Consider the following 57671-nt stretch of genomic DNA (forward strand, 5'->3'; position numbering starts at 1 on the left):
TTCTCAATTTTTATATCAAGATTTAGCAATTTGTGGATATTGTTTATTTCATTTACTTTCAAATGATTCTAAAGCTTGCATTGCTTGTTCTTCACTACATGCTGTATAAATTGGCTTTAAATCGATAACTAGAGACTTTCGATGTTTGTATGAAACATATTTTAAGCTATTTCTAATTTGATGAACTATGCATAATTGATGTTCAGTTTTAGGATAAACTGATTGTATTGCCTCTGACATGCCTGTTAAATTATCACTACAAGCAATAAGAATATCATTTAAGCCTCGATTTTTCATTTCTGTAAAATTATTTAATCAGAATTTAGCACCTTCATTTTCACTAATTCATAAACCTAAAACATCTTTTTTACCTTCTAAATCAACTCCTAAAGCTATATAAACTGATTTGTTAATAATACGTTTATCCTGACGTACTTTAACTACGATACAATCAAAATAAATGATTGGATAAACACTATCTAATGGACGATTTTGCCATGCTTTGACATCATCAATGACATCATCAGTAATTTGACTAATTACGCTTTCGCTAATATCTGCGCCATCATATAACTCTTGCAACTGCATTCTAATATCTGATAAAGTCATACCTTTTGCATATAGTGAAAGAACTTGTTGATCAAAACCATCAAATCTTCTCTGTCTTTTTGTGATTATTACTGGTTCAAAATTACTATTACGATCTCTTGGTACATCAATTTCAATTTTACCTTGTTGAGTTATTAATTTTTTTGATGTTGTACCATTACGAACATTGTCATTATTACTGCGTTGATTTCTTTCGTGTCCTAAATAATTTTGCATCTCAGAATTCAACATTTTTTCTACCAATCGTTTAGTTAATTCTTTATATAAGCCTCCCTCTTTAAAAACTGTTGTTAAATCCTCAGTATTTTCTAATAATAAATCTACTGCTTTTGATATTGGATCATTGTTATTAAGATTATCTTTTTTAGCCATCTGTAACTCACTCTTTCTAGATATATAAATTATATTTACTAGAATTAATTAAACATAGTTATTTTTGTAAGTCACACAGATTACTAAACATTCCCAATTTTATTACAAATAAGTTGGTAAATAGTTTATTTTTTTTCTTATTTTTTATTGTTTTTTTTTAAAACAGTTTAAGATATATGCAACTTTTTAAATTTAAGAAGTTATTAAAAAGAGGTGTTATTTATGAAAAAATATTTGTCTATTTTAACAACATTGGCATTATCAACATCGGCAATATTATCAAGTTCTTCATTATTAAATTCATATGTAAAAAAATCTAATTTAATTGAAATTTATAATTTAAATAATGTAGTACAGTCAATTAATATTATTGAAGTTCCTATTTTTGCTAATAAGGGGAAAACAATAACTAAAACTTTTGAAAAAAATGTGATTATTGCTTTTAGTGATCCTTTAAAATTAAAATATATAGAATTAACTGATATAAAAAGTCATGTCGATTTTCATATAAATGGAAAAGATTATTATCATAGTGACCAAAATCCAAATGCAGTTGTTGTAGATAATAATACAAAGTTTGTTTTAAATTATATTGGAAATGAAGGAAATATGAATGAAATTCAACAAACAATAAGTTATGATTATTTTTAAAAGAATAATGAAGTGAATAATTTGTTTATGAATTTTAATTAATTAAATAATATTTATATTATAAAATTAATTAAAGCATTAATAATAATTTATAATGATGATAAAGCAAAATATATTTATATACAGTATGAGATTCTATTGTAATTTGGTTTAAATTTGTTATTATTATATTTGTCCTAAAATTTTAGGACAAAACATCAGTTTAATTAATTTAAAATTGTAAATTTGGCTTTATGCCCTTATATGAGTAATTTTCATGTAAGGGTTTTGTATTTTAATTTATTGATATGAGTCTTTAATTTAGTTTAAAAACTCAATTTAATATCTATTCCAATTTCATAAATTAATATTCCCACTTACCCTTAAACCAAAATTTATACAGACTAATAATTAAAAACATTTTAAAATTTATATCATTATAATTTAAAAGTATTAAGTTTAAGGTCAAATTTACTCTTTTATGGTAATTAAGTTTGTTTATAGTAAAAGTATTATTAAAACTTTAGAAAATGAGGTTTATTAAATGCAGAATATTATAAATTGTGGCATTTATTTTGCCAATGTGCCATTAACAAAAACAACTAACGAAACTAGATGTGAAAATATAAATTGTAATTATCAATATTGTAATAGTTGCAAAGTTGAAACAGTTATCATTTGAACACAAACTCCTGATCAAAAATTTTTAATAATTCCTATTATTAGGGTGGTTATCCGGTGGTTAGCCCTAAATACTGGACCACTTTTGGATAGACAGTTTTAAATTTTTATTTGTGAAATTGGTGGTTTTAGAAATTTAGAATGTATTCTTTCGTAATTATAAAACATAATATATTGGTTTACATCATTTATAGCTTCATTGAGAGAAAAATATTGATTTGAACCTTTAGGTAGTCATTCTTGAGATAAATGAGAAAATCAGTTTTCAGATATTACATTGCCACCAATATCATAAGGTTGTTTTTTGCTTAAAATTATTTGCTTATCAGCAGCTCAATTTGTGATGTCTTGACAATAAAATTCGTTGGCGTTATCTGAGTGTAAAATAACGTTTTTTACTTGGTTTCAAGAGAATTGTTGATTTATTTTTTCAAGTGCAGGAAGGATTAAATCTTGATAGGATTTGTTTGAACATGTATTATAGCTTACAATATTATTTGAATAAAAATCAATAATTACAAAAAGATATAATCAACCTTCTTTAGTATTTATTTGTTTAGTGTCCATTGATCAAATTTGATTTGAAGAGGTTGTACTTTTATAATCTTTGTTTACTTTATCCATTGTAGGTATTCACTTATTTGGATTTTTTTTGTTTTTAGGATAGTTATTTTTAGTTTGTTTTAATCCTTGAAGATTGTGATCTTTCATAATTTTTCGCATTTGTTTTGTTGATAATTCTAGATTTAAAATAATATGTTTGTATTGTTTTAATCATTCTTTAAATGCTGAAAAAATTCGTAAATAGCCATAAATTTGTCCTTTTCTTGTAAAATGAAATTCAAGTAAAAGTTGGCATAATTCTTGATATTTATGTGTACAATTACTAATTTGATTTTTTTCTTTTTTAATAGGGTTTTGTTTGTTTTTTACAAAATAATATGTTGATCGGTTTAGTTGAAGATGTTGGCAAAGATATCTAATTGAATATTGGTTTTTGCTATCATCAATAATTTGAATTTTTTGTTTGATATTTAACTTGTTAATTACTAATGCTATTTGTTTAATTTTATCCATTATTAAAAATCCTTTCATGTCAAAATTAGTGTTAATTGTATAACACAATTGTTTTTCGAATACATTCAAGTTTTTTTTAAATTAATGGTCTAGTAAAAAGGGCTAAGTAGCAAGTAGCATTTTCGTTGTATGACTGAACTGATGAAAGTTCAATTCCTAGCATTCGTAAAATCAACATCATTTGTAAATTGATTATTTTTTTATTGCTGTTTTCAAAAAGTTCTCTTAAATCAAAACAAACTATATTTGTTTTGCTTCATTGAAATTTAGTATGGCAATTTCAATATTTAGCATATGTACCTTGTGTTAAAGCTGTTAACTTTGATTTTAAATTATCTAACTTTAAAATATTTGCTGATGATTTTTCATCTTTAATTTTTTGACAAATTAAATTATATAAATCAGTAAATTTTGGATAATCTGTTGCTTTTAATTTTTCAAAATTAGTACTTGGTAAAATATTTTTTTGAAAATATACTTCTTTAATCAATTCTATTAATAAGTTTGTAGTTATGTCATCATCATTTAAATTTGGATATAACATAACAAAAAATGCTTCTAATAATGATAGTTGACTATTAAATGTATCTGCATTATCATGACTATTGTCTAATTTATAAATTTCTAGTGGATTTATAATATTTCCTTTGGCACCTGAACCATTAACAACTTGTCCATTTAAGTAATTAGTCAAATTACTAAATTCACGTTCAGGATCTAAAATAAATATTTTTCGATTATTTTGATATGCCTGATTTAAAAGAATTTTTTAGCAGTAAATGATTTTCCACTTCCACTTTCTCCTAAAATAACCATATTATGATTTATGCGTTGAGAATTTTTTTTAAATAAATTTCAAATTACTGGTTTTCCGGAATTAGTTTCAGCAAGTAAAAATCCTTGTTCATCTTTAAGTGGCATATCAGGAATCAGAAAACTTGTTGCAAAAATATCACATGTCATTTCAATATCAGTTATTTTGGCAATATGATTTGTTCATGTATAACTTGCTAAAAGACTATCTTGTTGTAGAAATAATAAAGTTTCATATTTTCAACTAATAGTACTTGCTAAATCAATTAATTGCCTTTTAGTATTATTTAGTGTTTTTTTATTTCCATAAGCAATAATGAATATTGACATATCTTTTAAAAAATCAACATCATCAATAATTGCTTGTTGTTGATCTAAAAAAGCATTGTAATACTGTTCTGATTCACTTTTTTGACTTGGAGTTAAAGCATATTGTTCATTCATTTTAATTTTACTTAAAGCATTATCTAATTGTTTTTTTGCTTTTTGTTTATTAATAGGATTTAAATTAATACAAATATTTACATTACTTAAATCAAACAATTTATTTAATCAAAAATAATTTATTTGTTTTGGCAAATCATTAATAGCTCATACAAATACTTTTTCATTTCTTCCTTGAAAATTTGAATAATTTGTTTTTATATTTTCGTTATTAAATGTAAAATTATTTCAAAAAATATTAATTTCATCTTGTAATAGTTTTTTTATATTTAAACTACTAAATGAGTTATTAGAAATTAATGATTTTAATTGTGATAATGTATTTTCTTTATTTTCACTACAAAAAACAATATAAACTGATGGTGTAGTTAATAATTTTGTTTTTTGAATTGATTGTAATTGTTCAATTTGTAAATCAATTAAATAATTATTTTCATTACTACTTCTTTTTGTTTTTTGTGATTTTAAATTATTAATTTGTTCTATAAAATCATAATTTTGATTTGTTTTTATGATTTTACATGGCATTGTAATTGTTTTTAATAAATCAGCAAAATCAGCAAGCACTGTTGCTTGTTGAGATTCATTTAATAAAGTTAAATTTATTGTTTCTAATTTAATACCGGACATAAAAAGATTGTCTTTTAAATATTTAAATTTAACAATGTTTTTATCATTTTCTAATTCAAAATTAGGATTTAAATTTATAGTTGAACTTTTACCCATAATTGCTAAATATTTAAAAGCACGAATAATCATTTCATACGCTCTTGTTTCATTTTTGAATTTTTGAATACAAACAAAACCAAGTCCAATTATTATTAAACTTAAAGAAAATTTTAAATAAACATTAATCGACAATAAAAATGCTATTGAAATAGAAATACTTATAAAAATCAATAATATTAATAAATCAGTTAGATTTATGCCCCGAAAAATTTGATAGTGAATTTTTTTAGTACTTTTTGGTAAATTTACTTTTTCCATTTTAATTCTCCTTATTTTTTGTTTTTCTTATATTGATATTTATTTTTACTTATTGATTTTTTAGTTTTTTTTCAGTCATTTAATTCATTTTTCGTTCAGTCAGTGCTTGATTTAGTGGTGTTAGTTTGATTTTTAATACCAATCATAAGTTTTTTACTTAAACTTTTGGTATCAAATCAATCACTTTTTGTTTTTTCGGTATTATTTTTAGATTGATTGTCATATCAATTTGGTTGACCATTTTCAAAATATTGATTAACAATTTCTTGGTCAACTTCACTACGGGGTTTATTTGTATATCGTGCGGTCGTTCCATGAATAACAGATTTTTTGGCACTAGTAGTTTCACCAACAATTGGTTTTTCCATTGCACCAACTGTTTTAAATGGTTGCATGTCTTTTAAGTTGTTTTTAAACTGTTGTTTTAAATTATGTGATTCATGTTTTGATGTACCTTTTGCATATTGTTGTGAACTTTTTGACTTAACAATACTTGCTAGTTTTTTAGTAGGATTTAAAATTGCATGTTTACTTGCTCTTTTTAAACTACCCTTTGCTCCAAATGTTTTATATGTGGCAACGGTTCCGCCAATAAATCCAGCAGTTGCTAAAACACTACCAACAGTTGCTTTGGTGCTAAACTTGGCGAATTTTGCAAGTCCACCACTTTGCAATCTATTTAAAACCCCACTACTTTCTCCATCTTGATTTTTACCTAGCATTTTTCTTTTTCCAATAAGTAGGCTTTTACCAAGACCAAACATACCAATGGTTCCTGCTTTTAAACCACTACTTTCAGCTTTCATTGTTGTTAACATGCGCATTCCCTCCATAATACCAACTGTTTGACCAACCATTGAAGCAAACAACATTTGCGAGTTATATGTAGCAACAGCTCCACCAGTGATAAATAACAATTTAAATGTTGACTGACCTATTCAACTATCACTTACTTCATTACCAGCGTTTAACATTAAAGGCTTTAAATTTATAAACAAAGTTAAACTCAAAACAATTCCAAGTGAAGAAATAAATCTTCCAATTACTAAGTCTTTTCATAAATTTATTTTTTGTCATTTAACACCACTTGTAGCAGTTGAAAAAACAAGTGGTGAAGTTATATATAATAAAAACAAATCAAAAATTCTTTGAATTAAACTTAAACCTAAATAGAAAAAAATAATCATACAAAAGAAACTACCAAGTGTACCCAAAAACAAATTGTAGTTTTCCATATCGGGATATCCTACATCATAATGTCAATCTTGATGATTTAATCCATCAGTAAAACCTAATGCACCAACCATATTACCTAATTTTTCTCCATGAACAAACTCAGGCATAATAATATGAGTTATTGAAATAACTGTAAAATTAATGACTCAAAAAAATAAAGGAATTAAAAGTAATAACAAAATAACAATTATGGTACGATTTGCAATACCAGCAATTTCACTACGTATATTTTGATGAACCATAGCATGCAATATAACTCCCCCAGCAAACAACACAATCAGCATAATTGCTATTGCTAAAAAAATCAAAAATTGTGGAGGCATATTTAAAAAATGACTATTAGTTCCAAAAATTTTATCAACAATTTTTTGACGAGATAAATAAGTAATTGCATCACCAAGACCATGAACAATGTATAAAGGACCTTTCACAAAAATGTTATAAAGTATTTGAAAAAAAGCTGTTTTAATTCCTAAAAAATCATTAAACATAAATTGCATTAACTTTCACCACCTAAATTTTCTTTTAGATTTTCTTTAATATCTAATAATAAATTTGCCTCTTCAATAAAATGATAGCTACAAATATGTTTATAAAAAGTATTGCCATAAAGCATTGTTTTCATACTTCAACTTGATTTTCTTCAACATTCATTACACTTCATAATTACAATAAACCTATCATTCTTGCAAAAATAATATGAGCAATACCTGATGACATTAAAATCAAAGCACAACCTAAAACACTTCAAACCATGTGTCTTAAATATTCCCCTTTATTTTCGGGATCACTATGAATTTTAAAAGCATACTTGATAGTACTAAATGCTAAACCACAACCACCAATGGCATATAAAATTGGTAATAGTACTTCCATTAAATTGTTTAATAACTGTTGAGTTTGTGGATCAACACTTGATAATAAATTAAATATAGAAAACATCATATCTATCATTCCTTCCATTATTTGTTTTATTTTCATTTGTGATAATATATATTTGATGAGTTATGTATGTTATACATAACCCCCTTTGGTGCAATTATTTAAAAACAGAAAATAAAACAGGGTTTGTGGTTGTGTATTTCTATGCAAAATTAATCTCAATTTCATACAACAACAATTCTATTAACATTCTTAAATAACTCTTTTATCCTAATATAGAAGCATTTACATAAAGTACTCACCATTTGGCTTCTACGACAGTTTATTTATTTTTATAAACTTAAAAAACAAAAAAGAACCCAACAGGTTCTTTTATTTTTATATAAAACGTAATTTCAATTGCAAATAATTATAATAAAATATATAATTATAGTGCAGGTTGTGCATTTACATTTTGGTGAACCTGTCAGCAGTTAGGATATTGACGTATCGCTAACTGCATTTTTTATACTTTTGAAATTTATAGTTATGTTATAATCTATTTTCATATTTTAACAAGTTAATAACAAACATCTATAAATTTAATTAAACTATAGTAAAGTTCAAACGCAGTATCTTTTTTATCAGATGTTGAATAATTATTTCAATTATTTAATATTTGTTGATTAATATTTCGTAATAAAGGAGCTGCTTTAGAAATTGTATTTCTATAAATATTTAATAATTCAATAAATTGCAAATATTTATCTACTTTTTCTTTACATAATAAAATACTTAATTTTTTTCTTAAAATTTTATTGTATAAATCATATTTTAATTCTTTATTTCACCCTAAAAATTTAATAATTTGTTCATGCATTAATTTTTGTAAATTAAAAAAATAATTACTTCAATCTTGTTCATCTAAAAAATAACGTATTTTTTCTAATTTTTTCTTAATTCAATATCATAACTTACTTCTGATACATCATTAATTATTTTTTTAGGATTTTTATCAAATCAAAAAAATAAATCATCTAATAATGTTTTAATTAATTTTTTCTGTTTACAAAAAGGAAAATCATCTCTAATTTTTTTATGATTTTCAAAAATATCTTTACTTGATAAAAGAATATATATTCTTTTTTTCCATTTAAAAATTCATTTTTATTATAAAAAATATCATCATAATTTGAAGTGATAATGTATTTTTTATTTTCTTTAAATTGATTTTGAATAATTAAAAAAGAACTTAGATCATATTTATTAAAATTTGGATATTTATTTTTTTAGGATTTAAATGCTACTTGCTACTTGCTACTTAGCCCTTTTTACTAGACCATTAATTTAAAAAAAACTTGAATGTATTCGAAAAACAATTGTGTTATACAATTAACACTAATTTTGACATGAAAGGATTTTTAATAATGGATAAAATTAAACAAATAGCATTAGTAATTAACAAGTTAAATATCAAACAAAAAATTCAAATTATTGATGATAGCAAAAACCAATATTCAATTAGATATCTTTGCCAACATCTTCAACTAAACCGATCAACATATTATTTTGTAAAAAACAAACAAAACCCTATTAAAAAAGAAAAAAATCAAATTAGTAATTGTACACATAAATATCAAGAATTATGCCAACTTTTACTTGAATTTCATTTTACAAGAAAAGGACAAATTTATGGCTATTTACGAATTTTTTCAGCATTTAAAGAATGATTAAAACAATACAAACATATTATTTTAAATCTAGAATTATCAACAAAACAAATGCGAAAAATTATGAAAGATCACAATCTTCAAGGATTAAAACAAACTAAAAATAACTATCCTAAAAACAAAAAAAATTCAAATAAGTGAATACCTACAATGGATAAAGTAAACAAAGATTATAAAAGTACAACCTCTTCAAATCAAATTTGATCAATGGACACTAAACAAATAAATACTAAAGAAGGTTGATTATATCTTTTTGTAATTATTGATTTTTATTCAAATAATATTGTAAGCTATAATACATGTTCAAACAAATCCTATCAAGATTTAATTCTTCCTGCACTTGAAAAAATAAATCAACAATTCTCTTGAAACCAAGTAAAAAACGTTATTTTACACTCAGATAACGCCAACGAATTTTATTGTCAAGACATCACAAATTGAGCTGCTGATAAGCAAATAATTTTAAGCAAAAAACAACCTTATGATATTGGTGGCAATGTAATATCTGAAAACTGATTTTCTCATTTATCTCAAGAATGACTACCTAAAGGTTCAAATCAATATTTTTCTCTCAATGAAGCTATAAATGATGTAAACCAATATATTATGTTTTATAATTACGAAAGAATACATTCTAAATTTCTAAAACCACCAATTTCACAAATAAAAATTTAAAACTGTCTATCCAAAAGTGGTCCAGTATTTAGGGCTAACCACCATGGACTATTAATCATAGTTAAATTTTTATTTGATTTAAAACCATGACTTACAACACTATTTGTAAACAGTGGTTTTAAATTACCTGCACTTGTACCTACTAATGCACTAAGAGTGATTGTACTTAGTAATTTTTTCATATTATTTGTTCTCCTTTAATTTATAATTATTTAACACAATTAATTATCTCAAACAATAACTTCTTCATTAAAATCCAAATCATTATTTTCATATATATTTTCAATTCTTGAATTATTTAAATTGTAATTAATATTTTTAAAAGCACTATCTAAATCAATTTTCTTATCAGTTGCTAATGCTGCATTTTCAATATTAGCATTATTTAAATTATTTTCTTGTTTGCGATAATCTAAAAAAGTAACATTTTCAACAACTACTTCAGTAATATATTGTTCTTTTCTATCTTGATTTATTATTTTTCTTACTGACAGTCTTCCTGATAACGATATTAAAGAACCTTTACCTAAATATTCACACATTTTTTCAGCAACTTTATTTCATGCAACACAAGAAATAAAATCAGCTTGATTTGAAATATTATTAACTGCAATGGTAAAAAAAGTAAAAGGTTTTTCACTTTGAGTTTTATATAATTTTAAATCACGAGCAAGTCTACCTATTAATATAACTTTGTTCATATTATTCGTTCTCGTTATTTTTTGTCTATATTTAAATTTTTAGTACTTAATGAAAGTTTTTTATTATCATTATCAATGCTAATAATTTCAAATTTGATGACTTCACCAATTAAAAAATAATCTTCTACATTATTTACAAAACTGTTGCTTACATTAGAAACATGTATTAATCCCTTATAATTATTTGGACATTTACAAAAAACACCAAAATTTGCAACAGTTACTTCAATAATCTCTCCAACTTTAAACCCTATTTGTTCCATTTTTTATTCTCCTTTATTGATAAAATTATCTAAATATTTATATGTTAATTATATCATATTTTCTATATTAAATATAGAAAAAAAATATAAATTCAACGTTTTTTGAATATTATTTTTTAATTGACATTTCAGGTTTTATTATACTTTTTTTCTATCATTTCTAAATGCTTATCACACATTTTAAAATCACCAGTAATGGTTTCTTTAACATCTTTAATTTTCAAAGTTTTAGAACACTTTTTACAACGTAATAATCACGCTATATCTTTACCATCTACTTTTTGCACAAAAACCACCACCTAAATTGATATGTCTTTATTTGGTTCATATTTGCTGTTTTTAGCGAGGTTTAAGAATACGAATGGTTTTATATTCATATTCTTAAATTCAACGCTTTATATTTGTTAAAACACTATATTATTATACATTGTTCCACATTGTTTACAAATTCTGCTTTTCTTTAAAAGTTTTCAAAACAAAATCTTTTTCCATTTTCAAAATTTCTTTTAGTGAAAAATCTTTATTAAATTTTTCACCTAAATTTTTAATATAAAACTGTCATTCTTGATTGTTAGTTTTTAATCAAATGGTTTCACTAATTATTTCTTGCAAATCTCACACTTGAAATACCAACATCGAAGTTTTAGAAATAAAATAAGCATTACAATTACCACTTAAATTATTCTCCTTTAATCATTTTTGATAAGTTGATAAAAGTTCTTGTTCTTTACTTGTTAATTGCATAATTTTATCCCCCTAATCTTTTCATGAATTTTGATCATAATTATTATTACTACTTTTTTGTTCATTTAAAATTTGTAAAATCATATCTAATTTTTGATTTATGTTGTTATCAAAACTAATAAGATTTTTTAAGTTTAATTTTCCATAAGTAGCTAAGCTTAAAGCATCATTTGATTTGTTTAATTTTTTATGGCTTACAAATCTTGCACTAATTTCTTTTTGACCAATGGTATTATCACCAGTACCTTTGTATGTTTTTCTTAAATCTAAATTCAACTTAGTTAAATCAATGCCATAAAAATATCATAATTTTGTACTTAATTTATTGGCATAGTGTTTACTTAAATAATGAATTTTGACTTTTGAATTTTTAATATTAATGCCAGTTTCTTCCAACATTTCTTGAATTACTGTTAATATCAAAATAAGGTAGGAATATGTATGTTCTCAAAAATATTTGATTTATTTGTAAATTTTATTTTAAAAATAATATTAAATAAAATTATCTTTGGAATAATTACAACTTTAGTTTCTTTTTTAATCCTTTATTTTTTGCTAGTTTTAGCAAGCAAATATCGTTCTTTATCCGCATTAGCTAACGCTTGATATTTTTCTTTTTCAGTTATGTCTAATTCAATTCATTGTTTATTTAAAGATTTAACAATTTCAGTTGATTTTAAATCAGGATGAGTCGCTTTAAAATCGCTTCGCTTATCTTTAAGATAAAAGAAATAAGCATTCATTGGTTGTTTTGGAGCATTAACATCTTTTATCTTTTGAGTTCTTTTAATTTTCTGATTTTTAAGTGTTTTTGGCATATAAATAACCCCCTAAATTTTCTTACTATAATTTTACATGATTTAAAAATTAGTTTTTTATATACTTATTTTTAAATAAAATCTATCCACGATTACGATTTTTTAACTTTAAGGCTTGCACACAAATTTGCTTTTTAAGTTCCTGAATTTCTTTCTCTTGATATTTATTTTTTTCTAAATCTATATTTATTTCAAAAATTTCTTTGCATTTCATTTCTACGATTTTTTGAAATAATTTACTTGTTTTATTAATAGAAATTATCTTATTAAATTTATCTTTTCAAATATCGGTAATTTCATTAAATTTAATGGTTCTATAATAAATTGATCTTATATATTGAATTTGATTATCAATTTTAGTTTGGAAATAATCATGATTACTTGGTTCAGTAGTCATTAATTGCACTTTCACATGACTTGGATAAGACTTAATAACTATTGCTGGACGATACTTTTGTTTACCTGTTTCTTTATCAGTATCATCAATAATTTTTACACGAATTCCCATTCCCTTTTGTAATTTTCATCAATATTTTTGTTGCATAATTTTCCACTTTTCTAACTTGACTTGTTGATAAATTAATTATATAACTAATTTGTTAAGTATCATTTTTCACCGCAAGTGTAAAGTTTGATACTTTTTTTATTTTCTATGATAAGATATATAAAGATTTATATTTATTTATAAATCATTCAAATTTTATTTTTATAGAAATTTCAGCCAAGGAATGTTTATAAATGGATATTTCATATAATTTTTATGTTAAAAAGATTTTTTATGCTTGTTATGTTAAAAATGTTGTTTTGCCTATTGATATTTTGAAAAATGAAAGAAATAAATTAGGTGTAAAGAATATTGGTAATATTACTAAGTTAAGAAATAATAATGTTCGTACTAAATGCAAATTAGTTCAAAAAGCATTACATAATTTTTATAATGCAAGAATTTTAAGTTTTTTAACTTTAACTTATCATAAAAATGAAACTGATATTAAAAAAGCAAAACATGATTTACAATTATTCTTTAAAAGTTTAAAGCGTTGATGAAATGACCCTAAACGTTCTAAACATTTGGGTGAATTAAGATATTTTTATGTTTATGAATATCAAAAACGTGGTGCAGTTCATTTTCATATATTATTTAATCGTAAAATACCTTATAGTATGATAACTAAATGATGACCACACGTTGGTAATAATAAAGGTATTGATTTAAAAGTTGTACATAAAGCAACAAATGAATTTGTAGTTAAGTATTTAAGTAAATATGTAACAAAAGTACAAGAAAATATTAAATCTTTAAATCAAAAAGATGTTGGTATTCAAGCATATTCTTTTAGTAGAAATTGTAAAAATCCGCTTGTAGTTCGTGGTACTAAAACTTTAAGTTTACAAGAATTAGTACAAGCATGTGAAAAAGCAAAAGAATTTTATTTATTTAAAACTAAACCGAATGAACAAGGTGTTACTCATTTAATTGGTGGAAGTTATCATTATGTTGCTGTTATTGATTATTTTAAAGATTTTCAATATTATGTTAGTTTAGAAAGTTTGCGATTTAGGTATTGATTAAAAAATAAATTTAATAAAAATGAAGTTTTAGATTTTCTTTATAAAGTTTTTGATAAAACTAAAATTGAAAAAATATTTTTAAAAAATCGTGTTTTACATTAATTTAAATTTTTTCAAGTAATATATATACTATATTTGTATTTTTTTGTTGTTTTGCTATACTTAATTTATAGTAAGTATTTTTTATTTTTCTTGGCTGGAATTAAAGAATGCTTACTTTTTTTTATTTGTATATTTATTGATATTTTTATAAAATTTAGTAATATATTAGTATAAGTTTAATTAAGTAACACAATTCACTGTAAGATAGTTTATTAATTATTTTGTTTTTTATGTTATGATTATTTTGTTATTAAAGTATATAAAAATAAAATCTTATGATTGTCTGCGAGTGTTTTATATATGCAAGAAAATTTGGGAGCGTGTCGAAGATGTCGATAACAACTCATTTCCCTTAAATAGCTCCTTTCTTTTTTAAACCCTTGAATTAAAAATAAATGACAAAAGACGAGAATAAAATTCTTGTCTTTTTTTTGTAATTGTAAAATTTTAAAATTTTTAATAACCCTCTTTAATACTATTATCAACACGTGTTAGGGAACTAAAAAAGTGAACTACAACACAGTTGTTAAAAATAGTAGCTAGCATGTGGACTTGCATGGATAAATAAAAAGTGGAGTGATACCTAATAAAATATACTAACCAGAAATGGTAATTCTTGGCGTGGGAGCGAATTGGAAACTAGTATATATAGACCTGCTTAGGGAACCTACTATATTAATTCTATTCTTTATTTAACCAACCTTGCCACTACCAAGTGAGCAAGTGTTGGTTTTATTTTTTATTTTTTTTGAAATTTATTTTTGAGCCCAGAATTTCTGGAATTAATAAAACGAATAGTAGTAGTATTAATAATCTAAACATCAAAATATATGTTCTTTATGCTAGAAGCAACAGAACATATTAAGAAAGGATTATTATGCAAATAGAATTTAAAAAAGAACAAATTGTTAAAGATAAACCACAATCTATTCTTATTGATTATGTTGAATATAAATTATCACTTCCAAAATGAATGATTAAAAATAATTCTTTTATTGTTGATAACAGTTACACATATTGAGTTTTTAATTTAGAAAATATTAAAAGAGAATTAAGTGGTAATGAATTAATAAAATTATTAGAACCATATATTAAAGACCAAAAAATAACTGTTAATAAACCAACTGCTCCAAAAGAATATTATCTTAATGATATAAAACTTGAACCATTAAAATTTTATGAACAGCATAATAGTTGATTTATCGGTGAAATAACAGATAACAAAACTAAAATTACTAATCCTTGTTTTAAATATAACATTACGTGAGAAGAAAACAGAAAAGGTTTTAAAATAAATAATCCATATAAACATGATGATTTACCAATTAATTATTTAGTTACTTCTTATAAGGAAATTTCAACTCATAATGAAAAAGTATTTTTGTTGAACATGTAAACAAAATAAATTAGATTATTTATTCTTTAATACTAATGATATAAAAACAAGAAAATATTTTTTAAGAGATAAAAATGGTAAAGCAATTTGTTATGACTGTATTTTAAATGTTAGGTTAAGTAGGAGGTATAAATATGGATAAAGAATACTTAAGTAAAAGAGGAACAGTTTGCATAACGGACAGTGATAATATTGAATTTAAAATAGGAGTAATTCAACTGATTGATGATTTAAAAAAAGATAATTTAGTTTGTGGTCATAAAGAATTTATTGAAGAATGTAAATATTGTTGATGTAATTGTGATTTAGAAATTATTAAAACAGTTATTAGAGGTTAACTTAATTAATGCAATATGAAATAAAGATTGGTATTGACCCAGCTGGTATTGGCAATAATGGCATTATTATCTATTCAAATGAAACTAATAATATTATTTTTCATGAAACATTCCAAGCAAAAACTATTTTAGAATGTAAAAATATTTATAAAGAAAAATTATTATATTTTAAAAAATTTTTAAATAATAAAAAAGTATTAGTAAGTGTAGAAAATTTTTATTTAAACCCAAAACAATTATTAACCAATCCCTTAGCAACACCTAAAATTATTGGTGCATTAATGGTATTAGTACAAGATATTATGAATTGAGATTATCAAGAAAACCATCCAAAAAATAAAGATAAAATACCAAATTATCAAGGAAATATAAAATTAACAAAACATGAACAAGATGCGTATAAACAAACCCAATTATAAGGAATTATAAAAATGAAAGAGAAATCAAATTATGTCAAATTAACAGTAAAACTGAGTAACACTATTGAAGCAAAATATTACGAAAAAGGTAATAAAGAATTATATTATAGTGTTAGAGGTCAATGAAATGGATTAAACTATGTTACTTTAATTTTTAATAACCCAAAATTTTATAACCGATGTATTTTATTAAACAAAAATGATGAAATTATAGTAACTGGTCAAATTTTTAATACTTTAAACATTCCTAAAAATCGTGCATTTTGTTCAATTAATGTTAAATGATTTAAAAAATGAAAAGAGTAAAAAATGATATTATGAAAAATTTTATTAATAGTACCAATATTAATAACAAGCATAACACTAATAATATTTTTAATATTTATTATTAAAGAATTAAAAAATGAATATAAAGTATTAAAAATATTAAGTGAAATTGCTAATCAAATTAAAAATAAGGAGAAATAATTAATGATAATATTACCTACTTTGTTTGAAAATAAAGATGAAATTGAAATATTATCACCATTTCCAAAAGCAATTCATACAAGTAATGATATTAGAGCAATTATTTTAAGACAATATCCAAATGTTAAATCAAAACACATAATTGTTTCTGACCCAGAAAGTAATGTTGCATTAATAGTTGGTGATAATGATGTTTATCAAGGTTGAATTAAAGTAACAATTAAAAAATTAGAAAATTAAAGGAGAATAAAATGCCAAGTATAGAAAATCAATCAAATTATACTTTAACTAAATTAATTAGAACTGGAATAAGTCCAATTTGTGCAATGATTGGTACAAGTGCTTATTATGGTCAAGTAATTGCAAATCCAGTATTAGGTTCAATTAATAGTTTATTATTTGGTAAAAAATTAGGTTTAGATATATGAAATTTAAATCAAAGACCAAATACTAAAACTAAACTAATTAATAGTAGTAAAAAAATATTACTGGGTTTAGGAATAATTGGATTAGCAAATTATAGTAAATGAACAGAAAATAATATTAATCCTATTATTCCAACAACACCAACTCCAATAACTACTACAACTACAACTGAGGGTCCTCCATGATTACTATTAGATAAACAAGAACATCAGTCATTAATGGATTGAGATACATATATTAGTTTAAATGCTTATGGTATTTCAAATCTTATTAGTGGATTAACTGAGTTAATACCTAATAAATTTGAAACAATAAGAAAGATTTGTAATATGGCTACTGGTGGATGTTTAATATCAAGTGGTCTAGCAATGGGTATTAATAATGATTTTAATAATGCTTATGCAGTACCTACCATAATTGCTGGTGCAAGTGAAATAATCCATAATTTACTACCTATGGAAACTACACATCATAATGAAGAAATGCAAGAAACATCATTTAATGATGAAACTGCAAGATTAGTAAATGATAATAGATTCACAATTAATAGTGAAACAACTAGTCAATACGGTAGTGATAATATGAGCGAAGTAGCATTAAATCACGATAATGCTTCATTAAATTGAGATTATAATCACATGAGTTTATAAAGGAGGTGAATAATTTATGAATAAAGAAAAATTACTTGAATATTATAATAAAGAAATAAAAACATATAAAGAAAAAATAGAAGAATTCAATAAAGAAATATCTGTATTAGTAGAAGTTATAAGTAATTCACAATCAATGATTGAAAGAATTAATGGTGGTCAATTTGATGAATAATTAAAAAATAAACAATTGAAAGGAAAATATTCAGATGAAAGAATTTTTACATGAATTAATAATTATTGGAACAAGTGTTGGAACATTAATTTGCAGAGAAATTATTGTTTTATTAAAAAGATTTATCACAACTCCAAAACATGTTAGAGCAAATAACAAAATTATCAAACATCAAAAAAAATTAGCAAAATTAAATGAAAAAATTAATAAAGAAAATAAATAATAAAGGGTGATGTAAATGTTAGAAAATGAAGATAATGTTCAACAAACAACTGAACCTTTAACTGAAAATAATGCTCAACAAGAAATAGAAAATAAAGTTAATGAAGCAGAAAATAAGTTAAATAAACTTAATCAAGAAATTAAAGAAAAAGAAATAATTAATATATTTAAAAAATATCAAGTTAAAACTGAATTTTATGATTTTTTAAAATTTAAAACTAATAATTTAGAAAATTCAAAAATTGAAGAAACTATTAAAAAAATAATTAAAGAACAACCAGTATTTAAAGAAACAATTAATACAGGTGGCAAACCACAAACAATAATAACAAATCAACCAAATTCAATAAAAAATGCTTTATTGGATTATAAAAATAAAAATAAATTATAAGGAAGGAAAATAAAAAATGGCAGTACCATTCAAACAAAATTTAGATAATACCGAAAAATTAGTAGAAGCACCAGAATTTATAGAATTTTTTAAACAATCAAATAGTCCATGGGCAAGTTTTTTTCCTATCGAAATGGTTAATTCAACAAGAATTGAATTTATAGTTAAAAAACCAAAAGACCCAAAAGTTAAAGTTCTTCAATGAAATGATAAGAGTAAAAGAATAGATGTCGGATATGCTGATACAGATAAAATTATTAAAGAAATTACAGAAGAAGCTGTTGCTGGCGAAACAATTGCAGCAAAAGATTTATTAGCAGAAAATGGACAAAATTTATTACAAAGTATGCAATATGAAGTTGCTAATGATTTAGCAGATTATTTAGCTAATAACAATACTAATGTAATTGCAAAATATGCAATTAAATTTATGATTGAAAAATCAACAGAACCAAAATCACAAGCAATTAAATATGTAGAAGCAATGTTGGGGGCATGAAATACATTATTTCAATATAGAAATATTGCAAATTGTAGATTCTTTATTACTAATGCTCTTTATGATAGTATAGTTTACTTGGCAGATAATAAAGGTTTAATTACTGATAATGAAATTGCACAACAATTAAGATTAAATGGTAATGATTTATATATTAAAGGTGTATTATGTCAAATTGTAATGGATGACTATATGACTTTTAAAAATGATAAAAATGATGATGAAATTATGTCATTTGTTTTAGCAACGCCAAGAGCAATGAAAAGATATATGTTGCAAGATACAATTATTTATGTTCAAGAAGTGGCAGATGGTAAAGTTGGAAGAATGTATTTAGTTGGTGGAGAAGTTACAGGTCAAGCAATACCTTATATTTCTAATAATGAAACAACATCACGTTGAATGGCATGTGGAATTATTAATACTGATAAAACTGATTTAAAAACTAAAATTACAAGTTTAACAACTGATATTACTGCAAATGTTAATAACAATAATAGTGAATTAAATACACAAATAAAAAGTACTAATGAACTTAAATCATTAAATCCTAATTTAACAAATCCAACTATTAAATATTTTAGTGATGCACAAGGAAAAACTAATGTAAGTAATCAAAAACAAAAAGCAGGTGACTTATACATAACTATTACTGCTAATGTTAATGACTTAAATTATAAAGGAACAACAAATCTGATTAAAATAACTCTTAAATAAAGGAAATTAATATCATGCCAATCGGTACAACTAGTACAGCAATACTTTTAAACATAAATAAACCAAAACATACTAGAATAAGTAAACAACAAGAAAATAAAAGTTTTTGATGAGAAATTTTAGAAATGATTGGTGTACAAGTTATAGCAGTAGCACTTGCTCCTTTTACTGGTGGATTAAGTGAAAGTGTAGCCCTTGGATTAGGTGCAAGTGATTTTATTGCAAGTACTATTAATTTTGGTATTTATGCTACAACTGATTTTACTATTAATCAAGTTTATGATTATTTAAAAGGAAATGTAACAAAATTAAATACTTTTTTAAATTTATTACCTGCATTTGCTGGACTTAATAAAATTAGTCGTGGTTATCGCACAACTAAATTTATTAAACTAGCACAAGAAACTAAAACATTAGAACAAGTTGGTATTAAAGAAGCAAAAAATTTACAAGAAATTATTAGTCAAGTAAGTGGAAAAGAAATTTTAACAGATAAAATTATTGGTAATAAACGTTATTTAATGAATTATAGTTTTACTCCTAATCGTGAAACAGTATTACGAGATTTAGGTTATGTTGCTGAAAGAGAATATAAAAATAATTTTCAAAAATTAGAAATACAAAAGTTAAAAGAACACTTATTATTACAAAATACATTAATAAAATTAAATCCACAATTAACTCCTAAATTTAAAATTAAAGATATTGAAAAAGCAAATAACTTTTTAAAAAAATTTAATACTGATTTAAAAGAAGTATTAAAAATGAATCAACATGATTGATTAAATTTAGTTCATACAATACATACAGAAAATAGATATGGAAAAACTTTAATTTTAGATTTACAAAAAATTCGTGCTAATTCTATTAAATTTAATTTTAAAAATAATGTTATTCATCAACGGACGTATTTCAAATGTGGATATAATTTAATTTTCTTTAAATAAAAGATAAAATAAATTATTAATTTTTATAAACATTATAACCCTATTTAGGGTTAATGTCAAGTCTTAATATAGATTTTATTAACTTTTATAAAATAAAAATTCCTAACTATTTAGGTTTAGATTTATTAAATTTTATAAATTTAGAGGCTTTTTAGTAATCTGTGTTTCTTTGTTTTACAAAGTACTAGTTCAGATTAATTCTGTCTTCAAATTTTATCATAAAATGAGCAATTGCTGTATTTCAATTTTGAATAGGCAATGTTCATTTTTTTGTGATATTTTCAATTGCTAAGTAAAAAATTTTAAAAACTGCCATATCATTAGGAAAAACTTTTTTATTTCTAATAACTTTTCGTAATTGGCTATTAACAGATTCAATAGCATTTGTAGTATAAATTACCCTTTTAATTTCTGCTGGATAACTAATAAAAACCATTAAATTTTCTCAATTTTTATATCAAGATTTAGCAATTTGTGGATATTGTTTATTTCATTTACTTTCAAATGATTCTAAAGCTTGCATTGCTTGTTCTTCACTACATGCTGTATAAATTGGCTTTAAATCGATAACTAGAGACTTTCGATGTTTGTATGAAACATATTTTAAGCTATTTCTAATTTGATGAACTATGCATAATTGATGTTCAGTTTTAGGATAAACTGATTGTATTGCCTCTGACATGCCTGTTAAATTATCACTACAAGCAATAAGAATATCATTTAAGCCTCGATTTTTCATTTCTGTAAAATTATTTAATCAGAATTTAGCACCTTCATTTTCACTAATTCATAAACCTAAAACATCTTTTTTACCTTCTAAATCAACTCCTAAAGCTATATAAACTGATTTGTTAATAATACGTTTATCCTGACGTACTTTAACTACGATACAATCAAAATAAATGATTGGATAAACACTATCTAATGGACGATTTTGCCATGCTTTGACATCATCAATGACATCATCAGTAATTTGACTAATTACGCTTTCGCTAATATCTGCGCCATCATATAACTCTTGCAACTGCATNATAAAAGAATTTTAAATACTGGAACGATTTACTATAACAATAAAAAGAAAAAATTTAGTGGTGGCGGTAATTCTTATCCTGAACGTGGAAAAATTAATTTAATTGGTGATATAGAAGAAATATATCAATATCAAGGAATAGATACACCAACTGAATTTATAGCAGAAGAAAATACTGAACGTGATTATTATACAAAACCAGAAACTAATAATTTATTAGATAAAAAACAAGATAAATTAATTGCTGGTGAAAATATTAAAATTGATGAAAAAACTAATACTATTAGTGCTTCTGGTGGTAAAGTAGATTTATCAGATTATTATAAAAAAGAAGAAGTAAATAAAAAATTAGAAGATAAAATGGATAAAAACCAATTTAAATATACTTTTTCTATTAATACTATTGGTACTGAAATTCCTAATTTAGAAACTACTAATAAAACAGTTGCTGGTGCTATTAATGAAAATAAATCAAATATTGATAAAAAACAAGATAAAGAAAATTGAAAAATAATAGGTAAAAGTCTTGATAATCGTACATGAGAAGATTTTGCTCTTAGTTTTAATAAATATTATAGAGTATTTATAACATAAGATAAACCACCTTTTAATCAAACAAGTGTAAAACTAAAAATAGAGTTTAAGAGTTCTGCATATATAGGTGGAGATTATATGCTTGTTAAAGGTAAAATTGATAATGAAGATGCTTCATTAATTATTAAATTAGGAACTGTTGATCGTTATAAAAGTCAATTAATTATTACTGGCGGAAATAAACAATATGGAAATATATTTTCATTAGAAGAATTACAAGATACTATTAAAGTTGATATTAAATCAAAATTACAAATAAGGTCTGGTAGTTTAACTACAAATGAAATTGAAGAAAATATTTGAGATATTGAATTAAAAAATAATCCAACACCAACTCCAAGTGGTTCAAATTGAAAAGAAGTGGGAACAAGAGAGAAAAATAAATGAGATAATTGACAAATTACTTATGATTTTCAAGAAAATAAACATTATAGAGTTTATTATTCTTGAAGTATATATAATCCAGTTTATACTATTCAAGAATTTATTATAACGGATAAAAAAATTGCTGGTGTACAAATACAAACTTTTAATGATAGTGCTAATATAGTAATTTTATCAGTTCAACATGCTAAATTGATTACTATTTATACAGGAAAAGGTAATTTAAAAGGTAATGTATGAAAATTAGAAGAATTACAGGAATAATATTATGTTTTTTAAAATTATAAAAATTATTTTAGGTTTAATTGGAGTATTATTATCTTCTGCTGTTGCTGGTTTAATTATATTTATTATAGTAAAAATTGTATTAAAAATTAATCAAATATTTTAAAAAAAGGTGGTGAATATTATGTTAAGTCTATTTAAAAGAAAAGAAAAAAGTAATATTAGTGATAATCAAAATGAAAAAGTAAAATTTTTAACTAATAAAAATAAAAGTACACATGCTTCAATTTTAAATTATTTTGGTTTTAATGATTTTAATCATGAAACTTATTTTACTGATTTTGTAGCAGAAAATAATGCTAATTTATATAATGCTCCATTAGAAATTAATAATGAAACTATTAAACAATATTTAATTCAACAAGAATTTTATAGAAAAAATTGAAATTCTATTTTTAAATTAAGCAAATTAGGAATTAGTGGTTATTTAATTTATATTGCTAATGATGATTTATATTTTCAAGTCATAGATATACAACAAAGAGTTTATGATATTACTGGTAAATTAATTCAATGTACTATTTTTTATGACAGTTATCAACAAAATGCACAAACTGTAAGATTATTTGAAATTTATACACTAAATAATGAACAAGTAATAATTAACCGTGCAATTTATAGTATTAATGATAGTAAAAACCAATTTCCATTAGATTTTAACTCATTTATTAATAATCCTAATCTATTACAAGAACAAACACTAAATATTAATTATATACCAATAGCAATTATGCGAAATAAAGCAAATGAATTAGCAGATTGTGATAAAGTAATGGATAAAATTAAAGCATTAGATGTTATTTATGAACAAATTGTTTTAGATACCATTTTAAATTCACCTAAATTTATATTTAGTCAAACTTATGGTAATGTTCAATCAACATTAGAAGAAGCAGTAAGAACATTAGTTACTAAAAACTACATATTTAAAAGTGGTGGAGATAATAATGAACAAAACGAAAATATCAATATGACAAATAGTAATTTTAAAGGTAAAAATTTAACTGATATATACGATTGAAATGTTAATGAAATATTTAAACGTTGTGGTATTCATATACCAAGTCAAAAAAAATCTGCACAACAATCAGTTCCCGAAAGTACAGCTGTAAATATTTCAACCATTAATTATATTGAACAAAAATTATGACAATTTAATATTGATATTATTAAATTTATTCAAATATTAGTACGTATGGATAAAGATGTATTAAATAGTAAAACATTTAATATTAATGATGAACAAGAAATTAATAATTTAACAGTTAAATTAAAATTATTTAATCCCGAAAATAACCAATTAATAGGAGAGAACAATGGAAAACAACAACAAACCACAAACGAAGTTTCCACAGAAACAAACTAAACTTAATCAAGCAGAAGTAGAAAATGATTATTTAATTGATAATATTCCTTATGACTTTACTAATATGATGAGAGCTACTAGTGACCCAGATATTAATAGAGCATACGATGAATTTAAAAAAAGAACAATTTATATTTATGAAATTGAACGTTTATTTAAAAATAATGAAAATAATAGTTTAAAATTTTCAGCAAATACTATTAAAATAGGTTTTATTGATATTGATAAAGTATTAAAAACTATTGCTGTTGAAACATCTGATTTTACTATGCAGTTAAATCAAAGAGCAAGTACAAATATTAATGATAATACAATTGAATATAGTATGACTGATATTAAAAATTTAATTTTTCAAGAAATAAATTTATTAAATCAATTTAAATTATATGCAGTTTCTATTAATGAACCTTTAACTGAAAATAATATTGATAATTTATATATCATTAATAATTATTCCCAACCTTATCAAAATCCAAAAACAAGAAGTACTAAAAGTATAACTATTATTAAAATTAAAGATTTTAAAACAAGAGATGGTTATCCAATTATTATTAAATTACAAAAACCATTAGATAAAGATACCAAAGTAATTGGTTTAAAAATTAAAGCCCCTAGAAGCATGATTTTCGGCAATATAAAGGTACTTGGTGAAGTTGATAATATGGAAGTATACCCAAAGTTATTTATCAAGGATAAGATAGCATTTCCGCTATTATCAATGCCTATTGAAACTCAACCAAAAGTTAGAATATTACAACAATGATTTAGTGAACAAATATTACCTTGAAATTTAGCAAAACAATTTATAGGACAAGAAAAATCAGTTTTAGATTTAATTGCTATTGGTGGTGGTAGAGAAACAAGAAAAGAAATAATTAAAAACGCAAGAGTTACACATGCTTGATTAGGATATTTTTTAAGTTCTTATTCTTTTGGAGAATGACCATTAAAAGAAAAGAAAGAACTTAAAGATAAAGAAGTATGAAAAATTAAGAGTGGTCCAATTGGAAAAGAATATACAAGTATTGCTACATATGATAAATTTGATGATATTGAAATTGAAGTAAATGATAAACCACCAATTGATAGTTTACAAAAAGTATTATTAGATATGTTAACTTACACTTATACATATAATAGAAATTTTGATGGTGCATCATTGGATTCAACTAAATTTCCAAATGATTTAGATATAATGCGAGCAAAATTTGAAGGTCAAAAACCAGAAGATGTTATAACTAATTTATTTAAACAATGAAAATTAGATTATCCAAATTATATAAGTTTAGAACAAATAAAAATATTTAAACAAATAGTTATTATGTTATCTGGTAATATTTATTCAACAATGTCTATAAATAAAGGAATGAATGATGATTATAAATTATTATTACCTTATTACTTTGAATTAAAATCAAATCCTATACATTCTACACCTGATAAAGTTTGAGAATTTAAAGATGCAAAAGTAGTATTAAAATCTGTATATTTTGATTTTACTAACGTTAATAACATTAAATTAAAAAATAATGATATTAGCCAAAATGAATTATTCAAACTTGATGATAATCAATTTAATTGATTATCTATAACAAATGAACTTGAAAGTAATAATATACCTTCATTAATTCCTGCTGATTGAACATTAGGAAATGGTGAATATGGAAAATACTTTACAAGAGCAATAATTAACAATAATAAAATTGAAAATGCTTTAAATTTATATGGTTCTAATAAATCACAACTATTTTCTAAATTAGAATTTTATAAAGAAATTTCACAAATTGATAATAATAGTGATTTTGAATTACAAATTGAAAATGCGATTAATAATTTAAATCGGATTGAAGTTAGCGGAATATTTGGTGCTGGTAATTATGGTTTAATTTTAATAACAGATAAACAAGAAATAAATTTAACTAATATTAATTTGTTTGATAAATATAATGAAAATATTGCTTATATAAACTTGGAAATTTAATTATCAAAATATCCATCAGGATATGTTCCATCTCATTTTATATCTTTATCTCTATTAGGTTTAATTGCAAAATATAAATCTATTTTATAATGGTCTCCTCTTTGACTTTTTCAAATAGAAGCCCCCCCCAGTGCGCATTATAATGATGGTCTAAAAAATAATTTAAATCATTTGTTTTATGATGTGCCAGTGAACTAATTATTAATCCAGTTACTCCAGTTACTGCACCAGTTAGTGCTAATGCTAATGTTATTTTACTTAAATTTGTTTTTATTCATGTTTTCATTTTAAATAACTCCTTTTTTCCTTGATTTTACTTATAAATTGTACTATTTTATATTATTTTTACAAGTATGCTTTTAAATGCAAAATAACGCCTAAATTAAAGGCGTTTATTTTATGAGACCTATACTATTAATTACATTGAAATTGTTTATTATATAGAAAATGTGAAGATACTTTTTTTCACAGTAGCATTATTTTTACCCCTAATTACATTTTTGTATGGATATAGTGCGTAAAACAAAGCATCATATGGGTCTTGATACATATTTTTGTCTGGAATGTTAGTTTTTGTTTCATCATAACGTAATTCTTCTAAACATTGAGTAGTTTTTGGTAAATCATCTTTATTAGCATAAAAGTTTCCATAACTCATAATATTTCTCATTCAAACTACTCTATTAGTTAATCCTGCTTCTTGATTTAAATTTGAAGCATGTTTAATAGCAGTTTGTGTTATTAGAATAGTATTGTGTTCATCAATTAATTTTTGATTTAATCAATCAATGGCAGTTCGTGCTTTATCATCATAAAAATAAATTGCTTGTTCAAAATTTTCAAAATTATCAATTAATCCTAAAATTTCATTAACATAAGCATTAATTTTTTCATTTTCATTTATAAAATCATTTGGAGTAACTACTAATTCAGAAATAATATATGCATCATAATAACCAGTATTATTATATTCTTTAAAACCAACTACCATAAATACAGTATGGTCTTTTGGTCCCGTAGCTCAATCAATACCAACACTATAAAAATCAAATTTATACATATCTTTTTCTTGATTATAAAATTGTTTTAAATCATATGTTTGTCAATATTTTACTGTTTTTTGAAATGGAAAAATTGTTGCATCACTATCTAAAAATTCAAAACCATAATAAACAGTATTAAATTCATCGGGATTACTTTTTTTCATTTCTAATAATGTTCTTTTTTGAATGTCTGGTAATTTATTTCAAAATGGTTGAATAGTAAATCTTAATATAAATAAACCTAAACCACTAAACATTTCTTTATTTTCATAATAAACTTTACCAACTTTTTTAAGATTTTCCATAATTTTATCATTTAATGGTAAAAATGGCGTGCAATACTTTAAATAAAATGGATGGTATTTATCGTATGGATTACATGTAAAAGTAATGAAAAAACTTTTATAAAAATAACGAGTAATCTTTTGTCCAAAGGTAGAACTATATATATTTTTATCAATAAATGTTCAACTTCACTCTTTAATAGGTTCATTTGATACTTTAATACGATTACTTCTAAACATAGAGTTTTGTAAACGTTCATATCGATAGGTTAATTGCTTTTCAGTTAATGTTTCTTTTTCTTCTGCCATAATAATTTCATCTGTTCTTGAACCTAAAAAACTTGAACCACCAGCTTCTTTTCCAAAAATCTTATTACCATTAGCATAACCAATAAAGTCAATTTGTTGATTATTAGGAAAAATAATACAACCACCATCCTTAGTAATTTTTCATTTAATTCCATGTGGATTATTAGGTAGTAAATTAATATTATATGTATCTAATAAAACTTGACAAACATTCATTAAAGCACCAATTGTAGTTTCACTATGAGTATTTTCATATCTTCTTACTTCTTGGACACTACTATCACTAAAATTACAACATATAAATAAATCAAATGCTAAACAATTTCAAGTTTTTCTTGTTCCACGTGCTGTTGGTACAAAACGATAAAAACAATTGGTAGTAAAAAATTTTGCTCATTCATCACCAACAAATTGTTTAAAAATATCTCAACTAAAACCATAATTGTTATCACTAAAATTAAGACTATATTTTTTATTTAATTGTGCATAACTACTAATAAAAGCCATATTTTACTCCCTAATTTTTATAAACAATACAATTAAATTATTAACAAATAAAATTTTGAAAGGAACATTAAAAATGTTAAAATTACCATTCGTAAATCATTTTGATTGAGACAAACACTATTTTAATCAAGATCAATTAAATTTACAACAAACAGAAGAATTATTTAAAGAAATAGATGATTATTTATGAAGTACATGTGATAAATCTGAATATAAATCATATAGATTTAGAAAAAGAAAATTAAAAACAAAAAAAGGTTTATTAAATTATAAACGACGTATTTGTATACATTATAACCCAAAAACACAAAAAAAGGAATTTGTTTCATTGCTAGATAACTATCTTGGTGTTAAAAAATATAGTAAACTTGCACCAAACGTTATTAAACAAATTTTAAAATATTTTGCTGATGATAAAAAGTATCGTGATGTTTGTGATACTTTTATTGAAGGTTTAATAAGTAATAGTACAGTTTATAGAACATATCAAAAATTTGAATTACCAAAAGTTAATATTTCTAAAATAGTATTAGAAAAAAATCAAACTTTATATATAAATATTGATGATGGACATCGAAAATTTAAGTTTAATGAAAAACACAATACTAAAAATTGTAAAAAATGTTCTATGAGATTATTAGTATTTTGTACTGGTAAAAAGAAAAATGGAAAATTAATTAATAAAAGAGTTGCATGTCAAATAAGAGTATCAAAAACAGAAATTGGTGCTGAAAAAACTGCAAAATTAATTGAAAAATATGGTAATTTATTTTTTGAAAATTTTGAACAAGCAAATTTAGTAGTTTGCGGAGATAGTGCAAAATGAATTAGAAAAACTGCTACAATTTTAAATGCTAAATTTATTTTAGATAAATTCCATGCTTTTCATGTTTTATTTCTTGGTATAATGGCTGGAAGAAGAAAAAATCAAATTGCTAAATTACACTATCAAAATGCAATAAATTTATTTGAAAAAGGTCAATATTATGAATTAATTCATTTTTTACAATCATTAACCTTACAATATAAAAAATTAAAAGTTGGTTATTTTATTAATGCAAAAGATGGTGTATTAAACCAAGCATTAGTTGAAAATATTGGTTGCTTTACTGAAACTAATATTAAACAAATTTTAAAGCATATGATTGGTGATAGAACTTATAATATTGATATGTATACAAAAATGGTTAATTTTAAATGCTATCAAATAAATACAGCAATCCAGTTATTATAAATTAAAATTAAAATTTTAAAATAAATGAAAAATAAAATAAAACTTATTAAAGTTTACTTTAATAAGAATTTTTGTGTATAAAAGTAAGTATTATTGTTGACTAATATTTTTCAAGTCTTAAGATTAACATACAATTGCATATTGAAGTCAAAATTATTCTCGTCTAACTTTATAATTTTAAGACAAATTTGAATATTATTGACAACATCGGTACGCTCCCATATGTGACCAAAGTATTTATGTTAAAACAACATATACTCCAAATCAAATAATTAGATATTTTACTAGTGATTTTATTACATTAGATGGATTACAAGAAAAAATAAGTAAAGATTTACAACTACCTTTAATAGAAAATCATAATTTAGGTATTATTCCAGTTAAATTTATGCAAAATTTACCTAAAAAGAATTTCTTTGGTGGAGTTATTGGTGATTATTATCCAGATATGACTCCAATTAAAAAATTACAAAAATTATTAAATAAAACATTTGAATCAATTGAACATGAACTTGAATATAATGTTACTCGTGTATTTTTAGATATCACTGAACAAGAAATAAATCAATCTAAAACTGCTTTTGATTTAAAAAAATTAATAGGTAAATTTATTTTACAAGCAAATTTAAGAAGTTTAGGAAGTACTAGTGGAACACCACCAATTGCTATTTTACAAGGTAGTCCAATATTAGATAAATATGCAGAATTTATACAATTTATTATTGATAAAGCATTTGAAGGTAGTGGCTATAGTCCAGTAAATGATACTACAAGTCAAAAAACTGAAGCAGAAGTATTAATTACTAATTCTCGTGATATGGAAACTACAAGAATTAAAAGAACTTTAAATCAAAGTGATTGAAATGAAATATTTCAAAGATGTTTTATATTAATGGGATTAGATGGTGATAAATCTAAATGAACATTTGAAATTAAAGAAAATACTATTACAGATAGATTAAAATCACTTGAAATTGATGAAGCGGAATTAGCATTAGATTTAACTAACAGAAAACGTATTATTGTTAAAAGATATGGCGTTAGTGAAGAAGAAGCAGAACAAATTATTAATGAAAATAGAAAATATAAACAAGAAGAAATTGAATTTAATAATACTTTTCAGAGCCTTTTTAGTAATCTGTGTTTCTTTGTTTTACAAAGTACTAGTTCAGATTAATTCTGTCTTCAAATTTTATCATAAAATGAGCAATTGCTGTATTTCAATTTTGAATAGGCAATGTTCATTTTTTTGTGATATTTTCAATTGCTAAGTAAAAAATTTTAAAAACTGCCATATCATTAGGAAAAACTTTTTTATTTCTAATAACTTTTCGTAATTGGCTATTAACAGATTCAATAGCATTTGTAGTATAAATTACCCTTTTAATTTCTGCTGGATAACTAATAAAAACCATTAAATTTTCTCAATTTTTATATCAAGATTTAGCAATTTGTGGATATTGTTTATTTCATTTACTTTCAAATGATTCTAAAGCTTGCATTGCTTGTTCTTCACTACATGCTGTATAAATTGGCTTTAAATCGATAACTAGAGACTTTCGATGTTTGTATGAAACATATTTTAAGCTATTTCTAATTTGATGAACTATGCATAATTGATGTTCAGTTTTAGGATAAACTGATTGTATTGCCTCTGACATGCCTGTTAAATTATCACTACAAGCAATAAGAATATCATTTAAGCCTCGATTTTTCATTTCTGTAAAATTATTTAATCAGAATTTAGCACCTTCATTTTCACTAATTCATAAACCTAAAACATCTTTTTTACCTTCTAAATCAACTCCTAAAGCTATATAAACTGATTTGTTAATAATACGTTTATCCTGACGTACTTTAACTACGATACAATCAAAATAAATGATTGGATAAACACTATCTAATGGACGATTTTGCCATGCTTTGACATCATCAATGACATCATCAGTAATTTGACTAATTACGCTTTCGCTAATATCTGCGCCATCATATAACTCTTGCAACTGCATTCTAATATCTGATAAAGTCATACCTTTTGCATATAGTGAAAGAACTTGTTGATCAAAACCATCAAATCTTCTCTGTCTTTTTGTGATTATTACTGGTTCAAAATTACTATTGCGATCTCTTGGTAGATCAATTTCAATTTTACCTTGTTGAGTTATTAATTTTTTTGATGTTGTACCATTACGAACATTGTCATTATTACTGCGTTGATTTCTTTCGTGTCCTAAATAATTTTGCATCTCAGAATTCAACATTTTTTCTACCAATCGTTTAGTTAATTCTTTATATAAGCCTCCCTCTTTAAAAACTGTTGTTAAATCCTCAGTATTTTCTAATAATAAATCTACTGCTTTTGATATTGGATCATTGTTATTAACATTATCTTTTTTAGCCATCTGTAACTCACTCTTTCTAGATATATAAATTATATTTACTAGAATTAATTAAACATAGTTATTTTTGTAAGTCACACAGATTACTAAACATTCCCCTTACTTAGTAGCTACTGAATAATTCCCTTATTTTATTGATGATTCCTTTTTTATTATACTAATAATTTTATTTTTTTAAATAGTGTTTTATAGTAATTATTTAATAATTACTATAAAAAAATTTTAAATTTAAAGAATTAAAATGAGATTATAAATCTCATTTTAATTCTTTTTATTCATTTGAAGAATTATTATTTTTGATATTTTTTAATATTTCTTCAATGTTTTTAACTCTAGTGTTGGTATTATCATATTGAAAGCGTAATTCTGGAACTTTATATTTATTACTTGTTTTGGCAAGTGCGCTTCGACAAAAACCTTTCGCTTTTTCTAAAGCATTACTAATGGTTTTAATATCTAAATTATCTAAGTAAACTGTTCAAGAAATGGTAGCATAACTATTATCTTTTGTTATTTTTACATTAGTAATAGTGATATCTTTGAAAAGAATATTTTTTGATTCTTTTTTTAATATATTAGTAATTTCTTTTTTTAAGAAACTTTCTTGTTGTTCAAATTTAATGATAGACATCCTATTTTGTCTCCACTTCTTCTACTAAATATGATTCAATAATATCATTTTCTTTTAAGTCATTAAAATTTTTAATAGTAATACCGCATTGAGTTTCTTTTTTAGCAATTTTTAAATCATTTTTTTCATGTTTTAAACCACTGATTTCACCGTTATAAATAACAACATCATCACGAATGATATGAACTTTGCTATTACGTTGAATGAAACCATTAATGACAACACAACCAGCAATTGTTCCTACTTTTGAAAAATGAAAAGTTTTAATAACTCGTGCTTGACCAAGAATTTTATCTTCATAAGTTGGTTCTAATAAACCTTTAGCAGCCAATTCTAATTCTTCAGTTATTTTATAAATGATATTATGTAATCTAATTTCAACACCGGCATTGTTAGCAGCTTCACGAATAACATGATTGGGACGAACATTGAAACCATAAATAATACTTCCTGAAGTTTGAGCAAGTTTAATATCTGATTCACTAATACCACCAATAGTTGCTCTAATAAACTTAACAGTAATATCATTAACATTAATTTTATTTACTGCTTGAACGATTGCTTGCACTGAACCTTGAGTATCTGCTCGTAAAATAACATTAATTTGTTTTAATTCACCTGTAGCAACATCTTGTGTTAAATTACCTAAACTAATTTGTCGATTATTTCTAATTTTATTTGTTTCTTCTGTTTGTCGTACTAGTGCTACTTTTCTTGCTAATTTATCATCATTAAAAACAATAAAAGATTCACCAGGAGTAGGGGCTGTTTCAAATCCTAAAACTTGAACAGGCATTGAAGGTCCAGCTTTAGTAATTATTTTACCAGTATCATTAATAAGGCGTTTAATTTTTCCTTTAACACTACCAGCAACTACAATATCAGTAACTTTTAGTGTTCCACCTTGTATTAATAAAGTACAAATTGAACCAACATTTTTATCATGATGTGATTCGATAACAGTTCCATTAGCAAATCGATTTGGATTAGCATTTAGTTCTTTTAATTCAGCAATTACTAATATGGCTTCTAATAATTCATCAATTCCTTGATTTTTTAAAGCACTACCATAAACAAAAATAGTATCACCACCTCATTCTTCACTAGTTAAATCACAATTAGCTAGTTCATTCATAATGCGATCAGTATTAACATTTGGTTTATCCATTTTATTAACAAAAACAATAATTGAAACACCAGCTACTTTTGCATGGTCAATTGCTTCACGAGTTTGCGGCATCACACCATCATCACCAGCAACTACTAGAACAACAATATCAGTAATTTTAGAACCACGTGAACGCATTTCAGTAAATGCTTCATGACCCGGGGTATCAATAAAAGTAATTAATTTATTATTAGTTTTAATTTGATAAGCACCAATATGTTGAGTAATACCACCGTGTTCTTGATTAGTAACTTTAGAATTACGGATAGTATCTAATAGTGTTGTTTTTCCATGATCAACATGGCCCATAATTGTAACAACAGGTGGTCGAGTTACTAAATTTTTTTTATCATCTTCGAGATTAATATTTTCTAATAAGTTTTCATATGTTACCACTTTAGCTTTTTCAAAATCAATATTTCATTCCAAACAAAGTTCAAGCATTAATTCTTGAGTTAATATTTGATTTTGATTAAATAGTTTGCCTTGTTTCATGAAGTATTTAATAATGTCAGTTACTGGATGATGCAATGCTTTAGCAAATTCTGAAATAGTTAAAGGTTCGTTATATAAAAATACTCCTTTTTCATTAATTTGAGATGTTTTTTGTTTTAGTTGTTGATTAATATTTTGTGTTTGTTGAGATATTCGTTTTTTTGCCATTTGCATCCCGCCTTTCGCTTGGGAAAATTAATCTCAATTTTTTTTAATTTCATTAATTAGTTGTTCATAAAATTCATTTGGAATTTTTGTTTTTAATGCTCTTTCTAATGCCTTATTTTTAATAAGCAAAGGTATTAATTCAAGTTTAGGTTGGATGTAGGCACCTCGACCATTTTGTTTGCCAGTTTTATCAATGAATAATTGTCCTTCTTTATTAATAACAATTCTAATTAATTCACGTTTAGGTAAAATACTATTTGTAACTATACATTTACGCATTGGTATTTTTTTACTTTGAATTAAAGGTATTTTATTCATAACGACCTACTTTATTGTTTATTGATTTTTGTTTTTTCATTGTGTTTTTTTTTAATAATTCAGATATAAACTTTTCATATTCACTTTCTTTAATATTACCATTTCAAGTAAATTTAATATTATTTTCATTTGCTTGTTCTAATGAAGTAATATTAATATTTCAGTGAGTTACACCGGCAACTAATTTAGCAGCCATACCATTTTTACCAATAGCTAATGATAATTGTTCAGTAGGAACAATAATATTTGTTTGTTTTTCTTCTTCATTAATATCAATTGAAATAACTTTAGCTGGTGTTAAAGCGTTAATTATATATTCTTTTATATTAGGATTTCAGGCAATAATGTCAATTTTTTCGCCACTTAATTCTTGCGTAATTAATTTTGTTCTTTCGCCTTTTGGACCAATACATGCACCAATACCATCAATGCTTGGATCATGACTAACAATTGCAACCTTAGCTCTAATTCCAGGAATACGAGCAATATCTTTAACTTCGATTACACCTTGTGCTATTTCAGGAACTTCTAATTCTAGTAAACAACGTAAAAAATTAACGTGAGTTCTTGATGCTAAAATTTGACCATAGTTTTTATTTTTAATAATATCTTCAACATAAAATTTGATGTAAGTATTATTAGCGATTGGTTTATTTTTTGGTAAAATCTCACTAGGGATTTGATTTTGTTTTGGTAAGAAAGCATAGGCTCTACCAATTTTAATTAACATATAAGTTTCTTCAACGCTTTCAATAGTACCAATTAATATGTGATCTTTTTTATCAATAAATTCATCATAAATTGATGTTTTTTCTGCTTCACGAATTGATTGTTTTACTACTTGAATAGCTTTAAAAATTGATAAACGAGAGAATTGATCACTAGGAATTATTTGCGTATATGTATCACCAATTGTTAAGCCGGGATTCTTTGTTTTAATAGTTGAAAGTGCAATTTCTAATTCAGGATCTTCAACTTTTGGAACAACAATTAAATCCTTTAAAATTTTAATAGTACCTTTATTTTGATCAATTTCAATTCTGATATTTGTACTATCATCACGATGACTTTGATATTCATATGCTTTTTTTAGTCCTTCTTTTAAAGCTTCAATGATATCTTCTTTTGCTATTTGTTTTTCTTCAGCAATTTCATTTATGGCATTTAAAATGATTTGACTAATTTCTTTGTCCACTTTTTCTCCTCCTTGTTTTTTATAAACATTGTTGTTTATTATTTAATAGTATTTGAAATAGATTTATTTCAAAATGAAAATATACTTAAATAAAAAAATAAAATATATTACACTAGAAATAATAAAGACAGCTGGTAGCTGTCTTGCTATAATTCTAATTCATTGCTCATTATACAATATTATTAATTTGAAAACAATAGAAATTTATTAAATGATAGAGTCTTATTATCGTAGATTATATTGTAGAAATATCTTTCATTATATTAATGGTAATTTTCAAGTTTTAAATTGATTAAATATAATTATTTATATAGTAGTAATTGTTTTTGTTCTATTATCATTGAAAGATATAACATTCATTTTAAAGTTTCTATTTTTTAAAATCAATGGGAACTAAATTGCTTTTCAATACTAATTTGTTCTTATATTGATATCAATCTCCTATATATTCTGCTTATCAAAGATTAGACATTTTTTAAAATATTTTCAAACATTAGTAAAAATGTTAAGATTTATTTATTAAATTTTATTAAATAATAAAAATTTGGAGTAAATATTATGAGTAAAAATAAGAAAAAGAATGAAAATATTGGTATTATAATTTTTATTTGTTTAATAATTATTATCACTATTATATTTTTGATTAAGTCATTATTTAAAGGTTTAGAAAAATGAATTGTTAATAATGTTTGAATAACTATAATTATTATATTTTCTATAATTATTGTTTCAATTTTAACTACTATTATATTGGCAAATAAATATTTAAAATATAAAAAAAATTATTTTAATTTAGAAAAAAGTAAAGAAATAGAATATTCTTATCAAATAATAGAATTAGAAAATCGAATTAAAAATTATGAAAAAATTTATCCAAATTTAAAAAATTTTGAACATCCTTATCAATATAATGATAATTTAAATAATACGTTAGGTATTAAAGGTGAATTAATTGTTAAAGAAAAAATAATAAGTATGTTTAATGAAGAAGATTTACAATTATTTAACAATTTATATTTACCATCTATTGAAGGAAAAATTAATCAAATTGATCATTTATTAATTTTAAATAGTTGTATTTTTATAATTGAGACTAAAAATTGATCTTTAAAAACTTATGGAGATTATTTTAAAAAAATTGAATCCAATATCATGGTGAAAGACAAGAATTTATTCCATCACCTCTTTATCAAAATAGAAGTCATGTTAGAACTATTCTGTATCTTTTAAAAAAGAAAACATTAATTTAAAACAATTTAAATTTTTTAGCCTTGTAGTATTTGTTCAAAATAATTTACAAATTACTGAAAATAGTAACTTAAAAATAAATGAGAAAGCATTAAATTTATTTGAATTATCTGAATATATTAAAAATAAAATTGAAGAAAATTCAGGAAAATGTACTTCTATTTCTAATAATCAAAGAAATATAATGAATCAAATTATTTTAAATAATAATAATCCAGAAAACATTCAAATTCATAAAGAACAATTAGACTATTAAAAACACAGTTTATAAGCAAACAAAATTTAATAAATAAATTAATTTTTCTAATAATCTTCTGTCCTTGAAATTTTAATTAAAAAAATGTATTTTTATTTTCTGTTCTTAATTTTTAAATATAAAAAAACCTGAAAAATTTTCAGATCTTTTTACATTATATTACTCAATAATCTTGGAAGTACTGTAGAGTATATATAAAAAATAATAAGAATGTTCAGTTAATGAACAATTTAATCTTAACATTTTTGAAATTATTTTCTTAAAAAAAGCAAAATAACACTTAATAATGAAAAATACTATAAAAAGAGCACCAAATAAAAAAGAGTGTATAATTAAGAGCAGAAAATAGTTTATATTTTTCAGAAAAATTATCTAAGGAGGAAAAAATAATATGAGAAACATGAAAACATTACTACGACTAATGGGTGCTGCTGCTTTAACAACAGTTGCAGCAAGTTCAGTTGTTGCATGTGGAACTCAAACAAAAGCGCCAGTATTGAATGGCAAATATGCAACATTACTAGGATGATATAGTGATGAAAAAACAACTACAATTAATCAAGAATTAAAAAAGGATGATAGTTCTGCTGGTAAAGAAAGTTATTCAATTGCTGTTAGTGCTGTTGATAATACAAAAATTACAGCAACTAAATTTAATGAAAAATTATTAAAAGCAGGTGACGGTGCTGATTCTGATAAATCTCAAGCATTTAGTGATGATGCTGCAGCCTTTTTAAAAGATTTAGGATTTACACCTGATAGCAAGAAGTTTTATTCAGCTGATGATGTTAAAAAGATTACTGCTTTATTTGCAAAAGTTGAAAGTACTGAAGCAGGTAAAATTGAAGCAAATAGTGCAAAAAGTGATTTTAATGTAGCTGCTGGTACTTGTCAAATTAATATTATGGATAAGGCAACTGGAGATGATGCCAAATCTGTAAAAAAATATACTATTAATACTCTTAAGAAAGATACATTAGGTGTTCCTGCTGCAGTAGCAGCAATTGTTGTAAAGAACAATTTAGCATTGACTCCTGCAAACAAGTTTAAAAAAGATGGAAATGTTCTTACATCTTTACCTTGAGCTGATGGAAAAACTAAAGAAAAAAATCTATATGATTCTTTAGTTAAGTTAATTGGTGGTCAAAAATTAGTTTGATCTACTACTGATGGTGGAACTGCTATAAACAAGTACCCTAATGATACTACTACTGATGTATTTTTAAGAGTAATGTTTGGTGAAGTAAAGGTAGTAAGTTTTAAAGTTGACAAAATGCCTGCTTAATCATTAAATATTTTAAAAGATTGCAATTGCAATCTTTTTTAATTTATATTCTTTTTTATCACTTAAAAAATTTTATTAATTTATTAAAATTATAAAAATAATTTCAATTTAAGAATAATAATAAATAGCAGAAAATAATTTATATTTTTTAGAAAATTATCTAAAAGGGGAGAAAACATTATATGAAAAATATAAAAACATTATTACGATTAATGGCCGCTACTACTTTAACTTCATGTTAAAGCACTATCACCATTAGCATCTAAATGATTAATATCTACACCATTTTTTATTAAAGTTTTAACTACATCTAGGTGTCCTTCTTTGGCTGCTCATATTAGAGCATTATTACCATATTTTGTTTTATGATTAATAATATCACTATTTTTTGTTAATAAAGCGTTAACTATTTCTGTGTGTCCGTTTCTGGCAGCTCATATTAAGGCATTTTCACCAGCATTATTTTCGCGATTAATATTAATATCATTCTTTATTAAAATTTTTACTATATTTAAGTCTCCATTTTTAGCTACTATTATTAAAGCAGTATTATTAAATTTAAGTTTTATGTAGAATTACATCAGAGTTTATTTTAATTAAAGTATCAACTATTTCCAAATAACCTTTTCTGGCGGCTATTATTAAAGCAGAGTTACCAAGGTTGTTTACATGATTATTAACGCGTCATTATCTTTTGTTATTAAAACTTTAACTGTTTCTGTGTGTCCGTTTCTGGCAGCTAATATTAGAGCAGTATCACCAAATATATTTGTATCATTAATATAAGCACCATTTTTTAATAAAGTTTTAATTGTATTTACATGCCCATTTTGTGTTGCTGATATTAGAGCAGTATTACTAATTCAATTTTTGTGATTAATAATCTTACTATTTGTTTCTAATAAAGTGTTAACTACTTCTGTGTGTCCATTTTTAGCAGCCATTCTTAAAGCATCATCACCAAAATCATTTATATGGTTAATATTAGTGTTATTTTTTAATAAAGTTTGAATAATTTTTAAATTACCATGTTCAGCAGCTATTGTTAATGGACTATTACGATGTTCATCTACATAATTAACATCAGCGTTATTTTTTAATAAAGTTTGGGTCAATTCCAAATCATCATGTTTAGCGGCTTTAATTAATTTTTCATTTTTATTAATATTTATAGTTGTATTTAATTTAGATATTTCTTTTAAATTAGACATTTTTTTCTCCTATCAAATTAAAAAACCTATTTATTTTAAAACTAAAATAAATAGGTTAAAAACTTATATTAAGTTTGAAAAAATTATAGCATAAGATTTATTTCTATAGTAAATATAGATAATTGCTATTTAGAATTGCAAACTTTAAGATTAATTAGCTGTTATAATCATTTTTTAAATACTTTAATATATCCCATTTTTATTAATTGACTTAGCACACAATAAGTCATGATTATTCCTAAAACAATTGGAATATAGACTGGCGGTGGTCCTACCATATTCATTTGATGACCAATGTAAGTATAAGGTAAACTTAATGCAATGGTACAAATAACAATTGCCATTATATTTACTGGTCAAGTACCACGACTTTGAATAAAAGGAATTTTTTCAGTTCTAAACATTTGTACTATTAATGTTTGCGTTAATAAACCTTCAATAAATCATCCCGAGTTGAACATATTAATATTTTCTGCAGAAGCATTAGCAAAGACACCAAATCCAAATCCTAAAATTGCAAAAGTAGAGATATCAAAAATACTACTTATAGGTCCATTAATAAAAGCAAATGGTAACATTCCTTTTGGATTTCAGCGTTGTGGTTTTAATAAAAATGATGGATCAACACGATCAAAGGCAATAGTAAATTGTGAAATATCATATAATAAATTTTGAAATAATAATTGTACTGGTGACATTGGTGCAAAAGCAAATCATGCTGATGCTACTAGCACACTAAAGACATTACCAAAGTTAGAAGCAATCGTAATTTTAATATACTTTAAAATATTACCAAAAATGCGACGACCTTCAATAATCCCTTTTTCTAAAACTAATAATGATTTTTCTAATAAAATGATATCTGATGCTTCTTTTGCAATATCAGTAGCATTATCAACAGAAATTCCAACATCAGCATTTCTTAATACTAAAGCATCATTAATACCATCACCCATGAAACCAACAACGTGATCATTACTTTTTAAAGTTTGAATAATCTTTGCTTTTTGTAATGGGTTTAGTTTAACAAAAATATTATTATTTTCAACAATTCTTTTTAATTCATATTCAGTTAGGCCAGTTAATTGTTCACCAGAAATTAATCCTTTAATTTCTAGATTAACACGATTACAAATTGCTCTTGTTACTAATTCATTATCACCAGTTAATATTTTAAGATCAACACCATGTGTTTTTAGCAATTTGATCATTTTTGTTGCTGTAGGTTTTGGTGTATCAAGAAAAGTTACAAAACCAAGAAAAATTAAATTTTTTTCGTTTGTTTCATTATATTTATCATTAGTAAGATTTGTATCTTCATATGAGACACCTAAGACACGTAATCCTTGTTCATTTAATTTTGTTATTTTTTTATTAATCATTTTCATTAAATCAGAATTTAATGGTATTACTTTATCTTGATAAACTATACGATTACATGTATTAATAACTTCTTCAATTGCACCTTTACAAATTAATTTTTTATTATTTAATTTATCTTCTAAAACAACTGTTAATTTACGACGATTAAAATCAAAAGGAATTTCATCAATTTTTTGATAATAATTACTTATATTTTTTAATTTATTTTTTTCTCCAAATTCAAGTATTGAATTATCCATTGGATTTTTTATTCCTGTTTGAAAATAACTATTTAAATAAATAAACTTAATTAAATCATTATTTGTTTTATTGTCCAATGTTATATGGTTGACTACTTCAATATTATCATTAGTTAAAGTTCCTGTTTTATCAGTACATAAAATATCAATTGCACCTAAATTTTGAATAGCAGCTAGTTGTTTAACAACTACTTTTTGTTTACTCATTTTACTAGAACCTCGTGCTAGATTAGAGGTAACAATCATTGGTAGCATTTCAGGAGTCAAACCAACAGCAACCGAAATTGAAAAAATAAATGCTGCAGGTCAATCATTTTTTAAAAGGCCATTGATAATTAACACAATGGGTACCATTACTAGCATAAAGCAAATTAACATTAAAGTAACGCGTTTAATTCCTTTGGAAAAACTGCTTAATGGACGTTGTTTATTTATTGTATCAGCAATAGTAGCGAAGTAAGTGTTAGTAGCTGTTGCTATAACAATAGCAATTGCACTTCCAGAAACAACACTTGTTCCCATAAAACAAATATTTTGTAAATCAAATAAGTTTTGATATGCAGGATCGTTAATAGCGTGTTTTTCAGTAGGTAGTGATTCTCCTGTTAATGATGATTGATTAATAAATAAATCGTTGCTTAATAAAATTTTTAAATCAGCAGGAATTAAATCACCAGCTGATAAATAAATTAAATCACCAGGTAACAATTCATTAACATTTATTTCTTGTGCTTGTTTAATTATTTTAATTGAGTTTTCTTTAGTAATTTGATTAATGTTTATATTACGAATAACAGTAGTTGTATTTTTGACCAAAATTGTTAAATGTTTAGTAATAAAAAAAGCTCGTATTGATTGAATGTAAATTAGGGTTCCACTTAATAAAATCATAGTTCCAACAATAATAGCGGCAACCAATGAATAAATTGAAGTATCATTTGTTGTAAAATATGAGAATAAATTATAGATAGTAATAATTGCTAAATTTATATTGAATGGTCCAAAATATGCTTTTAAAAATTCTAAAATTCAATTAAATTTTGTATTTTTTAAAGTATTAATACCATATTTTTTTCTTCTTATTTCAATTTGGTCTGTTTTAAGACCAAAATTATGTAAATCTAAATTTTTTAGTAATTGTTTTTGGTTAAATTGTGCAATTTGTTTAATATAATCACCATTTGTGTAAACTAATGGTTTTTTAAAACTAAATTGTAATTTAAAATAAATTTTGTCTAAAAAAATCTTCATAATTTCTTTACCTCCTTATTTTTCTTATTTTAAGACTTTTAAATAAGGATTTAGAAATTTATTAACACGCTAAAAAAATATTTTTTTAGTAAAAATACTAGGAGAATATTTGACTGAATCTTTATTTAAAAGTACACTTTTAAAATTACTAATTTTTAAATTAGTAATATTTTTATTATTATAAATGGAATCGCTGTCAGTCATGATATCACTCTCTTTTATCCTTTGACATTTTAACATGTTTTTCTTTAAAAAGATAACTTTTTTTAATTTATATAATTTTAGGAAAAAGATGATTACTATAAAATATTCAAATTTATTTTATGTTATTATTAATTAATGTTACGTGTTACTTTAATAATTAAAATAATAGGAGGTAAACATGAATACATTTGTAATAGTTGCTATTATTATAATAGATATTGCTATTATTAGTTTTATGTTATTATTTAAAATTATAAAATGACTTGCTATTTGTATTATTGTTGGTGGTATCATTTTGGCTGCATTATTTTTTGGTTTTGGTATATGACCATTAGATAATATTCATTTTACTAATTTTATTAATATTAATAAAAATTAAAATAATAAATAATAATTAGTTTAAATTTTAACTATTGACTATAATATATTTTTGAATAAGAGGTAAAAAATGGAACGAATTAAGCAAGCACAATTTTTAACTAGTGCTATTAAAGAAGAACAATGGCCGCACGATGAAATTCCTGAATTTTGTTTTGTTGGTCGCAGTAATGTTGGTAAATCAACATTTTTAAATACAATTTGTAATAATGGTAAGTTAGCTAGAGTTTCACAAACACCTGGTAAAACACAAATGCTAAATTTTTTTACAATTAATAATAATATTTGTCGCTTTGTTGATGTTCCTGGCTATGGTTTTGCTAAAGTATCAAATGAAAAAAAAATCCAATTTGCGACAATGATCGATGAATATTTTCAGTCACGAAAAAATTTAAAAGCAGTTTTTTTATTATTAGATTTAAGACATGCACCCAGTAAAGATGATATTGATATGTTGGAATATTTACAACATTATCATTTAAAAATTCATTTAATTGCTACTAAAGTTGATAAAGTGAAAAATAGTCAATTAGTAAAAAATAAAAAATTAATATTATCAACTTTAAAACTTAGCACTAATACTCCTATTATTTTATTTTCTAGTATTAGTAAACAAGGAATTGATTTAGTAATTAGTAAATTAGCAGATGATGTTAATACTGATGAAGTTGAAGTAGAAACTTAATAGTATAATATTTGTTGTTATAAAAAAGATAAAAGTTGTTTAATATGTATATATTCTTATCTATTTTTTATTTATATTGATTATAAACCAGTATATCTATAAATTGTATATGATAGTTTGCAATTATTAAAAATATCAATATTCAGTATAGAATAGAATATAATAATAATTAAACTTAATATAAGTTTTTAACTCATTATTTTGATAAAAATAAATGAGTTTTTATTTGAAAGGAAGATTAAAAGAAATGCCTATAAAAAATGAAATTTTACAAAATCTTGAAGCAAAATCAGAAGAAAATGTAGAACAAAAACCTACAAAATGAAAAGAGTTTAAAACAAAACATCGAACAACCGCAAAAATTATAAAAGTGACTAAAGGTGTTGGTGCTGGTGGTGCCTTATATATTAATCCTATTGCTCAAATGAGCGTTTTAGTTACTGCTACTGTTGCGGGTGGTGTTAGTGTTGTTAGTAACCGTTCTGAAGAACAATTAGAAACTGATATGATAACTGCTGGTGCTATTGGTGGGATTGTCAATGCTGTAATATTACCTGTTTGTATTCCTGTTGGTGCTGGTATTGGTGCTATTACTTTTGGCATAGATGCAGCAAAAAAATTTGATGAAAAACAAAGAAGACAAATTGAAGTTGACAATGATAAGTTTGCAGATAAAAAAACCGCTATAAATAATATAGATTCACAAATTGAAGTAAAAATAGAATCAAAGAAAATGGCCAGTTTATAATTAATTTTTAGATTTAAGATAGTCTATGTTATAATATAAAAATATTACTTTTTAATTACTTTTTAAGGTAATAAATCCCCAATCATGTTATTGGGTATTTAGTTTTTTTATTATTTTTTAACATTAAAATGTGTATAATTTATTTTTGTATATATTGTGTGTTAAAAAATAATAAAAAGATTAAAATATTAAAATTTGAGGAGATGAAGTTAATATGAATAATACAAGTGATATAAATGATAATTTTGTTATTAGTAGAGCAGTACTGTCAGATGTTTCATGTACCTCTTGTGCTAGTGTCATTGAAAGACATTTTACCAAAGAAGATGGTATTACTGTTAGTATCAATTTTGCTACTAAAAAAGCACAATTTAGTTATGATCCTAAGTTTTGAAATGAAAAAAAAATTAAAAAAGCAATGGATCATTTAGGATATGAAATTTGTAAGTTTGAACCTGAGATTAAAGATCTAAAAACGAGTCACCAAGTTGATATGAAAGATATTACAGATGATCATAGTAGTCATAGTCATAGTAGTGAACAACATCAATCTCATATGTCAGAACAACATCGTAATCATCAACATAATGTTAAATTACGTGATTTAATTGAACTTATTATTGGTTGAATATTGTTACTACCATTATTATTAATTATGATACCTAATACTTCATTTTTTGATAGTTTACGTAATCCTTATATTCAACTTGCACTAGCACTTCCAATTCAATTTTATTTTGGTCGTAAATTTTATATTGGTATTTATCGAGAATTAATTAAACAAAAATGACCTGGTATGCATACTTTAGTAGCACTAGGAACAACAACGGCATTTATTTTTTCTATTTATTTAATGATAATTAATAAAACCGAACACTTATATTTTGAAGTTAGTGCTTCAATTATTATGATTGTTTTACTTGGTGATTTAATTAGTGCTATTGCACAGAAAAGGGCTACTAGTGGCTTAGAAAGTTTAATGTCATTAAAACCAAAATCAATCTTAAAATATGATTATAATACCAAAACAGAAACTTTTATTAATATTGAAGATGTACAATTAAATGATATTTTAATTATTCGAAAAGGTGAAAATATTCCTACTGATGGTCAATTAATTAGTGAAGAAGCATTTATTAATGAATCAATGTTAACTGGTGAATCGCAAGTTATTACGAAACAAGTTAACCAAAATTTAATTGGTGGAACTAATAATGTTGGTGATAGTTTTAGGATGAAAGCAACTAAAATTGGTAAAGACACAGTATTAGCAAGTATTATTAAGGCAGTTGAAGATGCACAATCTCAGAAACCAAAATTACAAAAATTGGCTGATAAAATTTCTGGGTGATTTACACCAACTGTTATTTTAATTGCCATTTTAGTTTTTCTTATTCGTTATTTTGCAGTAGGTAATGGTGTGCAAGAATCATTAGAAATTGCAATTGCAACTTTAATAATTGCTTGTCCTTGTGCATTAGGGATTGCAACACCATTAGCAGTTGCTGTTGGAATTAATAAAGCAGCAAAAATAGGAATCATTTATAATAAGGCTAGTGCTTTTGAAAAAATTACTAAGATTGATACCATTTGTTTTGATAAAACAGGAACATTAACTACTGGTAATTTGGTTATTACTAAAATTTATGGTCAAGAAAAACATGTTAATAAGGCAATTGCTATGGAAAAACATTCAACACATCCTTTGGCTTTAGCTTTTTCTTTATATGCTAATACTAATAATGTTGGACAATCATTGACAATTACCGAAGTTAAAGAACAAATTGGTTTTGGTATTAAAGCAAAATATCAAACTGAAGAATTACAAATTTCATCACTTGAAAATTTACAAAAAGCAAAAATGCCATTTAGTCCATTTCTAAAAACATTTGATTTTGAAACAGTTACTCCTAGCCAGAAAGTATTGGCATTGGCAATTAATAAAGTTGTTACTAATATTTTTATTTTAGAAGATGAATTACAAACAAATGCATTATTAACAATTGAAAAAGTTAAAAAACAGGGAATTGAGGTTATTTTAATTAGTGGTGATAATGAATCACAAACACTTGCTATTGCTAATCGCGTTGGGATAGAAACATACTTTGCTAATGTTACACCACAAGGTAAATCACAAATTGTTGCTGATTTACAAGCAAAAGGGAAAAAAGTAGCGTTTGTTGGTGATGGTATTAATGATGTTATTGCCTTAGAACAATCTGATTTAGCAATTGCAATGGGCTCTGGTAGTGATATTGCTAAAAAAATTGGTGATATTACTATTCTTGATAATGATATTAGTATTGTTTATAAGGCTATTGTTTTAACTAAAAAAACTAAAAATAATATTTGAATAAATTTTATTTGAGCATTTAGTTATAATATTATCATTATTCCATTAGCTGCTGCCGGATTTATTATTCCACCGTTGGCTGCAATTGCGATGGCTCTTTCTGATATAACTGTTGTTGGAAATTCATTAATTTTTAAATGAAGAAAATATAAATATTAGATAATATATAAATTAATAATAATGAAAAGTTGATTAGAATTAATCAACTGATAATTGATGATTATAAGAACAAACTTTCTCTATTAGTAAAAGAAAGAGAAAATAATGATTGAGAAACAATTAATTTAGAAGATATTGATAAACCATCTACAAGTCAAAATAAATGAAGTTTATCAAAAATATAAAAAAAGTTACCTTTCTCTATAACCCTACTAGGTAAGTGTTTTGATTATACTGTATCATTAATGATTTGTATAGATATTTTAGAATAATTATTTTTCTTTTTAATTTTGCTATTTTTTATATTTGATTTTTGTTAGAAAGTAAGTAATTAAAAAGTTTTATATTTATTTTCATAAAATTTATATTGTATATTTAATTATGTCATGTTATTATTTCTTGTATGTTAAGATTAAAAATTAACATAAAAATACACAATCCTAAATATTTTAAGAATTGTGTATAATTAATTATATGGTGGTTAGCCCTAAATACTGGACCACTTTTGGATAGACAGTTTTAAATTTTTATTTGTGAAATTGGTGGTTTTAGAAATTTAGAATGTATTCTTTCGTAATTATAAAACATAATATATTGGTTTACATCATTTATAGCTTCATTGAGAGAAAAATATTGATTTGAACCTTTAGGTAGTCATTCTTGAGATAAATGAGAAAATCAGTTTTCAGATATTACATTGCCACCAATATCATAAGGTTGTTTTTTGCTTAAAATTATTTGCTTATCAGCAGCTCAATTTGTGATGTCTTGACAATAAAATTCGTTGGCGTTATCTGAGTGTAAAATAACGTTTTTTACTTGGTTTCAAGAGAATTGTTGATTTATTTTTTCAAGTGCAGGAAGAATTAAATCTTGATAGGATTTGTTTGAACATGTATTATAGCTTACAATATTATTTGAATAAAAATCAATAATTACAAAAAGATATAATCAACCTTCTTTAGTATTTATTTGTTTAGTGTCCATTGATCAAATTTGATTTGAAGAGGTTGTACTTTTATAATCTTTGTTTACTTTATCCATTGTAGGTATTCACTTATTTGGATTTTTTTTGTTTTTAGGATAGTTATTTTTAGTTTGTTTTAATCCTTGAAGATTGTGATCTTTCATAATTTTTCGCATTTGTTTTGTTGATAATTCTAGATTTAAAATAATATGTTTGTATTGTTTTAATCATTCTTTAAATGCTGAAAAAATTCGTAAATAGCCATAAATTTGTCCTTTTCTTGTAAAATGAAATTCAAGTAAAAGTTGGCATAATTCTTGATATTTATGTGTACAATTACTAATTTGATTTTTTTCTTTTTTAATAGGGTTTTGTTTGTTTTTTACAAAATAATATGTTGATCGGTTTAGTTGAAGATGTTGGCAAAGATATCTAATTGAATATTGGTTTTTGCTATCATCAATAATTTGAATTTTTTGTTTGATATTTAACTTGTTAATTACTAATGCTATTTGTTTAATTTTATCCATTATTAAAAATCCTTTCATGTCAAAATTAGTGTTAATTGTATAACACAATTGTTTTTCGAATACATTCAAGTTTTTTTTAAATTAATCGTCTAGTAAAAAGGGCTAAGTAGCAAGTAGCAAGTAGCAAGTAGCTAACTTGCAACCTATGCATAACTATTGTAATAGTGTTAAGTCTGATGATTAATAAATTTAATATTAATTAATATTTAAAAGGAGGTGAAAATATGACGCAAAGAAAAACAAGTGCTAAAGTTGCTAGTATAGCTTCAAATGTACTTCGTGATGATAGAACATCAGCAAAATCTAAAGCTGCTGCTGGTAGTGCTCTGTCTCAAAGAGCACCTAAAAAAAAGTAATTTTTTAAAAATATATTTTTAAAAAATTACTTAGTATATTCTAATAAGAATTAGGTCAAAATTCTTAATAGCTACTTAGCCCTTTTTACTAGACGATTAATTTAAAAAAAACTTGAATGTATTCGAAAAACAATTGTGTTATACAATTAACACTAATTTTGACATGAAAGGATTTTTAATAATGGATAAAATTAAACAAATAGCATTAGTAATTAACAAGTTAAATATCAAACAAAAAATTCAAATTATTGATGATAGCAAAAACCAATATTCAATTAGATATCTTTGCCAACATCTTCAACTAAACCGATCAACATATTATTTTGTAAAAAACAAACAAAACCCTATTAAAAAAGAAAAAAATCAAATTAGTAATTGTACACATAAATATCAAGAATTATGCCAACTTTTACTTGAATTTCATTTTACAAGAAAAGGACAAATTTATGGCTATTTACGAATTTTTTCAGCATTTAAAGAATGATTAAAACAATACAAACATATTATTTTAAATCTAGAATTATCAACAAAACAAATGCGAAAAATTATGAAAGATCACAATCTTCAAGGATTAAAACAAACTAAAAATAACTATCCTAAAAACAAAAAAAATCCAAATAAGTGAATACCTACAATGGATAAAGTAAACAAAGATTATAAAAGTACAACCTCTTCAAATCAAATTTGATCAATGGACACTAAACAAATAAATACTAAAGAAGGTTGATTATATCTTTTTGTAATTATTGATTTTTATTCAAATAATATTGTAAGCTATAATACATGTTCAAACAAATCCTATCAAGATTTAATTCTTCCTGCACTTGAAAAAATAAATCAACAATTCTCTTGAAACCAAGTAAAAAACGTTATTTTACACTCAGATAACGCCAACGAATTTTATTGTCAAGACATCACAAATTGAGCTGCTGATAAGCAAATAATTTTAAGCAAAAAACAACCTTATGATATTGGTGGCAATGTAATATCTGAAAACTGATTTTCTCATTTATCTCAAGAATGACTACCTAAAGGTTCAAATCAATATTTTTCTCTCAATGAAGCTATAAATGATGTAAACCAATATATTATGTTTTATAATTACGAAAGAATACATTCTAAATTTCTAAAACCACCAATTTCACAAATAAAAATTTAAAACTGTCTATCCAAAAGTGGTCCAGTATTTAGGGCTAACCACCAATTGAAAAAACATTTGTATGATATTGAACAATTGTTAAATCTGGAAAGTTAGTTTCAAAATTATTAATGAATTTTGTAATTTCATTAGCCTTTCAATATTTTTCTAAAATAACCATTACTTTTGAAATTGGCATTTTAATATCAGTACTATTAGTTAACTTAATAATTTTAATTTGCAGATTTTCAACTCATGTACTTCAACTATTAGCCGCATGGTTAACATACAAAGTATCAATACTATTAAAATGTAAAATCATTTGTTTATTATATTTGGTTAATCATTCATAAAGTTTAATTGTTGTTTCTGAATTTAATTGTTGTAAATAAATTCATTTTTGTTTAGTATATGATCAAATTTCAGCGCCATCATTACCAATAATATAAGCATCATATTTTTCAGCATTAATCATTTTACCAACACGAATAGCATTTTCACCATATCTACCTGTATTAATTACAACTTTAATATTATTTTTTTGAGCTTTTAAACAAGCATTAAGATTAATTTCACTTAAGGCACTGCCACTATCAAATAAAGTACCATCTACATCAGTAAAAATTATTTTTACCATCAATCATTTCTTGCTTTCTTTTTTCTATTATTTTATTAATATTATAAAGATAAAATAATAAAATACTATATATTTCCATAGAATAAAATTTCTTAAATTAAAATAAAATATTATATTTTAAACATAATATTTTATTTTAATTTTTATATAATAAAAATTTCAAAAAAGAAAAAACCTTTAATGAAAAACATAAAGGTTAATAAAATAATGTATGGTGCGGAACAAGGGACTTGAACCCTCATGCCTTTCGGCGCCAGAGCCTAAATCTGGTGCGTCTGCCAGTTTCGCCAATTCCGCATTTTGGTGTCCCGTATAGGCCTCGAACCTACAACCCTCAGATTAAGAGTCTGATGCTCTGCCAATTGAGCTAACGAGACATCTAGGGGAATAAAAAACAAGTAATTATAATACTTGCAGTCTAAATATTAATTAATGGTGACTCGTACGGGGATCGAACCCGTAATGTAGGAATGAAAATCCTATGTGTTTACCAATTCACCAACGAGCCGTAGAAAACAAGAGTTTAGAATAATGGCGCCCAGTATAGGATTTGAACCTATGACACTTCGATTAACAGTCGAATGCTCTGCCGCTGAGCTAACCGGGCATTTACTAAACCTTAATTATTATATTGAAGAAAAGTATAATTTGCAATAACTAATAAAGTTTTTTTTATTTTTTTCTTGATTACGGCAATGTATATGCTTTATTAATCATTTTTTTAAATTAAATATAATAATAACTTAAGTATTATTTGTAATAATGAATACTATTAATGGTAAAATTAATTAGAAAGAAGTAAACATAAAAATCATGTAGAATTACATTATTAATATAAAGGGGTTTTAATTTATGAAGTTATTATTAGCAACATTAAGTTTTTTAACATTTGGAACAACTGTAGGAACTTTTGGAAATGTATTAAGTACGAATCTAAGCAAAATAAATAATAGTATTAAAGAAACTTATACTATAATTCCTAATTCATTTAGTTTGAAAAGTGAATTAAGAAAAGAAAAAATGAATACTGATAATATTGATGTTGATATGTTAGATGGAATGACAAAGGCTATTATTCGTTATATGCCAGATACAACAGATTTACCTTTTTTAGTTAAAGAGGTTAATTTGCTTTGACTAAGTAATGATATTAGTCAAATAATAAGGACGTATGAGATTAACCCTTAGAATTATGAGTAACATTAACAATATAACTGCAAATTCTATGATTTGTTAATTAAATTATATCATAAATTTTAAAAATATTAAAAAATATAATTACAAAATTACATTTAAATAACACAAAAATACTAATCTTAAAATTAGTTTTTAAAAATATGAAATTGCAAATTTTTAACCACTATTAAGATAACTTCTAGAATTTAAATAATTTGCTTTTGCTATTAACAGATTATTTAATGTTTGATAATTATATATTTTTGCTCCATTAGTTAAAGATTTTAAAAAATGATAAACATCACTTTCTGCAGAACATCCAATATTTCATGAAGCATTTTGATTTACAATACCATGAGCATTATTTTTAAAATAATTATAAGTTTTTTCATGGTGGTTAGCCCTAAATACTGGACCACTTTTGGATAGACAGTTTTAAATTTTTATTTGTGAAATTGGTGGTTTTAGAAATTTAGAATGTATTCTTTCGTAATTATAAAACATAATATATTGGTTTACATCATTTATAGCTTCATTGAGAGAAAAATATTGATTTGAACCTTTAGGTAGTCATTCTTGAGATAAATGAGAAAATCAGTTTTCAGATATTACATTGCCACCAATATCATAAGGTTGTTTTTTGCTTAAAATTATTTGCTTATCAGCAGCTCAATTTGTGATGTCTTGACAATAAAATTCGTTGGCGTTATCTGAGTGTAAAATAACGTTTTTTACTTGGTTTCAAGAGAATTGTTGATTTATTTTTTCAAGTGCAGGAAGAATTAAATCTTGATAGGATTTGTTTGAACATGTATTATAGCTTACAATATTATTTGAATAAAAATCAATAATTACAAAAAGATATAATCAACCTTCTTTAGTATTTATTTGTTTAGTGTCCATTGATCAAATTTGATTTGAAGAGGTTGTACTTTTATAATCTTTGTTTACTTTATCCATTGTAGGTATTCACTTATTTGGATTTTTTTTGTTTTTAGGATAGTTATTTTTAGTTTGTTTTAATCCTTGAAGATTGTGATCTTTCATAATTTTTCGCATTTGTTTTGTTGATAATTCTAGATTTAAAATAATATGTTTGTATTGTTTTAATCATTCTTTAAATGCTGAAAAAATTCGTAAATAGCCATAAATTTGTCCTTTTCTTGTAAAATGAAATTCAAGTAAAAGTTGGCATAATTCTTGATATTTATGTGTACAATTACTAATTTGATTTTTTTCTTTTTTAATAGGGTTTTGTTTGTTTTTTACAAAATAATATGTTGATCGGTTTAGTTGAAGATGTTGGCAAAGATATCTAATTGAATATTGGTTTTTGCTATCATCAATAATTTGAATTTTTTGTTTGATATTTAACTTGTTAATTACTAATGCTATTTGTTTAATTTTATCCATTATTAAAAATCCTTTCATGTCAAAATTAGTGTTAATTGTATAACACAATTGTTTTTCGAATACATTCAAGTTTTTTTTAAAATTAATGCTCTAGTAAAAAGGGCTAAGTAGCAAGTAGCAAGTAGCTTGGTTCAATTGTTGTTACATTATTACCATTAATTATTGTTAGTATTGCCACTCTTGACAATGGAGTAATAACTTTAGTATTAGGATTATCATTTGTTTTTATTGGATTAAATGGTGGTTTAGTTGCTTGTGGATCATTATTTGGTTTAATTAGTGCAAAAAATATTATAAATTTATGAGATGCAAAGAAAAAGTAGATATAATCTACTATTTGTTATTTATGTATTTACTTCATGGTAATTGTAAATTTGTTAATGTATAATGCATTAATTGTCGATGTATGCTAATAATTAAAACGTTAAATATTGTTACAATAAGTAAAATTCATCAATGATCATTTAAAGTATTAAAATAATCAAGTTTGCTTTTAAAAACGGCAGTTTCAACTAACATAAATAATGCATTTAAAATGAAAAAAATTAATCAACCAAAACTAAATAGAATAATTAGATAACGATAAAATTTAGTTTGAAAAGTACTACCTTTGACTTTAATTTGATAAACTGTTTCATAAGTATAATGATTAATAGAAAAAGCAAACAAAATTAATAGAATTAAACCATTTATGCCAACTATTAATAAAATATTAATTATTTTTTCACTAGTAGTATTTATTAAAATTGCACCTATTGTTATAAATATAATTTGAACAATTAATCATAAAATGCTAACATAAAAAAAACTTTTTTTGTTCAGTATTTAATTAATTTATTTTCCATTTTGTATCACCATATTAATTTTAGTATATTTTATGCAAATATAGAATAAAATTTATCTTTTTATAATTTTTCATAACATAATAAGTTTGGGAATAACTAAAATTAGAGAGGGAAATAAAATGGCAATTGAAGTAGAAATTAGGCGTATACGTCTAAGACTTGGTTAAACGCAAGCATATTTGGGGAAATTAGTAGCTGTTCGTCAAGCAACAATTAGTAGAATTGAGAGTAATGCTAAAAATTCTTCATGAGGAATAATTCATAAAATTCTTTTAGCATTATTAGTAGATATGAATGATATAAAAGGTTTTACGCATGATTTTGTATTAAAAGAAAATGATTTTGAACTATTTATTAAACTGTTAATGGCTAATTCACAATTAAAAACTAATATTTTATATAATCCTGTTCATTGTGCACGAATTATTATTGATGCATATAATAGAGGAATTATTAATTTTGATGAAAAATATGGTAAAAATAAAGTATAAAAAAAATTGTAAATAAATATTAATATTTTTACTGTAGTACATTTTTTTATTTATAGGAGAAATTTATGAAATATTTTTTAAAATTATTAATTATTACTTTGTTAATAAATAGTTCATCAGTAGGATTAATTGGATGTAGTATTCCTAGTGTTGGTGATATTTGAATAATTACTGATGGTGGTGATTTATTCGATAAAGCTTTTAATCAGCAAGTATTAGAAGGTTCAAAAGAGTTTACTAAAACATTTAATGATAATCGTATTATGATTAGTAATTTACCCGGTAATGAAGTTTGAAAAAATAAAAAAATGAAAACGCGTTGAATTATTTCACGAGATAGTACCGTTTCAACTTTACAAAATAATTATAATTTAGCAACATTTGCTGGTGCTAAAACAATTATTGTTGTTGGCTTTAATCATCTTGGTGCATTAACACCAGCTATTCAAAATCAATATAAAAAGTTAGGTGTTCGTTTTATTTTAGTTGATGCTAAATTAGAAAAGCCAGTTGATGTAGCGTGTTTAAGTTATTCAGCAGAACAATCAGGGTTTTTATCAGGATTAGCAGGAGCAATATGATTAGCTGCTAATCATGAAACATATGATGATAATGGTTTAAAAATGTCAACTTTTGGTGGTTTACCAGCTGATACTATTGTTAGTTATATGATGGGTTATTATTGAGGTGTATATTATTTTAATAAATATCGTAATAGCAATGATAATTTATTGGAAATGACTAATGCCATTAGAATTAAAGAGGGTAAGGAAAAAATTGAAAAATGAACTAATAAATTTGATATTCATTTTGATAAAATTGCTAAACAATTTACAGGTAGTTTTGAATCCGGTACAAAATCATCAAAAGCGATAACTTCACAATTAATTGATGGATATAAAGATGATATTGTAATGCCTGTTGCAGGAGCACAAACAATTGATTTAGTATCAGCTGTTAAAAACTCTACTACTAATAGTAAAGCAAAAATTATTGGTGTTGATGTTGATCAAAGTGTTCAATATAGTTATGCTAAAGATATTTTTATTACATCAGCTTTAAAGGGAATTCATAAGTCAGTTAATACTTGATTATGACATTCTTTTAATTTAGATTATAATGAGGATGGTATTAAACCTATTAATGGTGAACAATACTTTGATGGTAGCATACCACAACCAGCATTAGGTGGTCAGCAATATCTTGGAATTGCTAATAATGATTCTATTAGTGCTATTTATAATAACTTAATTATTGATAGTAATGATTATTGACATTTAGCACAAAAAGTAACTGATGCTTATAATAAATTAGTTGCTGATTTAGCTAATGATTCTACTCGTGATAAGTGAGAAAATGCTTGAAAAAATTATGTTGATGAAAGTGTTGAAAAGTATAAACCACAGTTTTAATAAAACTTTACTATATATTTTAAAAAATTTATAATTATTCTTGAATTTTTAAAGAATAAGTTTTATTATCTTATATAATGGTAGATATGCCATTAAAAGGAGAAACTAGTGTTTAGAGTTAATTGTGAAAATAAGAAAATAATTAATATTAAATACATATATACTGTATTTTTTAATAGTAAGTTATTCCCACCCATTTATTTTCAAAATTTATTTATACACAGTTTTATTTTATTTTGAATAATTGAATTAAGAAAGCAATGTTTTTGCTTTCTTTTTTTATATTTTTTTTATATAAATATTTATATATAATTGTAGGAGGAATATAATAGTATGCGTAAAATTTTTACTGTATTTAGTGCAATATCATTGTCAGTAATAATGATATTACCAATCATTGCTTGCAATAGTCAGTTTAATGATCCAAATATTTATCGAATAACTGTTGTAACTGATGGACATACTATTAATGATGCTTCTTTTAATGAATCATCATATAATGCTGCCCTCAAGTTTAAACAAGAGTTTAATGATTGAACACATAGTGATTATATTGATCCTCAATATAAAAATAAAAGAGTTGAGGTTTCTTGAGATAATCCCCAATTAACTAATACTGATGATTTAATGACATCATATAATAAAGCCGTTTTCATAAACAGTAAAGTAATTATTGCTTCAGGATTTTTACATCATAATGCTTTGGTTAAAGCACAAAATACTATTTTAAAACATAAAGTGAAATTTATTTTTATTGATGGTGATACTCCAAATAAAGAAGTACCAAAATCTAATAAACAATTGGCTGGTTTACTTTACAAAGCAGAACAATCAGGGTTTTTAGCCGGATTGGCAGGGGCAATATGGTTAACTGCTCATGCTAATCAATATGGTGGACTTGATAATTTAAAAATGTCAACCTATGGTGGACTTGATATTCCAGCAGTTACTA

At 23.9% G+C, this 57671-nt stretch carries 67 protein-coding genes and 4 tRNA genes (2 of these 71 only partly in view); 35 read left to right on the forward strand and 36 right to left on the reverse strand.

What is annotated here, in order from left to right; translation table 4 throughout:
- A protein-coding gene (locus SPIRDC1_RS00970; protein WP_174479940.1) for an IS256 family transposase crosses the window boundary here: on the reverse strand, nucleotides 1-981 show its 5' portion. It extends 258 nt beyond the left edge of the window; 981 of the gene's 1239 nt are visible here — the first part of the coding sequence; it begins with the start codon at nucleotides 979-981; the stop codon falls past the left edge of the window.
- A gap of 222 nt (nucleotides 982-1203) precedes the next feature.
- Here SPIRDC1_RS00970 and SPIRDC1_RS00975 point away from each other — a divergent pair, with 222 nt between their 5' ends.
- Both SPIRDC1_RS00975 and SPIRDC1_RS00980 read left to right on the forward strand, forming a co-directional pair.
- A complete protein-coding gene (locus SPIRDC1_RS00975; RefSeq protein WP_174480074.1) occupies nucleotides 1204-1632 on the forward strand; it encodes a hypothetical protein in 429 nt (142 codons plus the stop codon).
- 523 nt (nucleotides 1633-2155) lie between these two features.
- Complete coding sequence (locus tag SPIRDC1_RS00980; RefSeq protein ID WP_174480076.1) at nucleotides 2156-2395, forward strand: hypothetical protein; 240 nt, start codon at nucleotides 2156-2158, stop codon at nucleotides 2393-2395.
- On the opposite strand, the gene SPIRDC1_RS00985 is transcribed toward SPIRDC1_RS00980, so the two are convergent.
- From SPIRDC1_RS00985 to SPIRDC1_RS01015, 7 genes are all read right to left on the reverse strand, one after another.
- Complete coding sequence (locus SPIRDC1_RS00985; RefSeq protein ID WP_174479968.1) at nucleotides 2392-3387, reverse strand: IS3 family transposase; 996 nt, start codon at nucleotides 3385-3387, stop codon at nucleotides 2392-2394. The two genes, SPIRDC1_RS00980 and SPIRDC1_RS00985, sit on opposite strands and share 4 nt — an antisense overlap.
- Nucleotides 3388-3445: 58 nt before the next feature.
- Nucleotides 3446-4063, reverse strand: a complete 618-nt coding sequence (locus SPIRDC1_RS00990) for a putative type IV secretion/conjugal transfer ATPase (protein WP_174480077.1) — start codon at nucleotides 4061-4063, stop codon at nucleotides 3446-3448.
- Nucleotides 4064-4125: 62 nt separating this feature from the next.
- Entirely contained in the window at nucleotides 4126-5613 is a 1488-nt protein-coding gene (locus SPIRDC1_RS00995) for a TraC-like domain-containing protein (protein WP_174480079.1), read from the reverse strand.
- 11 nt (nucleotides 5614-5624) lie between these two features.
- Nucleotides 5625-7349 (reverse strand): Mbov_0396 family ICE element transmembrane protein, encoded by a 1725-nt coding sequence (locus SPIRDC1_RS01000; protein WP_174480080.1) that lies wholly within the window; start codon nucleotides 7347-7349, stop codon nucleotides 5625-5627.
- Nucleotides 7349-7513: a hypothetical protein gene (locus SPIRDC1_RS01005; RefSeq protein ID WP_174480082.1), complete on the reverse strand. Its 165-nt coding sequence runs from the start codon at nucleotides 7511-7513 to the stop codon at nucleotides 7349-7351. The genes SPIRDC1_RS01000 and SPIRDC1_RS01005 overlap by 1 nt, the downstream gene beginning before the upstream one ends.
- A gap of 2 nt (nucleotides 7514-7515) precedes the next feature.
- A complete protein-coding gene (locus SPIRDC1_RS01010; RefSeq protein WP_174480084.1) occupies nucleotides 7516-7812 on the reverse strand; it encodes a hypothetical protein in 297 nt (98 codons plus the stop codon).
- A 478-nt stretch (nucleotides 7813-8290) separates the two neighbouring features.
- Nucleotides 8291-8590 carry a hypothetical protein gene (locus SPIRDC1_RS01015; RefSeq protein ID WP_174480085.1) on the reverse strand — a complete coding sequence of 100 codons (300 nt, stop codon included), beginning with the start codon at nucleotides 8588-8590 and terminating at the stop codon, nucleotides 8291-8293.
- Between the two features lie 529 nt (nucleotides 8591-9119).
- On the opposite strand from SPIRDC1_RS01015, the gene SPIRDC1_RS01020 reads away from it, so the two are divergent.
- Entirely contained in the window at nucleotides 9120-10115 is a 996-nt protein-coding gene (locus tag SPIRDC1_RS01020) for an IS3 family transposase (RefSeq protein ID WP_174480087.1), read from the forward strand.
- Here the strand turns inward: SPIRDC1_RS01020 and SPIRDC1_RS01025 are convergent.
- From SPIRDC1_RS01025 to SPIRDC1_RS01060, 8 genes are all read right to left on the reverse strand, one after another.
- A complete protein-coding gene (locus tag SPIRDC1_RS01025; protein ID WP_174480088.1) occupies nucleotides 10112-10297 on the reverse strand; it encodes a hypothetical protein in 186 nt (61 codons plus the stop codon). The two genes, SPIRDC1_RS01020 and SPIRDC1_RS01025, sit on opposite strands and share 4 nt — an antisense overlap.
- Before the next feature lie 39 nt (nucleotides 10298-10336).
- On the reverse strand, nucleotides 10337-10816 hold the full coding sequence (locus SPIRDC1_RS01030; RefSeq protein ID WP_174480090.1) for a single-stranded DNA-binding protein: 480 nt from the start codon (nucleotides 10814-10816) through the stop codon (nucleotides 10337-10339).
- A gap of 14 nt (nucleotides 10817-10830) precedes the next feature.
- Nucleotides 10831-11079, reverse strand: coding sequence for a S1 RNA-binding domain-containing protein (locus SPIRDC1_RS01035; RefSeq protein ID WP_174480091.1), 249 nt, complete (start codon nucleotides 11077-11079; stop codon nucleotides 10831-10833).
- A gap of 116 nt (nucleotides 11080-11195) precedes the next feature.
- Nucleotides 11196-11366 carry a hypothetical protein gene (locus SPIRDC1_RS01040; RefSeq protein WP_174480092.1) on the reverse strand — a complete coding sequence of 57 codons (171 nt, stop codon included), beginning with the start codon at nucleotides 11364-11366 and terminating at the stop codon, nucleotides 11196-11198.
- Nucleotides 11367-11520: 154 nt separating this feature from the next.
- On the reverse strand, nucleotides 11521-11823 hold the full coding sequence (locus SPIRDC1_RS01045; protein WP_174480094.1) for a hypothetical protein: 303 nt from the start codon (nucleotides 11821-11823) through the stop codon (nucleotides 11521-11523).
- 12 nt (nucleotides 11824-11835) lie between these two features.
- Nucleotides 11836-12222, reverse strand: a complete 387-nt coding sequence (locus SPIRDC1_RS01050) for a hypothetical protein (protein WP_174480095.1) — start codon at nucleotides 12220-12222, stop codon at nucleotides 11836-11838.
- 146 nt (nucleotides 12223-12368) lie between these two features.
- Entirely contained in the window at nucleotides 12369-12641 is a 273-nt protein-coding gene (locus SPIRDC1_RS01055) for an HMG-box domain-containing protein (RefSeq protein WP_174480097.1), read from the reverse strand.
- Between the two features lie 82 nt (nucleotides 12642-12723).
- The gene (locus tag SPIRDC1_RS01060; RefSeq protein WP_174480099.1) at nucleotides 12724-13185 is read right to left on the reverse strand and encodes a hypothetical protein; all 462 of its coding nucleotides are present in this window, start codon (nucleotides 13183-13185) and stop codon (nucleotides 12724-12726) included.
- Between the two features lie 194 nt (nucleotides 13186-13379).
- Between SPIRDC1_RS01060 and SPIRDC1_RS01065 the strand changes: the two genes are divergently transcribed.
- The 13 genes from SPIRDC1_RS01065 to SPIRDC1_RS01125 all read left to right on the forward strand — a co-directional run bounded on the left by SPIRDC1_RS01065 (nucleotide 13380) and on the right by SPIRDC1_RS01125 (nucleotide 20963).
- Nucleotides 13380-14315 (forward strand): rolling circle replication-associated protein, encoded by a 936-nt coding sequence (locus SPIRDC1_RS01065; RefSeq protein WP_174480100.1) that lies wholly within the window; start codon nucleotides 13380-13382, stop codon nucleotides 14313-14315.
- A gap of 877 nt (nucleotides 14316-15192) precedes the next feature.
- Nucleotides 15193-15711 carry a hypothetical protein gene (locus SPIRDC1_RS01070; protein ID WP_174480101.1) on the forward strand — a complete coding sequence of 173 codons (519 nt, stop codon included), beginning with the start codon at nucleotides 15193-15195 and terminating at the stop codon, nucleotides 15709-15711.
- Between the two features lie 134 nt (nucleotides 15712-15845).
- Nucleotides 15846-16049 (forward strand): hypothetical protein, encoded by a 204-nt coding sequence (locus SPIRDC1_RS01075; protein ID WP_174480103.1) that lies wholly within the window; start codon nucleotides 15846-15848, stop codon nucleotides 16047-16049.
- An 8-nt stretch (nucleotides 16050-16057) separates the two neighbouring features.
- On the forward strand, nucleotides 16058-16468 hold the full coding sequence (locus SPIRDC1_RS01080) for a hypothetical protein (RefSeq protein WP_174480105.1): 411 nt from the start codon (nucleotides 16058-16060) through the stop codon (nucleotides 16466-16468).
- A 12-nt stretch (nucleotides 16469-16480) separates the two neighbouring features.
- The gene (locus SPIRDC1_RS01085; RefSeq protein WP_174480106.1) at nucleotides 16481-16774 is read left to right on the forward strand and encodes a hypothetical protein; all 294 of its coding nucleotides are present in this window, start codon (nucleotides 16481-16483) and stop codon (nucleotides 16772-16774) included.
- Nucleotides 16775-16777: 3 nt separating this feature from the next.
- Entirely contained in the window at nucleotides 16778-16936 is a 159-nt protein-coding gene (locus tag SPIRDC1_RS01090; protein WP_174480107.1) for a hypothetical protein, read from the forward strand.
- Between the two features lie 3 nt (nucleotides 16937-16939).
- A complete protein-coding gene (locus SPIRDC1_RS01095; protein WP_174480108.1) occupies nucleotides 16940-17176 on the forward strand; it encodes a hypothetical protein in 237 nt (78 codons plus the stop codon).
- Between the two features lie 11 nt (nucleotides 17177-17187).
- On the forward strand, nucleotides 17188-18012 hold the full coding sequence (locus SPIRDC1_RS01100; protein WP_174480110.1) for a hypothetical protein: 825 nt from the start codon (nucleotides 17188-17190) through the stop codon (nucleotides 18010-18012).
- 16 nt (nucleotides 18013-18028) lie between these two features.
- Nucleotides 18029-18187, forward strand: coding sequence for a hypothetical protein (locus SPIRDC1_RS01105; protein WP_174480111.1), 159 nt, complete (start codon nucleotides 18029-18031; stop codon nucleotides 18185-18187).
- Nucleotides 18188-18221: 34 nt separating this feature from the next.
- The gene (locus tag SPIRDC1_RS01110; protein WP_174480113.1) at nucleotides 18222-18410 is read left to right on the forward strand and encodes a hypothetical protein; all 189 of its coding nucleotides are present in this window, start codon (nucleotides 18222-18224) and stop codon (nucleotides 18408-18410) included.
- A gap of 15 nt (nucleotides 18411-18425) precedes the next feature.
- Nucleotides 18426-18800, forward strand: coding sequence for a hypothetical protein (locus SPIRDC1_RS01115; RefSeq protein WP_174480115.1), 375 nt, complete (start codon nucleotides 18426-18428; stop codon nucleotides 18798-18800).
- Between the two features lie 16 nt (nucleotides 18801-18816).
- Nucleotides 18817-20016: a hypothetical protein gene (locus SPIRDC1_RS01120; RefSeq protein ID WP_174480117.1), complete on the forward strand. Its 1200-nt coding sequence runs from the start codon at nucleotides 18817-18819 to the stop codon at nucleotides 20014-20016.
- Between the two features lie 14 nt (nucleotides 20017-20030).
- Nucleotides 20031-20963: a hypothetical protein gene (locus SPIRDC1_RS01125; RefSeq protein WP_174480118.1), complete on the forward strand. Its 933-nt coding sequence runs from the start codon at nucleotides 20031-20033 to the stop codon at nucleotides 20961-20963.
- Between the two features lie 184 nt (nucleotides 20964-21147).
- On the opposite strand, the gene SPIRDC1_RS01130 is transcribed toward SPIRDC1_RS01125, so the two are convergent.
- Nucleotides 21148-21993 (reverse strand): IS256 family transposase (locus SPIRDC1_RS01130; RefSeq protein WP_174480120.1); only part of this gene is annotated, 846 nt, incomplete at its 5' end.
- Nucleotides 21994-22665: 672 nt separating this feature from the next.
- Between SPIRDC1_RS01130 and SPIRDC1_RS01140 the strand changes: the two genes are divergently transcribed.
- The 4 genes from SPIRDC1_RS01140 to SPIRDC1_RS01150 are packed head-to-tail and all read left to right on the forward strand — an operon-like array spanning nucleotide 22666 to nucleotide 26603.
- Nucleotides 22666-23235 carry a hypothetical protein gene (locus SPIRDC1_RS01140; RefSeq protein WP_174480123.1) on the forward strand — a complete coding sequence of 190 codons (570 nt, stop codon included), beginning with the start codon at nucleotides 22666-22668 and terminating at the stop codon, nucleotides 23233-23235.
- A 4-nt stretch (nucleotides 23236-23239) separates the two neighbouring features.
- Complete coding sequence (locus tag SPIRDC1_RS10165; RefSeq protein WP_255495889.1) at nucleotides 23240-23362, forward strand: hypothetical protein; 123 nt, start codon at nucleotides 23240-23242, stop codon at nucleotides 23360-23362.
- A gap of 18 nt (nucleotides 23363-23380) precedes the next feature.
- A complete protein-coding gene (locus SPIRDC1_RS01145; protein WP_174480125.1) occupies nucleotides 23381-24622 on the forward strand; it encodes a hypothetical protein in 1242 nt (413 codons plus the stop codon).
- Nucleotides 24573-26603, forward strand: coding sequence for a hypothetical protein (locus tag SPIRDC1_RS01150; RefSeq protein WP_174480126.1), 2031 nt, complete (start codon nucleotides 24573-24575; stop codon nucleotides 26601-26603). The genes SPIRDC1_RS01145 and SPIRDC1_RS01150 overlap by 50 nt, the downstream gene beginning before the upstream one ends.
- 79 nt (nucleotides 26604-26682) lie before the next feature.
- On the opposite strand, the gene SPIRDC1_RS01155 is transcribed toward SPIRDC1_RS01150, so the two are convergent.
- Both SPIRDC1_RS01155 and SPIRDC1_RS01160 read right to left on the reverse strand, forming a co-directional pair.
- The gene (locus SPIRDC1_RS01155) at nucleotides 26683-26889 is read right to left on the reverse strand and encodes a hypothetical protein (protein ID WP_174480128.1); all 207 of its coding nucleotides are present in this window, start codon (nucleotides 26887-26889) and stop codon (nucleotides 26683-26685) included.
- 150 nt (nucleotides 26890-27039) lie between these two features.
- Complete coding sequence (locus SPIRDC1_RS01160) at nucleotides 27040-28746, reverse strand: terminase large subunit domain-containing protein (RefSeq protein ID WP_174480130.1); 1707 nt, start codon at nucleotides 28744-28746, stop codon at nucleotides 27040-27042.
- Between the two features lie 73 nt (nucleotides 28747-28819).
- Between SPIRDC1_RS01160 and SPIRDC1_RS01165 the strand changes: the two genes are divergently transcribed.
- The gene (locus SPIRDC1_RS01165; RefSeq protein ID WP_174480131.1) at nucleotides 28820-29980 is read left to right on the forward strand and encodes an Mbov_0401 family ICE element transposase-like protein; all 1161 of its coding nucleotides are present in this window, start codon (nucleotides 28820-28822) and stop codon (nucleotides 29978-29980) included.
- Nucleotides 29981-30368: 388 nt separating this feature from the next.
- Complete coding sequence (locus SPIRDC1_RS01170; protein WP_174480133.1) at nucleotides 30369-31157, forward strand: hypothetical protein; 789 nt, start codon at nucleotides 30369-30371, stop codon at nucleotides 31155-31157.
- On the opposite strand, the gene SPIRDC1_RS01175 is transcribed toward SPIRDC1_RS01170, so the two are convergent.
- From SPIRDC1_RS01175 to nusA, 5 genes are all read right to left on the reverse strand, one after another.
- The gene (locus SPIRDC1_RS01175) at nucleotides 31144-32382 is read right to left on the reverse strand and encodes an IS256 family transposase (protein WP_174480134.1); all 1239 of its coding nucleotides are present in this window, start codon (nucleotides 32380-32382) and stop codon (nucleotides 31144-31146) included. The two genes, SPIRDC1_RS01170 and SPIRDC1_RS01175, sit on opposite strands and share 14 nt — an antisense overlap.
- A gap of 268 nt (nucleotides 32383-32650) precedes the next feature.
- Nucleotides 32651-33010 (reverse strand): 30S ribosome-binding factor RbfA, encoded by a 360-nt coding sequence (gene rbfA, locus SPIRDC1_RS01180; RefSeq protein WP_174480136.1) that lies wholly within the window; start codon nucleotides 33008-33010, stop codon nucleotides 32651-32653.
- A gap of 1 nt (nucleotide 33011) precedes the next feature.
- A complete protein-coding gene (gene infB, locus SPIRDC1_RS01185) occupies nucleotides 33012-34841 on the reverse strand; it encodes a translation initiation factor IF-2 (protein ID WP_233214952.1) in 1830 nt (609 codons plus the stop codon).
- Nucleotides 34842-34868: 27 nt separating this feature from the next.
- Nucleotides 34869-35159, reverse strand: a complete 291-nt coding sequence (rnpM, locus tag SPIRDC1_RS01190) for an RNase P modulator RnpM (RefSeq protein ID WP_174480138.1) — start codon at nucleotides 35157-35159, stop codon at nucleotides 34869-34871.
- On the reverse strand, nucleotides 35152-36354 hold the full coding sequence (gene nusA / locus SPIRDC1_RS01195) for a transcription termination factor NusA (RefSeq protein ID WP_174480140.1): 1203 nt from the start codon (nucleotides 36352-36354) through the stop codon (nucleotides 35152-35154). Before nusA ends, rnpM begins: the two co-directional genes overlap by 8 nt.
- Nucleotides 36355-36912: 558 nt before the next feature.
- Between nusA and SPIRDC1_RS01200 the strand changes: the two genes are divergently transcribed.
- Together SPIRDC1_RS01200 and SPIRDC1_RS01205 are read left to right on the forward strand one after the other, a co-directional pair.
- Complete coding sequence (locus tag SPIRDC1_RS01200; RefSeq protein ID WP_233214953.1) at nucleotides 36913-37584, forward strand: nuclease-related domain-containing protein; 672 nt, start codon at nucleotides 36913-36915, stop codon at nucleotides 37582-37584.
- 665 nt (nucleotides 37585-38249) lie between these two features.
- Nucleotides 38250-39143 (forward strand): hypothetical protein, encoded by an 894-nt coding sequence (locus SPIRDC1_RS01205; protein ID WP_174480143.1) that lies wholly within the window; start codon nucleotides 38250-38252, stop codon nucleotides 39141-39143.
- 227 nt (nucleotides 39144-39370) lie between these two features.
- Here SPIRDC1_RS01205 and SPIRDC1_RS10445 read toward each other — a convergent pair whose 3' ends face one another.
- From SPIRDC1_RS10445 to mgtA, 4 genes are all read right to left on the reverse strand, one after another.
- Nucleotides 39371-39712 (reverse strand): ankyrin repeat domain-containing protein, encoded by a 342-nt coding sequence (locus tag SPIRDC1_RS10445; protein ID WP_174480263.1) that lies wholly within the window; start codon nucleotides 39710-39712, stop codon nucleotides 39371-39373.
- On the reverse strand, nucleotides 39702-39788 hold the full coding sequence (locus SPIRDC1_RS10450) for a hypothetical protein (RefSeq protein WP_368668547.1): 87 nt from the start codon (nucleotides 39786-39788) through the stop codon (nucleotides 39702-39704). The genes SPIRDC1_RS10445 and SPIRDC1_RS10450 overlap by 11 nt, the downstream gene beginning before the upstream one ends.
- Before the next feature lie 20 nt (nucleotides 39789-39808).
- Entirely contained in the window at nucleotides 39809-40354 is a 546-nt protein-coding gene (locus SPIRDC1_RS01215; protein ID WP_174480144.1) for an ankyrin repeat domain-containing protein, read from the reverse strand.
- A 161-nt stretch (nucleotides 40355-40515) separates the two neighbouring features.
- Nucleotides 40516-43227: a magnesium-translocating P-type ATPase gene (mgtA, locus tag SPIRDC1_RS01220; RefSeq protein ID WP_174480146.1), complete on the reverse strand. Its 2712-nt coding sequence runs from the start codon at nucleotides 43225-43227 to the stop codon at nucleotides 40516-40518.
- Between the two features lie 382 nt (nucleotides 43228-43609).
- Here mgtA and SPIRDC1_RS01225 point away from each other — a divergent pair, with 382 nt between their 5' ends.
- The 5 genes from SPIRDC1_RS01225 (at nucleotide 43610) to SPIRDC1_RS01245 (ending at nucleotide 47939) form a co-directional block, all read left to right on the forward strand.
- Nucleotides 43610-43810, forward strand: coding sequence for a hypothetical protein (locus tag SPIRDC1_RS01225; RefSeq protein ID WP_174480147.1), 201 nt, complete (start codon nucleotides 43610-43612; stop codon nucleotides 43808-43810).
- A gap of 69 nt (nucleotides 43811-43879) precedes the next feature.
- A complete protein-coding gene (gene yihA, locus SPIRDC1_RS01230; protein WP_174480149.1) occupies nucleotides 43880-44494 on the forward strand; it encodes a ribosome biogenesis GTP-binding protein YihA/YsxC in 615 nt (204 codons plus the stop codon).
- 226 nt (nucleotides 44495-44720) lie between these two features.
- Nucleotides 44721-45242 (forward strand): hypothetical protein, encoded by a 522-nt coding sequence (locus tag SPIRDC1_RS01235; RefSeq protein ID WP_174480150.1) that lies wholly within the window; start codon nucleotides 44721-44723, stop codon nucleotides 45240-45242.
- A 214-nt stretch (nucleotides 45243-45456) separates the two neighbouring features.
- Nucleotides 45457-47754 carry a heavy metal translocating P-type ATPase gene (locus tag SPIRDC1_RS01240; RefSeq protein ID WP_174480152.1) on the forward strand — a complete coding sequence of 766 codons (2298 nt, stop codon included), beginning with the start codon at nucleotides 45457-45459 and terminating at the stop codon, nucleotides 47752-47754.
- A 29-nt stretch (nucleotides 47755-47783) separates the two neighbouring features.
- A complete protein-coding gene (locus tag SPIRDC1_RS01245; protein ID WP_174480153.1) occupies nucleotides 47784-47939 on the forward strand; it encodes a hypothetical protein in 156 nt (51 codons plus the stop codon).
- A 334-nt stretch (nucleotides 47940-48273) separates the two neighbouring features.
- Here the strand turns inward: SPIRDC1_RS01245 and SPIRDC1_RS01250 are convergent, their stop codons facing one another.
- Nucleotides 48274-49269, reverse strand: a complete 996-nt coding sequence (locus SPIRDC1_RS01250) for an IS3 family transposase (RefSeq protein ID WP_174479968.1) — start codon at nucleotides 49267-49269, stop codon at nucleotides 48274-48276.
- Between the two features lie 206 nt (nucleotides 49270-49475).
- Here SPIRDC1_RS01250 and SPIRDC1_RS10170 point away from each other — a divergent pair, with 206 nt between their 5' ends.
- Both SPIRDC1_RS10170 and SPIRDC1_RS01255 read left to right on the forward strand, forming a co-directional pair.
- Nucleotides 49476-49607: a hypothetical protein gene (locus SPIRDC1_RS10170; protein ID WP_255495890.1), complete on the forward strand. Its 132-nt coding sequence runs from the start codon at nucleotides 49476-49478 to the stop codon at nucleotides 49605-49607.
- A gap of 163 nt (nucleotides 49608-49770) precedes the next feature.
- Entirely contained in the window at nucleotides 49771-50766 is a 996-nt protein-coding gene (locus SPIRDC1_RS01255) for an IS3 family transposase (RefSeq protein ID WP_174479968.1), read from the forward strand.
- Between the two features lie 34 nt (nucleotides 50767-50800).
- Here the strand turns inward: SPIRDC1_RS01255 and SPIRDC1_RS01260 are convergent, their stop codons facing one another.
- From SPIRDC1_RS01260 to SPIRDC1_RS01280, 5 genes are all read right to left on the reverse strand, one after another.
- A complete protein-coding gene (locus SPIRDC1_RS01260) occupies nucleotides 50801-51382 on the reverse strand; it encodes an HAD-IIB family hydrolase (protein WP_174480155.1) in 582 nt (193 codons plus the stop codon).
- A 212-nt stretch (nucleotides 51383-51594) separates the two neighbouring features.
- Nucleotides 51595-51679: transfer RNA gene (locus SPIRDC1_RS01265), tRNA-Leu, on the reverse strand.
- A gap of 4 nt (nucleotides 51680-51683) precedes the next feature.
- Nucleotides 51684-51759, reverse strand: a tRNA-Lys gene (locus SPIRDC1_RS01270).
- Between the two features lie 56 nt (nucleotides 51760-51815).
- A tRNA-Glu gene (locus SPIRDC1_RS01275) sits at nucleotides 51816-51890 on the reverse strand.
- Nucleotides 51891-51914: 24 nt separating this feature from the next.
- Nucleotides 51915-51989, reverse strand: a tRNA-Asn gene (locus tag SPIRDC1_RS01280).
- 245 nt (nucleotides 51990-52234) lie between these two features.
- On the opposite strand from SPIRDC1_RS01280, the gene SPIRDC1_RS01285 reads away from it, so the two are divergent.
- Nucleotides 52235-52570 carry a hypothetical protein gene (locus SPIRDC1_RS01285; protein WP_174480156.1) on the forward strand — a complete coding sequence of 112 codons (336 nt, stop codon included), beginning with the start codon at nucleotides 52235-52237 and terminating at the stop codon, nucleotides 52568-52570.
- Between the two features lie 423 nt (nucleotides 52571-52993).
- Here SPIRDC1_RS01285 and SPIRDC1_RS01290 read toward each other — a convergent pair whose 3' ends face one another.
- On the reverse strand, nucleotides 52994-53989 hold the full coding sequence (locus tag SPIRDC1_RS01290; RefSeq protein WP_174479968.1) for an IS3 family transposase: 996 nt from the start codon (nucleotides 53987-53989) through the stop codon (nucleotides 52994-52996).
- A gap of 315 nt (nucleotides 53990-54304) precedes the next feature.
- Nucleotides 54305-54640 (reverse strand): hypothetical protein, encoded by a 336-nt coding sequence (locus tag SPIRDC1_RS01295; protein WP_174480157.1) that lies wholly within the window; start codon nucleotides 54638-54640, stop codon nucleotides 54305-54307.
- Nucleotides 54641-54995: 355 nt separating this feature from the next.
- Between SPIRDC1_RS01295 and SPIRDC1_RS01300 the strand changes: the two genes are divergently transcribed.
- The 3 genes from SPIRDC1_RS01300 to SPIRDC1_RS01310 all read left to right on the forward strand — a co-directional run.
- Entirely contained in the window at nucleotides 54996-55307 is a 312-nt protein-coding gene (locus SPIRDC1_RS01300; protein WP_174480159.1) for a hypothetical protein, read from the forward strand.
- 65 nt (nucleotides 55308-55372) lie between these two features.
- Entirely contained in the window at nucleotides 55373-56719 is a 1347-nt protein-coding gene (locus SPIRDC1_RS01305; protein WP_174480161.1) for a BMP family ABC transporter substrate-binding protein, read from the forward strand.
- A 333-nt stretch (nucleotides 56720-57052) separates the two neighbouring features.
- Nucleotides 57053-57671, forward strand: the start of a protein-coding gene (locus tag SPIRDC1_RS01310; protein WP_174480163.1) for a BMP family ABC transporter substrate-binding protein. 689 nt of this gene lie beyond the right edge of the window; 619 of the gene's 1308 nt are visible here — the first part of the coding sequence; the start codon lies at nucleotides 57053-57055; its stop codon lies beyond the right edge, outside the window.

It is taken from the genome of Spiroplasma endosymbiont of Danaus chrysippus, from assembly GCF_902809815.1.
GTDB lineage: Bacteria > Bacillota_I > Bacilli_A > Mycoplasmatales > VBWQ01 > Spiroplasma_E.